The organism is Pseudarthrobacter sp. AG30 (assembly GCF_003116525.1).
Classification (GTDB): domain Bacteria; phylum Actinomycetota; class Actinomycetes; order Actinomycetales; family Micrococcaceae; genus Arthrobacter.
This window is the reverse complement of record NZ_QEHL01000009.1, coordinates 267,407-324,439: the sequence shown is the minus strand read 5'-3', so window position 1 is coordinate 324,439 and position 57,033 is coordinate 267,407. Positions and strand designations below refer to the sequence as shown.

The window sequence follows — 57,033 nt, the reverse complement described above, 5'->3', positions numbered from 1 at the left end:
CCACACGGGCCGGCGGCCGCTGCCCCGGCCCTGCGGCCGGGGCAGCGGCCGAGGTGGCCAAGGCAGCGCCAACGTGCCGGGGCAAAGCCAACGTCCGGTGGAGACGCTTACGGCTTCGCGGGTGTTTGGGCCGCTTTGGCCTGGATGGCCTTGGCCGCCTTTTGGATCTTGTCCCCGTAGCCGCCGTTGAGGGCAGTGTCCTTGATCTTCGCCGCATCGCCGTCACGGTCGGGAGCCGCGGCTGCTTCCAGGGTCTTCAGGTCTGCCTGCAGGTTGGCCGGGAGCTTTTCGAAGGCTTTGGTGTGGTGGATCAGCACATAGGCGATCTCGTGGGCCTTGTCCCCGAAGCCGTCGGCTCCCTGGAGGTCCACCCTGAGCTCGTTCCGGAGGGCGTGGGCGAAGGGATGGGCGGCGGACTGTTTCCCGTTGCCTGGGCTCGCCGCCGCGGAGGTGGCACCGGCTGAAGGTGCCGGGCTTTGGCCGGCCGCCGAGGCCGACGTCGCCCCAAGAACCGCTCCCCCGATGAGGACAGCTCCTGCAGCGGCCGCGCCTGCGCGAACGCGCCAGCGGCGTGCGTCGCTGTTGCGCGGCGCGGTGGGATTGGTGTTCATGCGTATCTCCTCGATGGTTCCGTGGACCCGGACAGTTTGTGCCAGGCCTGCGCTGTGTTGCCTTTCCACTGTGGCGCGGGCAAGTCAGGACCGTGTTCGGCGAATGTAAGAGGACGGTAAAGTTCAGGCGCCGGCCGGCCGGGCCGGTGCTGCCATGGCGTTGAATGTATGCATGGAGCAATCAACAGCTGCCGGCACCACGCCGTCCCGCGGGCTCGTGCTGATTGTTGAGGACGAGCGCGCCATCGCTAACGTGCAGCGCCTCTACCTGAGTCGGGCCGGCTTCGGCGTGCACGTCGAGGCCACCGGGGAAGGCGGCCTGGAGCGGGTCCGGAGCCTGCGGCCGGTGGCGGTGGTGCTCGACGTCGGACTGCCGGGCATTGACGGGATCGAGGTCTGCCAGCGCATGCGGGCCCGGAACGATTGGACTCCGATCATCTTCGTCACCGCCCGCGACGAGGAAGTGGACATGCTGCTGGGGTTGGAGCTGGGCGCCGATGACTACCTGACGAAGCCGTTTTCGCCCCGGGAACTGGTGGTGCGCCTCAAGACGGTGCTCCGCCGCACCGCCGGCGTCCCGGGCAGCGGAATCCTGCGCGTGGGGTCGGTGGCGCTGGACCCGGAGAACCGCACCGCCAGCGTGGAAGGGAAGCCGGTGGAGTTGACCGCGCGGGAATTCGATGTGCTTGCCTACCTGTTGGCCAGCCCCGGCCGGGTGTTCAGCCGTGAGCAGCTCCTGTCGGCGGTGTGGGGACAGGCTGACTACTCGGCGGGGAGAACCGTGGATGTGCACATCGCCCAGCTGCGTTCCAAGCTCGGTCCGGGCAACCCCATCCGCACCCTGCGCGGGGTCGGATACTCTGCGGACGGCGACCGGGCGTGAGTGGCCCGCCGCCCGGACCGGGCGTACGCGAGGAGCGCCGCCCCGGAGCTGCCACGATGTTGTGGCTGCGTTCCCTGGCCGGTCGCATCACCCTCGTCACGGCCGCCGTCGCCGTCCTGGCAGTCCTTGTCACCGGCAGCGTCGCCCTCCCGCTGATCCGTTCCGCTGCCGTCAACCAGGCCCGGGAGCAGCTTTCCCGCCAGGCTGATGCCTTCAGCGCCGCCCCGGTGGCTGCCCAGGCATTGGACCTGCGGGAGCGCAATCTCCTCGGACCGGACAATTACGATCTCTCCACCATTACCCCCACCGGTTCCGTCACCGGTGCGGCCTCCCAGATCCTGGGCCCGGACGCGGTCCACCCGGTGCTCGCCGGGCAAAAAATCTCCCGTACCGTCACCCGTGGAGGTGTCCAGTTCCTGGTCGAAGCGAGGCCCCTCGCCAAAGGCGGCGGGATCGTCCTGACCAGGTCGCTCTCGGACGTTAACGCGGCATCGGCCCGGCTGCTGCAACCAACGCTGCTTGCCCTGGCGGCCGGGCTCCTGATCGCCGCCCTGGCCGGGACCCTGCTTGCCCGCCGTCTCTCAGGCCCGCTCGTTAGGACTGCAGCGGCGGCACGGCGGATGGCCGCCGGTGAACGGACCGTTCATTTTGAACCCGCAGGCGCTGCCGAGGTCCGTGCCGTGGGCGAGGCCATCAACACGCTGGACCATGCGCTGCTGGCCAGCGAAAGCCGGCAACGGGAATTCCTGCTGTCCATCTCGCATGAGATCCGCACGCCGCTCACCGCGCTGCGCGGATACGCCGAGGCCCTGCAGGACGGATTGGTGCCACCCGAAGACGAAGCCCGTGTGGGCCAAACCCTGGCCGCGGAAACGGACCGGCTGGACGGCTTTGTCCGGGACCTGCTGGCACTGGCCCGGCTTGAGGCCGACGATTTCACGCTCGACGTCCAACCTGTCGACGTCTCCGCGCTCCTGAAACAGACGCAGCGCGCCTGGCAGCCGGCAGCGGCCCAGGCGGGCGTGGAGGTCACAGTCCAACTGCCCGCTGCGGATGCCGGGGAACCCTTGATGGTCACCACGGACGCCCAGCGGCTCCGCCAAATCATTGACGGGCTCATCGGCAACGCCTTGCGCGTCACGCCGCCGGGGAAACCCCTGGCCCTGAAGGTGATGATCGAAGATGAGCCGCCCTCCCCCGCGACGGCGCCAGGTAACCACCAGCGCGGCATCGTCGCCATCCAGGTTCGTGACAGCGGTCCCGGGCTTACCGCGGAGGACGCCGCCATCGCCTTCGACCGTGGAGCCCTGGCACGCCGGTACAGCGGACAACGGCCCACCGGCAGCGGGCTCGGCTTGTCCATCGCGGCCCGGCTGGCCCAGCGGATGAATCTCAGCCTCACGGTGGAACCAACGGCGCCGGGCGGGGATGGCGCCTGCTTTTGCATCCGGCTGCCGCGGGCAACCACCGTCCCGCGGTAAACGGGCCAGGGGAAGTACGACGGCGGCGCGCGGCAAAGTGCCGGGGCGCACCGTTGCCGGGCCGGGCGCTAATTGATCAGGTAACTGTCCTCGGCGTCGTGCCCGGGCGCGGGCTTCACGAACGGCAGCGAGCTCACCACCGTCTTCACCCCGATCACGGGCAACAGTACAGCCGCGGCCGCCACGGACACCGCCGTGAACCCAACGAGCTCGAGCGTCTCGCGCTTCGGCAGGCGGCGACGGCGGCGCCCACCATCCATGAGATCCATCATGCTGACGAGGCTACGAGCGTGCCGCCGGGATGTCCCCGGTACCGGCTACCTGTCTTTCGCACCGGGCACTACTCAGGCGATCAGCTACTGGCTGCGGCGGGCACCGTCAGCCACGGACAGGTAGGTGTCATAGCAGTCCCGGGAGCAAAACACCGCAGTGGGAGAGGGAGGGAGGACCAAGCCGCAGACCTTGCACTTTGGCTTGGGACGAAAACTCCGAAGCACGGTTTTCAGCATGAATGCAGGATATGCAGCCGCCCGAAAAATGTGATCAGTAACCGATACCTGAATCCGGCGGCGGGGATACCTGCCCCGGCGCCGAAAAATAACGAACTGGTTACCGGTACCCGTCCACGATTGCCGCGGCAATTTCTTTGTACGCCCGCCGAGTTTCCGGCTTGAGCACATCCAGGGTGACCAAGTCGCCGTCGGCCACCCCGCGGTCGTGCGGCACGGCGATCAGTTCGCGGCAGATCCCCGAGAGGTGTTCCTCGATGGCGTCCTTGTCCACCCGGGAGGACACCTCGTCCTTGTCCGTGATCACCACGATCGCGTTCCGGGCCAGGTCCTCGTACCCGTGGCTGGCCAGCCAGTGCAGGGTGCTGCGGGCCCGCTTGGCGCCGGAGACGGCGTAGCCTGCGGCGATCACCAGGTTGTCTGCCGACTGCAGGATCCCGCTCATCGCGTTGTGCGTCACGCCGGTGCCGCAGTCGGTCAGCGCCACCGAGTAGTAGCTGGAGATGAGCTTGCGGATCCGCAAGTATTCCTCGGCGGTCAGCGAGTCCGAGACCTCCGGGTCCTGTTCCCCCGCGATCAGGTGCAGCCGGCCGGCGTGGTGCATGTACCGGGCCAGGGCGGTGAGGGAGTCGATGGATTCGATGTTCTCCAGCAGGTCCGTGATGGTCCGCGGGCTGGACTGCTGGTAGATGCCCTCGCCCAGGGCGCGTTCCACGAGGTCGCCGGAGTCCGGGTTGGCGTCGATGGCGCACGGCGCGTCGCCGCGGTATTCGGCCAGGGTCAGGCCCACGCCCACCGTGGTGGAGGTCTTGCCGATGCCGCCCTTGAGGCTCAGGACAGCGGTGTTGTAGCTGCCCTGGAGCTGCCGGGAAATCCGGCGGCCCAGCTCGTCCTCCTGGCGCTGCTTGGGTCCGGGGCCCAGGTTCCAGGCACCGCCGGTGAGGTTGTACAGCGCCCCGCGGAACCCGCCCACGGGCCGCGGCTTCTGTTCCTTGACGAACAGGCCGGGCGAGCTGATGAAGTCAGGCATGGGGCTTTCCGCGATTGTGTCGGCCACGGTGGGACGGCTGCGGCGGAATGACGGAGTGTCCGACGACGGCGCTGCCGCTTCCGGAGCAACCCCGCCGGCGCGGCGGGCGGGCTCAGCCGCGGCAGGTTCGGCGGTTCCCGGCCGGGAGGTGCCCGGCACGGAGGCGATGGGTTCGGCGGGCGTCGACGCCGGCGCAGCGGGCGGGGCTGCGGGTGCCGGAGGCGGGGTGCGGGTGGGGGCCGGGGCGCGGGACGGCTTGGTGGCGTCGGCTGCGGCGGCCGCCTCGGCCCAAGACGTGCGGCGCGTCACCGGCTTTCCGGCGTCGTTCTGGCTGGAAGGGGAAGGGGTTACTGCTGGCATGGTTCCTGTCCAGGCATCGTCCACTGTTCCGTCGGCACGACGAAGGTCGCGGCGTCGGCGCAGTTGCGGCTGCCCTGCATCCTCTGCTGGGGCGCCTGCATTCTGATCCGCCGGTTGTGGCATGTCTGTCCCCCCGGACGATCGGCAAACTGTTATGCAGCACTAGTTCAAACAGTAAGTCTACGGGCTATGCCGGGAGTATCCGGCCCCGGGCGGCGGGCGCCTGTTCCTTTTGGCACTGTTGCTCGCAGGGTTCCGGCGGATCATATTCACATGAGAAGGATCATGTTGTGCGTGACCGCAGCCATCATTGCCACTTTCGCTTTCGGCAGCACCTACGTCACGTTCCAGCAAATCGGGCGCCGTGCGGCCAACACCGCTCCCGCGGCGGCAGCGGCGGCGCGGCTCCAGCAAGAGGGCCCCGATACGGCGGCCGGCCCGTGGCTGGAGCTGGCGCCGGACAGCGGCGTCTTCCTCATTGTTTACGGAGAGGACAACACCCCGCTCTCCAGCACGGTCACGCTGCACGGGACCATTCCGGTAGTACCCACCGGCGTGCTTGAGGCGGCGCGGACGCTGGGTACGGACACGGTCACGTGGCAGCCGGAGACCGGCCTGCGGATGGCAATCGTCGCGCGGGAGGCGGCCGGCAAGGTGGTGGTGGCCGGCCAGTCGCTGGCGCCGGTGGAAGCCAGTGACCGGATGACCTTGCTGATCCTTGCCGCCGGCTGGCTGGGCAGCATGGTGGTCATTTCAGGGGCCCTCGGCGCGGCAACGCTGATGGACCGCAGGGCTGGCAGAGTTCCTTGGCGCCGCACACGGGAATCAGCCGGGTAAGAGTGGCAAAGATTCTTCCGCGGGCTGCATCCGGGCAGGGCATTCGGCCGGTAGTAGGGGTTGTAAGCGGAACCTCGGCCCCATCGGGGCCCCTCATTAGGAGTTGGAATGCGCAAGACACTTTCTGCAGTCGCAGGAGCAACGACGCTGCTGGCAGCACTCGCTTTCGCCACCCCGGCCCAGGCGTCCGGCTGGCACCACGACCATGACGGAACGGCCAAACTCTCCGTCCTCCACGGCGTCCCGGGCCTGACAGTGGACGTCTGGGTGGACGGCAAGCTCACCCTGGACAACTTCACGCCGGGCACCCTGGCCGGGCCGCTGGAGGTTCCGGACGGAGACCACAAAATTGCCATCACGGGCCCCGACGCGACCAGCGCCGACAACCCGGTGATCGGCCCGGTCACCGTGGACCTCAAGGCCGGCAGGGACTACACGGCGGTGGCGCACCTGGCCGCGGACGGGACCCCCACCGCCACGCTTTTCAAGAACAGCACCAAACCCAGCCCTGACGGCAAGGGGAAGCTGACCGTCCGGCACGTCGCGGCCGCCCCGGCCGTCGATGTCCTGGCCGGCGGGACCGCCGTCGTCAAGGGGCTCACCAACCCGAACCAGAAGACCCTCACCCTGAAGGAGGGAACCGTCTCTGCCTCGGTGGCGGCAGCGGGAACCACCACCCCGCTCATCGGCCCCGCCGACGTGAACATCGCGGAGGGCAAGAACACGATCGTGTACGCCTGGGGCAGCCTGGCCGATAACACCCTGGGCGTGGCCGTCCAGGTGGTGGACTCCGCCTCACGCGGACGCGACTGCGACTAACCCCCGCAGCCCGGCCGCAACAACCTGCAACTTGTCCCCGGCGGCGCCCGCACCCTGGCGCCGCCGGGGACAAGCACGGGGGTACCCGCCAGTGCCATGAGCCCGTAGCGGACCGTCCCGTGCAGCGGCATAATGGGGCTTCCAATCAGGCCCGTTGCCGCCCAAGGAGCATCCGATGGAGGCTGCCGCCACCCGAGAATGGGACCCCGGCCTCGACCCGGCGTTTGCCGGCGGGGACGAGAACGCCCTCGCGGAGGCCGTGGCCGACCGGCTGATCCTTGACGATGAACTGGAACATTTGGGAGACCCCCAACAGGCGATACTCAGGCTGGCGTTCTACGATGACTTGACCCACGATCAGATCTCGTCGCGGCTGAACCTGCCGCTCGGAACCGTCAAAAGCCATATCCGGCGCAGCCTGACCCGGCTGCGCACCCGCCTGGAGGTGGAGCATGGAACACCTTGACGCGGAACTGTTGGGCCTCATGGCCCTGGGCGAGACACCGGGCACGGAGGCCGACGCACACCACCTGGACACCTGTCCGGAATGCGCCGCAACCCTGCGGGGTTTCCGGCGGGTCACCGACATCGCCACCCTGGATCCTGCGGGCATCGTGCTCGAACAACCCAGCGCCAGGACCTGGACGGCCATCCATCAGGCCTTGGGACTTTCACCGGCGCTGGCAGCGGATCCCCTGGCCGGGCCCGATCCCATGGCCACGCCCGGGAGCCAGGCTGACCACCCGGCCGCCCCACCCGCCGAGGTGGAGACACCGTCAGCGCCCGACGACGGCAAGGTTGCCGCACCCATTCCGCTGCCGCCGGGAGCCAGGGACCGGCGCCGCCCCAGGCTGTGGATGGCAACCGCCGCCGCCGGGATCACAGATGGAGCAACTGCCCGACGGGACCCGCCAACTCACCATCCATCTCTCCGCCGAGCGGACTTCGGGGTACCGGGAGGTGTGGGTGGCCACCAGCGATCTCTCGGGAATGGTCAGCCTGGGCGTCCTCGCCAACGATACGGGCTCGTTCACCATCCCCACCGGCATCGACCTGGCCCAGTATCCGGTGGTGGACATCTCGAACCAGGCGTACAACGGGAATCCGGCACATTCGGACGACAGCGTCGCCCGTGGAAAGCTCAGTCCCAAGGCCTGAGACCGGGACATCTCGGCGACGGCGGTACTCCCCCGGCCGGGATGGATGCTTAGTGGTGGGTGAGTGCTGCCGCCACGACGGCGACGGTGAGCACCAGGAGAACAGTCAGGACAGCGTAGCCCACCCACTTGGGACGGCCTTTGTGGGGGTTGATATCGACATACGGCATGTCAGCGCTTATTACCTCGGGGTGCGGGACGGACGGGGATCCGGAGTGCGCGGCGCCTAAGCCGCAGCATCTGGTAGAGGACTGCAAAGGGGATCAACAGGGTGCCGAGCAGTGCGCCAAGCGCCATTGCGTAGTCGGAAAAAGCCACAACAGTCTCCATTGGTGATAGTGAGCCCCCGCATAGACCCAACCAGATGAAACCCAAAGTGACAAATTGCGTCAAAAACTCAAGGTTTCCTCAAGATGATTTACGCAGCCATCCCACCGTACTTAAGACGAGCGGCAACTGGGCCAGGGCGTAAACAGCGTGGAACAGTAATGACTGAGTGTTTGTTCCGGCAGGAACGGGAGGAACGGCAAGGGAAGAACGCTGATCAGCCCCCCGCCAAAGAAATGCAGCAGCCCCCAGCCCAGCATGGCCAGGGTGGCCGCGTGCCGGATCGGCGTGAACCACCCTGCCACCAGAATGGCAGTAACGAGTAACGGGATGAAGGATTCGGGGCTGAGAAGGCTTTGTCCGGGCAGCTCGGCGAGATTATGGATGAACAGCCCCGACCAGCCGATTATTGCGGTCAGCGGCACCGCGGGTAACGCGGCCGTTGTAAGGCTCATGCCGCTGCTTGCCGGTTCAGGGTCTCCGACCAGAAGGCAAGGACGTGCTGGGTGACTTCGTGCGGTGCCAGCAGGAGCGGGGCCACGTGTCCGGCCCCGGTCACGCGTGCAAACCGCCCGTCCGGAACACTGCGTGCTGCGCGCTGCGCCTGCTCAGGGTCATTCATGGGATCGTCCCGGCCCACCAGCATCAGCGTGGGGGCCCGAAGCAGAGGCAGGACCGGACGGAGGTCAGGGCGCTCCAGCATCACTGACTGCATGGCCCAGTATTTGCCCTGTTTGTTGCCGCGGCGGAACGCATCGCGCACCGCTTCGGCAGCGGCCGGCGATGTCTTCGCCACATCATGCCCGGCCAGCGCCTCCACTATGGTCCCGCTGAACGGTCCCGGACCCAGAACCCGGTAAAGGTAGACCAGTAGCGAAGTCTGCAGGCGCTCCGCACGGGAGAACGGATAGGCGGGCGTGCCGATCGTGGTCAGTGTTCGGATGCGCGCGGGGAACGTGCGGGCAAAAACGATGCCTACGTGCCCGCCCCAGGCATTGCCCACCCAGTCCACAGGCGAAGACACGCCTGACGCATCCAGGACCTGGGCGGCTGCAGTGGCGCACTCCTCAAGGGAATAGCGCCTGCGGGGGCCGGGGCTGCCGCCGTGCCCCGGCCCGTCAACCAAAAACAGCTCACGATGCCGGCCCAGATCCTCCAAGACGCCATCGAAGGTTTGACTATCCACAAAGAGGCTGTGCCACAACAATGCAGGCGCACCGGCGCCGGTCCGGCGGACCATCAGGGGACCCAGCGTTGTATCAATCAGGGTTGGCGAAGTTTCCGAAGACATTACAGCCTCCAAACGGTCGTGTACTTCACACCAGGTAATCGGCCGAATTTACTTCGGATTCCGAACCTTCTGGGATAAAGTCTCCTCCATGCCCATGCCGTCGTCAAGTGATTCCGACCATCCGCGGAGACTCCCCGTAGGCCAGCTGCTCGTGCGCCTTCTGGCTGAGTTCCGGCGCGAGCTTCTGGAGGAAGCTGAATCCCATGGCTATGGCGACATCCGCCTGGCCCACCTCCAGATCACGGGCAATGTTGGCACCAAGGGAATCCGGCTGACAGCCCTGGCAGAGCGGGCCCAGCTCAGCCTTGCTGCCACGTCAGAACTGGTTAACGAGCTGCAGGCGCTGGGATACCTGGAACGCCGGCCCGACCCTTCCGATGCCCGGGCGAAACTCATCTTCCCGTCCCCCCGGGGACTGACGATGCTGCGGGAAGCATCGGCCAAGGTCCAGGCGTTGGAACAGCTTTGGGGTTCCTACGCGGGCAAGCAGCGCTTCGAAGCAGCCCTGCAGACCCTTCAAGACGTCTTGGACGCCACACGGGAATCGGGCAAGCAGGATCGGGGACCGGCCTAAAACGGTTCCGCCCGGAGGACGCCCAAGGCGGCCCCTCCTCAGCCCTCTCTATGCGGGCCCCGCGGACCGCCGAACGACATTTAGGATGGGAGACAAAACCGCAGGCCACCAGGGGGTTCCGCTTTGCCTGAAGAGCAGTCCACGGACAATTCCGTGACCCGCCGCGAGGCCATGGCGGACAGGTTCAAGTCCTGGGCCCTCCCTGTGGCTGCCGCGGTGCTGGCCGTGGGATTCGGGGTGGCCAGCATCTCCAACGGGCTGGCTGACCGGAACCGGGACACCCCCGCGACGGACCACAGCACGGCGGGGCAAGCCTCCACGGACCCAAGCCTGCCCGTCTGTGAGGTGGCGGACCGCGGCAGCCTGGTGCCGTCGTCGGGAGCGCTGTTTGGGGTGAACCTGGACCTGGCAGCCAAACCGCTGGCCAAATACGCCACGGACCTGGGGCACAAGCCTGCCGTGAGCGTTTCCTTCGTGGACTTCCCCTACACGGACCAGGACCGTACCAACCTGCAGCAGGCCGCGGCCCAGATCCGCAACGACGGGCAGATGATGCTGCTGACCCTCGAACCCAAGACCGGCCTGTCCGCCGTCACCCCCGACGCCATCGCCGGCCTGGTCAAGGACCTGGCGAACATCAACGGCCAGGGCGTGCCGGTAATCGTCCGATTTGGCCACGAGATGAACGGCTTCTGGTTCCCGTGGTCGCAGCAGCCGATTGAGTACCGGGCGGCCTTCACCAGGGTGGCTGACGCTGTCCATGCCGGCGCGCCGGGCTCGGCCATGATGTGGGCGCCGTCCTACGCCGGCGGCTACGCCTACCCCGGCCGCCTCAATGACGCCCAGCCCGGGACGCCGGACTTCGCGGCCCTGGACACGAACCACGACGGCGTCCTCACCATCGCGGATGACCCTTACGCCCCGTATTATCCCGGGGACGCCGCGGTGGACTGGGTGGGCCTGTCCCTTTTCCACTGGGGTGCCACGTACCCGTGGGGTGCGAACGCGGTGCCGGAGGCCAACAAGTTCGCAGACCAGCTCACCGGCAATTACAACGGCACCAACGGGGATGAGCGGTCCCTGCCGGACTTTTACGGCGAGTACGCGGTGAACCACAACAAGCCGCTGGCCATCCCGGGAACGGCTGCCCTGTACAACCCGGCCGCCGGCGGTCCGGCCGAGGCCGACATCAAGCGCGCCTGGTGGAGGCAGGTGTTCAGCGCCCAGACCCACGCCCGGTTCCCGCAGTTGAAGATGATCAATTGGTTCGAATGGGACAAGGACGAGGCCGAAGTGAACGGCCGGATCGACTGGACGGTCACCACTACCCCGGCCATCCGGGACGCCTTCACCGCGGCGCTGCCGGACTGGCTCAAGTACGGGTCCGGGACTACCTGCCGTCCGGCCGGGTCGTAGCCGTGGGAAAATCTCCTGCCGGGGACGATGATTCCAGGAAAGAGAACAGGGCAGAACTGCGCCGGGCGTTCGTGCTGCCCGTTCTGATCGGGCTGGTGGCTTTGGGCGTTGCCGGATGGAACTTCGCCAATGACCTCTCCCAGCGGCAGTCGCAGTCATCCCCGGCGGCGTCCACGTGCGAGGTGGAGCCCCGCGCGTCGCTTGCCCCGGCTGACGGCGCCCTGTTTGGCGTGAACCTGGACTTCCACTCCAAGCCGCTGGCCACGTTCGCCGCGGACCTGGGCCATAAGCCGGCAGTCAGCGTGTCCTTCACCGGCTTCCCGCTGACAGCCAAGGATGAGGATGACCTTGCCAAGGCCGTGGACCAAATCCGCGCCGACGGCCACATGATGCTCCTGACCCTGGAGCCCGCCGACGGGTTGTCCACCATTACCAATGCCACCGCCACAGCCCTGGCAAAGGACCTGGACCGGTTCAACAGGAACGGCGTCCCGGTGATTGTCCGGTTCGCCCACGAAATGAACGGCTCCTGGTACGCCTGGTCGCAGCAGCCGCTGGAGTACGTGGCCGCCTTTAGGACCCTCGCCACTGCGGTGCACACCACCGCGCCGGGGTCCGCCATGATGTGGGCGCCGAACTATGGCGGCGGCTACCCTTTTGCCGGCGGCAAATATGAGGCCAAGCCGGGCACCGCGGATTTCGCCGCCCTGGACACCAACCACGACGGCGTGATCACCATGGCGGACGACGCCTACGCCCCGTACTACCCGGGTGACGACGCGGTGGACTGGGTGGGGATGTCCCTGTACCACTGGGGCGCGACGTACCCGTGGGGCGAGAACGAAATCCCGGAGGCCAAGAAGTTCGCGGACCAGCTGACCGGCAACTACAACGGCGCCAACGGCGATGACAGCCTGCTGCCTGATTTCTACGGCGTGTACGGCAAGGACCACAACAAGCCCGTTGCCATCCCGGAAACCGCGGCCCTGTACAACCCTGCCGTGGGTGGTGCTTCCGAGGCGGAGATCAAGCGTGCCTGGTGGGAGCAGGTGTTCGGCGCCCAAACCCACGCGCAGTTCCCCAACCTGAAGATGATCAACTGGTTCGAGTGGGACAAGAACGAGGCCGAAGTCAATGGCCGGATCGACTGGACCATCACCAACACCCCCGCCATCCGGGACGCCTTCACCGCGGCCCTGCCGGAGTGGCTGCAGTACGGGTCCGGGACCACCTGCCGCCCAGCGGGGTCCTAAGTCAAGGCACCCAAACTAGGGGTGCAGCAGGCCGTTGACGACGGCGCCTCCGGCTTTCCGGACGGCGGCGACGGCGGGTGCCAGGACCTCGAGCAGGGGTTCCGCGGCTGCCCAGTCGCCCCGGCACATCAGCGCCTCCATGGTTTCGGCGAGCGCCGCCAGTTGCAGGGCGCCCACCATGGTGGAGGTGACTTTGAGGCTGAGCGCCCGGTCCATGGCGGTGTCCCAGTCGCCACCGCGGACGGCGTGGCACACCGACGCCAGCCGGTCCGGCAGCATCTCCAGGTAGGTGCCCAGGAACGCGTGCGCGCCGGCGGGGCTGTCCAGCTCCTCCCCCAGGTCCCTGACGTGCCGGGGGTCCAGCACCGGAAGGGTCAGCGGGTCCAGCACGGAAAGGTGCGCGCTCACGCGGACCACCGCCCGTCGTCGTGGTATTCCTCGTCCAGGCCGTGCGGGGTCTTCTCCCACTTGTGCGGGCTGGAGAGCATCTGCCAGGCCGCCCGCCACGCGGCCACGGCGTGCAGCACCCAGTACGCCGGGTTGAGCAGCGCGAAGATGGCGATCCGCCAGCCGTGCCGCCGCCAGGTGGCGATGCCGGACACCAGGATCATCATGGCGTTGCCGAACAGCATGGACACCACCCCGCCCAGCAGCAGCCACTCGGGCAGCACCAGGCCCACGAAGTTGTAGCCCACATAGGTGACGATGGTGAAGCCGAGCACCAGCGGGTAGGCCAGGAACGCCAGCGGGGTGCCCAGGATCAGGCCCAGGAAGCCGACGGCACCGGCCACCCCGGTGCGCTTGACGTACCGGACGGTGTTGCGGGTGTTCACGGCCGCGGTGACCATGTAGCCCTTGATCCAACGGGTGCGCTGCTTGATCCAGGCCGGCACCTGCGAGCAGGCTTCCTCCCAGGTGGTGGAGTTGATGACGCCCACCCGGTAGCCTTCGACGGCGGCGCGGAGCCCCAGGTCCGCGTCCTCGGTGACGTTCCACGGGTCCCAGGCGCCCACGAGCCGCAGCAGCCGGGTGTCGAAGTGGTTGGAGGTGCCGCCCAGCGGCAGCGGGATGCCGGAGCGGTCCAGGCCGGGGAGCATGGAGTCGAACCAGTGCGTGTATTCGATGGCGAAGAGCCGGGTGAGCACGTTCTGGTCCGCGTTGAAGTAGTTCAGGGCGGCCTGCACGCAGATTAGCGGCCGCCGGTCCGGGGCCAGGTAGCGGCGTTCGAAGGCGTCCTGCCGGAACGCGTCAATGGCCGCGCGGAGCTGTCCCGGATCGGGCCGGTCCTCGGCGTCGTAAATCACCACGTACTCGCCGCGCGCGAAGGTGAGGCCGTAGTTGCAGGCCCGCGGCTTGGTCTGCGGCTCGCCGCGGGGCACCACCAGGATCCGCACGTATTCGGGCGGCCGGGAGCGCTTGGCGGCCTCGATGGTTTCGGTGTCGTCCTCTTCCAGCAGCACCAGCACGTCCAGCTTGGAGCGCGGATAGTCCAGCTGCCCCAGGTTAGCCAGCAGCTTGTTGATGATGTTGGCCTCGCGGAACACCGGGATCAGGATGGTGTAGACGGGCAGTTCGCCGTCCGGGATCCGCCCGGCCAGCCCGGACGCGTCGCCCAAAGCCCCGGTGCCCACGCCGCGCCGTTCCAGTTCCCGGGCTTGTGCCTTGGCGGCGGCCCTGTCATGCAGCGCGTCGAACGGCTGGCGGAGGCTGGCCAGGGTCTTGAAGCCGATGCTCACCAGGAACACCACGTTCACGGCGGTGAGCAGCACGATCACGGTCAGCTGCGCATCGAGGAGCAGGCCGCCCAGCAGGCAGCTGAGCAGGACGGCGGGCAGGAGCCGCTGCCACAGGTTCAGGGCGGTGCGGGCGGAGCCGTCCGGTTGTTCCTCGGCCAGGCGTTCGGCGGATTCGTAGAGCAGGTGGTTGCGGAAGGCACGCTGGATGGAGTGGTTGATGTCCCAGTCGGTGGTGGTGCGGAACACCACCTGTTCGGCCCCGGGGATGCGGAGCGCGGCGCGGCGGATCTCATCGCTGGGTTTGACGGCGGTGGCCACGGTGAGGACGCCGTCCTCCAGGTGCCAGGGCAGCCAGCCGGGCTCGGACACCTCGGTGAAGCTCAGCTGCTCCAGCAGGGCGTCGTCCGAGGGGTGGTGCACCAGGTCCACCAGGGGCGCGTCCCATTGCTCGGCCAGCACCTGGTAGACGTGCCGCCGGTTCAGCCCGGTTTCCAGGATGATGTGCCGGCCCAGCAGGCCGCCTTCGGTGTTGGCGCGCTCCAGGGCGCGGTCCAGCTGCTCCGGGGTGATCAGCCCTGCCATGAGCAGCGACTGGCCCAGCGCCACGGACTGCACGCCCACGCCGTCGTCGTAGGAACCGGCGGGACCGCCGGCGCGCGCGGTGGAGAGGACCGGGGCCTGCTCTGCCATCAGTTGACGGTCCTTTCGTAGATCCGGTGCGTGGGGCTGGAGAACACCACGGCGTAGCGGGCGTTGAACGTGGGGCTGGCGCTGATGGCCTGGTGCACCAGGTCCGTGAATCCGGAGTCCAGGGGCGAGTCCTCGCCTTCGACGTTCACCAGCACCCATTTGGCGTACTTGGCCGGGTCTTGCAGGGCGGGGCCAAAATGGTCGCCGGCGGCCCGGTTGTAGATGTTGGCGAGCGGGATGCCCATCATGGGGAGCACGGCGTTCCCGCGGGCGCTTTCGTCCAGGAGGATCCCGCCGCCGTCGTAATGCTGTTTCAGCCAGCGGGCCGCGGCGAAGGAGTAGGTGTTGGAATCGTGGGACATGCGGCCCTCGGCCAGGATGGCCATCCTGCCGGCGGGGTCCTGCAGCCACCACGCGTTTTGCCCGGCCAGGGCGAGCAGGAGGAAGGCCACCACCCAGGAACGGGTCCGACGGCGGCGGGTCACCTGGTGCACGAACGCCGCCACCAGCACCGCGGCCAGGGGCAGCGCGGTCAGGGCGAAGCGGTTGTTCCACCAGGTACTGGGGAGCGAATGGTCGTTGTTGATGGCGGTCTGGCCCAGGTAAAGGCTGACCAGGGCGAAGGCGTAGGCGCTGCCCGTGACGGCCACCAGCAGGGTGCTGGTGGCCAGCCCGCGCCGGTACACCACCACCAGGGCGCCGCAGGCCGCGGCGGCGAGCACCACCACGCCCAGGGTTTCGAGCAGGGACCAGTGGAACGTCCAGAGGGTCAGGCCCAGGTTGCCCTTGGTGGGGAGCAGGCCGCCGTCGGTGATGTTCTTCTGCTGGGCGTAGGCGGAGTACTGGCCGAACATGAATTCCAGCGGGTTGCCGTAGATGGCCCAGTTGTAGGAGAGCCACCAGAGGACTGCGGCGGCGGGGACCATGGCGTAGGCGGCGGCCATCTTGGTGGCCTCGCGCCACTGGCGGGAGCGGCGGAGCTCGGTGACCAGGACGAACAAGGTGCCGGTGAGTACCAGCGCCCAGCCTTCGTAGCGGGAGAGCACGGCGGCGCCGGACGGGATGCCGGCGAATACGGCCAGCTCGCCGGCGCTCATGCGGCGGCGGCTGGTGGCCCAGTGCGCCAGGCCTGCCATGCCGGCCACCAGGCACATGAGCAGGACGGGTTCGGTGAGGGCGGTGGTGTAGGTGTAGAGGATGGCGGGGTTGGCCAGGAGGACCAGGACGGCGGCCAGCCGGCCGGTGCGTCCGTAGCCCAGGCGGGCGCAGATCCGGTAGAGCCCGGAGGCGGTGGCGGCCAGGGCGATGATGCCCAGCACGCAGGCGCCCCAGCCGCTGCTGAACATCCAGAGGTTGATGATGAACGGCATGAGCAGCAGGTGCGGCATGGGCAGCCACACGGTGCCGAGCTGTTCGAACCCGGGGGCTTTGCTGTCAAACACGCGCCGGGCGATGGTGAGGTGGCTTTGGGCGTCCGAGTAGTCCAGGTTGCTGCCTTGCCCGGTGGTGTAGAGGCAGGCGAGGAGGCCGACGGCGGCCGCCACCACGGCGATGGCGGCCGTCCCGGGGACGCGGCGCCCGGCTGCCGGGGCGCCCAGGGCGGTCCAGGTGCGGCGCAGCCATGGTGCCCGCTCCCCCGCCGGCGCGGCCGGTCCGGCCGGCGCGTCCGTCAGGGGTGCGGGGGCCGCCTGCAGGTCACTGGCCATGGGCGGTGTCCGCGGCGGCCTGTTCCAGGGCGTCGGCGTGGGCGCGGGCGGCGCGGCGGTGGCGACGCCGGAGCAGCACCCGGGTGCCCGCGGCCAGGATCAGCGCGGCGGCTGCGGCGGCGAGCCATAGGGCCAGCGGCCGGAAGCCGTCGGTGACTTCGGCCTGGGGGGTGATGGCGTTGGTTTCCAGCAGCACGGGGTTGCCGGTGGTCTGGGTGACCAGGAGGTTGCGGGACAGGGAGCTCCAGCCGCCGGGCTGCTGCTGGATGTAGGTGGCCAGGCTGGCCTGCAACGTTCCTGGGGTGGCGGTTGCCGCGGACGTGGCGTCGGCAGTGTCCGGGGCCCAGCCGCCCAGGAGCAGGAGGTTGCGGCCGTTGTGTTCGTAGGCTTCCAGGGCGCCGTAGGGGGCGGTGGTGCCTACGCCGTATTCGATGTCCTTGCTGGACACGGTGCGGAACCCGGCGAGCCGGAGCGGGGCGCCTGCCTGTTCGGCGGTGGCGGGGGTGGCGCCCACCAGGAGGCCGGAGTCGCTGGAGTCCAGCAGGGCGGCGGGGGTGGTGAGGCGGACGTCCAGGAGGGCGTCGTTGTCGCGTTGGAGGGAGAACGCCAGCGTGGCGGCGTTGATGGTGTTTTCCTGGGCGGTAGCGCCGGCGTCGAACGCGATGGGGAGGGTGGTGCCCAGGACCTGGGGGAAACGGGCGAAGCCGGGCTTGATGGAATGGCCGCGCTGGGCGGTGAGTTTGCTGCCGGTGGTGTCCACGGTGAGTTCCATGGGGAGCAGGCCTGCGGGGCCGGAGCAGTCGCCGCCGGCGGGCAGGGCGGTGAGGCGCAGGCGGAGTCCGTTGCGGGACTGGATGTGGCCGGCGGGGACGTCCGCGGTGATGTCGAAGGTGTCGCCGTTGAGGGTTTGGGAGCTGAGCAGGTAGTCGTTCCAGTAGACGGAGAGTGCGGCCTGCCCGCCGGTGGGGATGGCGGTGTGGGTGCCGCGGAGCTGGAGGCTGATGGCGGAGACGGGGCCGCCGAACTGGGACTGGTTGACGCCCAGGTAGGTTTCCTGGGTTCCGTAGCCGGCCAGCCGGATGGCCTGGGCGCCCAGGTCCGTGAAGGTTTGTTCGGGTCCGGCGGCGGCGGGGACGGTGGCGGTCATGCCGGTGACGGTGGCGCCGTCCGCCAGGGCGGATTTGGTGTCTGCCAGGGCGCGGGCGGCGGTGCGGAGGCCCTCGCCGGTGCCGGTGATGGTGAGGTTGGGGCGGCCGGCCTGGGTGCCGAGCGTGGTGCTGGGGTCGCCGTCCGTGCTGCTGATGGTGATGATGCGGGAGCCGGCGGGGAGGGCGGCGGCCTGGGCGTCCATGTCCTGCGGCGGCACGAGCTTGAGCGCGGCGTCCGGGTAGCGGTGGGCCATGGCGGCGGAGGCGGCGAGGATGGCGGCGGAGACGTCCGTGGCGAGTTCGGCCGGGACGGGGATGAGGATGGCCGGCACGGAGGGGGCCAGGAATTCGGCCACGGTGGTGGGCGCGGTTTCGGTGCCCTGGGTGGTGAGGCTGAGGCTGCTGAGGGTGGCGGTGGACTGGGTGGCGGTGCAGACGTCCCGGACGGCGGGGGTGTATTCGAGGGCCAGAACCAGCTGGCGGTCGGTGAGGTCTGCCGCACTGACGGGGGCGTCCAGGGCGATGGTCCCCTTGGCCGGTGCTTCGAGGAGTGTGCGGCCCTGGGCACTGACGCGGATGGTGCCGGTGGTGGGCTGGCCGGTGACGGCGATGCTGCCGGTGATGCGGGCGGGTTGAAGGCCGGGGGCCACCGGGACGGCGAGCTGTTGGCCTGACTGGCCGGGCATGGCCGAGACGGAGCCCAGGCTGGCTGGGGCTGTGGCCGGGTTGGTGTGGGACGCGGCAGCGCTGTCCGCAGGTACTGCGGCGGGTGCGGCATTGGCTGCGGGCTGGAATTGGACGGCGGCAAGCAGGGCGCAGGTGAGAACAACGCTCCCTGCCCGGAGACGTGAGAGCATGCCTCCACCTTGGCGGGGCGAACTCAATTTACCCTGCGGCGCACCCTCAAGGTTGACTCAAGAATGGGTGTTCGTGCAGGTCAGGGATGATTTTTGGCTCTTTGTGCGGTGGCAGGTCTAGGCGAAGAATCCGGTTCTGCTAACGGATGCCGACGCTGACGGCGTGCCAAATCGTTAGTTCGCCTTCGCCGGCTTACCGGCTACGCGCACGCATTGGTTGACGTCTCTGCTGTTCCGGGCAAAATGATGCAGATCACCCATACAGCCAGCGCCTCCCTCCGCGCCATGAAGCGAGGCTTCCCCGGCTTCGCTGTGGGGCGACAAGGGATTATGGGCATGATGACCATCAACGGCGGCGTCTGGACACAGGTCAAAGCAACGTTCACCGGCAATGCAGGAACCGCTCAGGCCGCCGTCATCACTACGGCCGTAACTAGTGGGTCTATCAGGAGTACATTGTCCCGGCTGGAACCACGGCAATCCTCATCGATCTCATGGCTAGAGCCCGACTGACGTTGTCTCCGGGAGGCAGGCAACGCCAATCAATCTGACAGCGCGGAGGCTTTCAAAGCTTTCTCCGCAGCCGGATGCTGGTAGTGCGATGGCAGCTGCCCCGTCTTCGCTTTCGGCGGCGCTTTCTTCATTGGGGGCGCGGCCGGGTCGATGGCAGCGGCTGCCGCAATGATCACCAACGCAAATGCCCAGGACGAGTCAAGAGACGGCTGCGACATGAGCAGGGTAAGGAATACGACTGTAACTATCGGTATGAGCACCCGGCGGTTCTTGTGTCGGAGAATTGGCGCCGTCGTTGCCAGACCCATCGCAACGGAGAACGGGAGCCCGTACGCGGCCACTGCCGCAACGAGGTTCACGGCTCCCACTTTGTCGGCTGCGAGGCCACCCGAGAACGGGTCGTGCTGGAAGGCCCAGACGCCCATGTTTGTTGCTGCCGTTCGCTCTGAGAGTGAAATCCCGTTCTGAGCACCCTTGGCGTCAAAACCAAGGATCGGTGCGTTGAAGGCGGCCCAGATAGCGAAAACGACAAAGCCAACTCCGAATGCCAGCCGGAGGACTGCGCCGATGTCGGACTTGGACTTGCGGCTGAAGGTGAACCTGAGCGCGAGGCAAACAACTAGGATGCCGAATCCGGCAGTAGAAAGCGTACCTAGTAGCCCGACGAGTACGACGAGCTTAAAGAACTTGCGGTGCCATCCGGCCAGTGGCATGAGGAAGAACGCCACGGCCGAATACATGGCCATCCACCCTGGTTCACGAGCAAAGCCTACGAACCGGGGAAGAATCATCCCAAGAACAGGCTGTGAAGCAACGGTGGTGGTGAAGGGGAAATACACGGGTTGCGGCGCCGGCCAGTTACCAATAAACATGTGTCCGACAACTCCAGACCCGACACCAAACGCGGCCCAGAAAGCAGCAGTGACCACGTACGAGGACGACACGAGCAACACCGCAAAAATGAAGCCCTTTATGAGGTAGTCGCGACGCTTCTTCTCACCCACCACAAAGACAACTGACACAAGGCAGGCGGCGGCAGCCACCAGGCCGTTGACCGTTTGGCTGGTGCTATCGAGGCCTTGACTGGATACACGTAGAAGCAGCCAAATATATGCGGCCGATACCCAAAGCAGCGGGCTGCGAACGCCACGGAATTCTCGTCGATCAAAAAGAAAACCGCCTTTATCCTGGACCAGTGCAATTCCCGCAGCAAGGCCGAAGAAGCCGATACTTACCATCGAGTACTGCTCGCCCCAGATGTTAGGTCGGGCCAGCACCATACCCACCAGCACCAGCAAAGGTGCCGCCATCGTCGGCTTGTAAATGAACACAAACGTCATCACGATGACGGCAACTGCTGCGAGGATTCCAAGCATTCCACCCAGAACTGCCATCGCCGTAATGACGCTTGTTAGCAGAGCAAGTCCAAGCAGCTGAAACCCCCCAGAAGTCATGAGAAAGATTCTACCGGCCCTTGGCCGGGAACCTGTTGGCGTGCTCAATGAGGTCAGTCTCAGAGGCCATCGAGACTGCCTAGCCCCTCGCCAGCCCTGCTTCACGCAGACGATCCAGCATGAGCCCGAAGATCAGTTCGTGCCCTCGATCATTCGGATGTGAACCGTCCTGAGCCACCAGCTCAGGCTTGCCTTGGAGTGGTTGGCCGAGGTCAAAGTAAGCGCCGCCGACTGAAGTTACCGATTCTTGGATTGTTGCTGATATTCCATCGAGCCCCGGCGGCAGCGTCGTTGCGTCCCACAGGGCGTTGGTGGCAATGATCTTTGCTTCCGGGAATGTCGTCCGCAGCGTCGTGAAGAACTCATTTATGGCGATGGCCTCACTGGCAGCCGAAAGCCTAATGTCATTTCGGCCACCACTGACGATGATGAGATCCGGATGCACTGCCTTAGCAGCCTCAATCATTTCGCGGAAGTTCGGGCACCTATCGAGTCGGCACGACTCTTGGGCGGCAACTGCACGCTCAACGGACGAGACAAACCCCGTCCCGCCGCGGGCAAGGCTAGTCATGTTCCAAGTCTGGTTACGCTTTAGCCGCCCAGCCCAGCCGATCTGGGTGTCTGACGCCCCGGAGCCATGCGCGATCGAGTCCCCAAAAACCACCGCGTTGATGATTTGGAATGTCGGTTGTGGGGGTGGCGTGTAGTTCGCCACAGATTCCGAAACGGATGGCGGGGTCATCGGGCGAAGTAGCGCCACACCTGCCGCAGCGATGGCGATAACCGCCAGAAATACGACTCCAGCGAGCTTCCAGCGTATTGATCCCCCAGATTCCATGCACTAATGATATGCGGCCAATAAGACCGGTTCTGTCCGACTGTTTTGGACCCCAGTGGCTACAACCAACGCTTATAAGGCTTGCGCCCAAACGACGATCTTTCGATGAGACGATTGTCGCTGGATTACACGCTTCTCGGCTCTCGGCTAGATTCCCAGCGCGTTTCCTGTAGACGCTTGATGAACCACCTGGACTGCTCAGGTCCGTAGGGCAGAACAGGAATAGCCTTGGTGGCGTCATTGGGGGTGTCGCGGATGGACTGCCGGGCCTGGCGTACGGCCGTCGTCATGGTGTTGGCCATTGTTTTGACGAATTGGTCACTGCAGGGCCTTCCGTGGCCCGGGATCAGGAATTCGTAGCGGTGCCGGAGGGCGGAGATGTGGCGGAGCGCATCGGCCCATTCCTCGGGGTAAGAATCTTCGAAGGAAGGGTGGGCGCCTTGTTCCACCAGGTCGCCCACAAAGAGTGTGCTGGGGGTGCCTACCAGAAGATCCCCATCGGTGTGGCCACGCCCAAGGTAAAACAGGGTTGCTGTCAAGCCGCCGAGATCTACCAAGACGGGCTGGTCTTTGACGATGGCGTTAGGGACCACGAGCTGGACGTTCTCGCCCTCACCTGCCGCCATCTCAGGCTCCAAGGTTCCAACGTGCCGGCGCTGCAGGTCACCGCGCTGGTCGATCTCCGTGGCGCAGTTCTGATGCGCCCAGAATTCTGTCACCTCGGCTTCCGCGAAGATGGCGTTGCCGAAGAAGTGATCATAGTGGGCATGCGTATTGACCACCACAAGGGGGAGGCCGGTCTTTTCCCTGACAGCGTCCAAGATCTCGCGTCCTTGGCGGGGTCCGCATCCGGTGTCGATGACCATGGCTCGTTCGGAGCCGACGATCAGGCCCGTATTCAGCAGAGATCCTTCAGTGACCAGTACATAGTTGTCCGTGCCGACATCAAGCCATTCCGACATTGTTAATCCGTACCTCCCGCAATGCAGTGTGCGTTCGTCTTGGTGACCGATTGTACCCATCTCCTCACCCAGTTCCTGTGAACGAGAGCTAGCCATGCCAGCTTCTCCCCGCCATAAACACATGAACAGAGACTGTCTAACCATGCGTTTACAAATCGCAAAGACTCTCATTCAACGACTTGGCATGCCCCCTACACACCGCGTCGCCACCAGATGAATGCCATCAAGATAGTCACCGCACAACCTGCAGCACGAGCTCTAAGCGGTGCGGATTCCTGGTCAAGGCGAGCCCGGCAACGAACAGCGCAGCTACCAAACATGCGGACTAGTAGACCGATCCCCAAATTCACAGTGTTGACAAGTCCCGCCGATTCCCCAACTGACAACACCCTCACAATCCGTTCTATCCGGGATGGCCTAAGGGGTCTTTAGTTGGGACAGGTACCACACTCACCGGCAGCTGCCAGAATCTATTGTCAGGAGTTGTTAGGCCCAAACGTGGCCTGCCGTGGGGTCTCGTTTGACGTCAGGATCTCTCCTGCGCAGGTACCGCTGACGTAAGCGGTAACGGCGGAGTCAGGCAGCGAACGGCAGCAGGTATGATTACATCACCGCACTGATAATGCCGTACTGGTGGCTGGCCGGACGGCAGGTCTCCAAAAAAATGAACTAGGGGGCCACCAATTGGATATACGTGACTACTGGCGTATCTTTCGGCGCAATTGGTTGACAATCGCGGCTACAACCTTCTTGGGCTTGCTCGTGGGCGGCGGCCTATCGATGCTGATCAAACCGACATACACAGCTGAGACGCAACTTTTTGTTGCCATCCAGAATTCGGGCTCAGCTCAGGAGCTTCAGCAAGGCAACACATTTAGCCAAGCTAGAGTCCAGTCGTACGTGAAGACAGTTGAGACCCCTGTTGTACTCCAACCTGTGATCGACTCTCTGGGGCTTGAGGTCAGGCCCGAAGCACTAGCTGAGAAGGTCAAAGCAACAGCCGATCTGAATACTGTCTTGATCACAATCGCGGTTAGTGACGTCTCTCCCGTCAGAGCGTCGGCCATAGCGCAATCCGTCGCGGACAGCCTTATAAAAGCTGTGGACACGCTTGAGCGTCCAAAGTCGGGTGGAGCCTCCCCTATTAGCCTTTCGGTCATCACTCCAGCCTCCGTCCCGATTGCGCCGTCGGCCCCGAACACCAAACTAAATCTGTTGTTGGGCCTCGCGCTCGGTCTGGTAGCAGGATGCGTTGCAGCGTTCGTTAGGTCTAGCCTCGACAACCGAATTCGGGGAGAAGCCGAACTAAGGAAAATTACTGAACTACCGTTGCTTGGAGGAATTGCGTTTGACCCTGTGGCGGCCAAAGAACCCCTGCTGGCCCAACGCCACGCCCACTCTCCGCGGGCTGAGTCTTTCCGACAGCTTCGGACCAACTTGCACTTCGCTAACGCTTCAGGGAAGGCAACTTCCGTTCTAGTAACGTCGTCTCTCCCCGGTGAGGGAAAGAGCACCACGGCAACTAACCTGGCCATTACGCTGGCGCAGGCTGGGCAAGCAGTTTGTTTGGTCGATGCAGATCTTCGCAGGCCAATGGTCAACGAGTATCTTGGTCTTGATCGAAACGCCGGGTTAACCACAGCTCTGATCGGACAAGCTGAAGTTGTTGACCTTTTGCAGCCTTGGGGAGAAGATAACCTCTTCGTCCTTACCTCAGGCAGGATCCCGCCTAATCCCAGCGAGCTTTTAGGTTCGGAAGTAATGAAGAACCTCGTTGGTGAACTCGAGCAGTCGTTTGACGTAGTTGTAATCGATGCCCCGCCACTGCTACCCGTAACTGATGCCGCGGTTCTCTCACAAAGTGTTGGTGGAGTTGTACTTGTGGTCGGCTCACAGCGAACCAAAACGCAGGACGTTCAGAAATCTCTCGGATCGTTGGAGCTGGTTGGCGCCCGCATTCTTGGGGTTGTACTAAATCGTTTGCCGGCTAAGGGTCCCGATGCATACGCATACGGTTACTACACCAACGATGAAAGCAATCGCGTCAGTTCGACAAGCGAATTCTTGGATAGAAACTCAGATATGAGCACTAAGGGAAACGCTCAAGGTCGAAGAGTTCAAACGGATTATGACTCCGCTCTCTACGATTACGAAGAAGCGCCGGCAACGCGCTTTCCCAGAAACGATCTGAGCCGCTAATGGGCACAGTTTCGCGACTACTCCTGGCCGAACCGCGAGTTTCCGGGCATCGCTTGGCATATGTCCGACTGTTATTGATAGAAGCACTGAGCAGAGGAGTTGAAGTCCATATAGGGCTCCCGTCAGGCGCGTCCGAATCAGCTGAGTACAACATCCACCTAAATGACCTGTCAGACAACTTTAGGCTCAGCACTATCGAAGGCTTCGGACTCCGTGAACTCGAACGGCTTAGTTCAGAACTTAATGTCTCTCGCACGATCGTTACTGACGCAGACGTGCTGGCAAGGCAGGTTGCCAGCACCGGCAGTTGGCGGGGTGCAGGGACTCTTTCGATCCTTATCATGAGGGAAAAAGCGCAAGGACGCGCGTCGAGTCCTATCACATGGTTGAAGACAGCCGCCAAGCGCACCTTGATGTTCCGAGCATCGTCGGTTCGAAATGTAGAGGTGTCTGTCCTCAAATCAGCCACTTGGGAGGGAAGGTCGCTATTCCGCGTAGCGAAGGACCCAGTTGAGCTGGAATGTACACACCAAGACGTGGCGGGTGTCCGCAGTGAATGGGGACTATCCTCGGGCACTTACTGGTTTGCTGTACTTGGTGCGGTAACTGTGCGGAAGAATGTTCCGTTGGTGGTCGAAAGTCTTATCGCCCTTTCCAAAACTGACTACGCAGCTGGATCTCTTGGGCTTCTGATCGCTGGAAGCGTTGACGGAGACTTGAAGTCAGACTTGCTGACCTTCCGATCTGAATGTGAAGCTGCAGGCATTGAGTTCGTAGTGATCGACAGGACACTCAGTAACACTGAACTTGACGCCGCCGTGGCCGCGAGCAACTGTCTAGTGTTAGCTCACTCTAACGAAGGCCCTAGCGGGCTTCTTGGCAAGGCGGCCTGCGCCGGTACACAGATTCTTGCGGCCGGAGCAAACAGTCTTCGCCACGACATTAGAGCGCTCGGCGGTATGGCTGAGTGGACGCCGTTAAAGACCCCTAAGCTAAAGTCAGCGATGAAACGTGCTCTCACCTCTGGACGTAGTGAAGCTAAGTTGTCGGCCAACAAGGAGATGTTCGTAGAAGCACTAATGCCACGTGCGTAGCCTTGAATCGCCGTATGCGGAGGCACCTACTCAACGGCGCAACCGAAAGCACCTACCGTTACTCCTGCAGACCCTCTTGCTGGCGTCCAGCACGGCAGCAGGCCAGGTCATAGTCGCGGTTGTCTACATTTTGAGCGCTAGATCTATGGGCCCGGAAATATTCGGTCCACTCGTCGCAGCCGTTGGGCTTGGCGCGACGCTTGCCGGACTCATAGATTTTGGGTCAAACTCTCTCAGCGTTCGCGAAATGGCGGCTAAGCGAATGGACCTGGGCGGCTTCGGTTCAAGACTGAGCGGCAAGCTCCTCATTGGAACTGCCGGCTTGACTTTATGGGCTGTCACTTTTTTTGTGTTTGCTCGTGATTCATTTCTCTGGGTGGCTGGCCCGATTGCCTTTTCTCAGCTCTTAGGGCAAAGCTTCGTCGTCCCGCTTCGCGCCCGTGGGCGGACAGATCTACTTGCAGCCGCTACGTTAATTGACCGACTTACGGTGGCATGTTGCTTCTTGGTACTTCACCTCATGGACTTCGGCCCTCAGCACATGCTTTGGGTGGCTATGGCGGCCGGTCCGGTCGTGTCTGCTTCCGTAACCAGGTGGATCTTGGCACGCGACCAGAAACCCGATCTCAGTTGGTCCGTATCGGTAAATCCCTGGAGGAACGCAAAGCACTACGGGGTTTCATCTGCGGCCGTAAGTGCACAATCGCTCGATCTTACGATCATGAGTCTCGTCGGCGGGGCATCCGTGGCCGGCGTCTACGGAGCCGTCAATCGATGGACTCAGCCGATGAGTCTGCTGGCAGCAGCCTTCACGACCTCCACGGCCCCACTCGTTGCCAAAATGGGCAGCTGGCGAACTGCCTGGCCACTCCTTAAACGTAGTTCGATGCTCATAGGCGGAGCCGTCCTTTTGTGTGTAGGGGTTGCTGTTTTCTCAGAGCCGCTTGTCGCGGTCTTGGTCGGGAGTGACTTCGCAGATTCTGCCGCGGTTCTTAGAATCTTGGCTGTCGGCACAATCGGCGCCGTCCTCAACCAACCTGTAGCAGCGTTTTTGCAGGCTCTAGGCAATGAACGAGCCGTCTCTTTCATCACTACATCTGGAGTCGGCATACAATTGATGCTTGTCGCCCTTCTGACTTGGGCGATGGGATCAATAGGGGCAGCTCTAGCATTTGCTGTACTGCAGACGATCATATTGACTCTGTTGCTAGTAACCATCGTCGTTTCGCGTCGTCGCAGTCTCATCGTTATCGGCCGGCATAGTCGAGGAGTACGTGGCCGTTAGTAGGTCGATGTTTAGACTTCATGCTTCGTCCGCATACCGTAGCAGAGCCGCACCCAAAGCTTATGCGGGCCTGTGACTTCCTGATACGCCCTAGTCGGAATCCATTACAGTCCAAGGACACATGGGGGATCGTGGGCCATGCCCTGCTATTCCGATTTCCGACGAGATCCTATCCACCGGAACAAGTGCACCAGTCAGGCGCCCGAGCGGTTCCCGAGCCGGCAGAACCACGCACCTGACCTTGGACCAATCAGGCTCGACTCTTTCCTTCCGCTCCGAATCGAGACCCGCTACTCTGCCGATTTGCCTGGCCCCAGATGTGCCCGGCTTGATGCGGCAGAATGGCCACGAGTGGACAGACGCGAACCGTAGGGTTGACTAACCGAATGGATACCTAAGCCTAACTCGCCCTTTCCCGGAGAACTTGGCTATGCGTTTCACGCTCGGTTTCAGTTGCAAATCGCATGGCAATCACTCGGGCAGGATTGCCAACAACAATCGAGTAGGCCGGGACGTCTTTCGTGACGACGGAACCTGCTCCGATCACAGATCCTTCACCGATAGAAACACCGCCCAAAATAATGCTAGAGGCGCCCACCCAAACGTCGCGCCCTATCCTTACTTGGTCCCGCTCCCGCGCGTCACGCTCACCAACCCAAGTTGAATGCGACATGGGCACACCAACCTCGGCTATCTCGTGGTCTTCCCGTCCTATTATCTGGACATGCATGCCTATAAGAGCGAAATCGCCGATTTCCCCATTCACCTGTACAACGCTGCGAGGACCAATTGAGACCCCTCGCCCAATTTTGAGTCCGTGAGTCGAGCCGATGATCGCCCCGCGGCCGACTCTGAAATCATCTTCAAATTGCACTTTGCCGTGAACACAAAGTCTTCTCAGGACTGCGCGGACGGCGCCTCGTATGAAGCCAGGCAGAACTGACCTACTTGCGTTGTCCATTGGAGCCTTTCACATTATTGGTTGGGCCATCCTGAAGCGCATCTTGCAAGCCGTTTGCCATAGCTTCGGCGGAGTAGCGACTTTCAACATACTCAGACAAGTGAGCCTGTGGGGCCTGAGCGCGCTTCTCCCATGCGGAAAGAATCGCCTGGGCTAGAGAGTCTGGCGTATCGGACTGGAAGAAGGCCACTCCCCCAGAAGCTTCAAGCTCAATCTCAGGCGAGTGGGGCTCATCTTCGGCAACCAGCATCGGCACGCCAAATCCCAGACTTTGCGTCAGACCAAGACCGGCGAAACCCGGAGAAGCTGAACAGAATGCCGTGGAGTAGTACTCTCGTAGGGAACTGAGATCATCAATCCAACCAGGAAAAGCGACCTGTTCCGATATACCAAGTCGGGCGACCATTCCTTTTAGGAGAGAAAGCTCCTCGCCACCGCCGATCAGAGTCAGCCTGATTTCGGGTTCACTACGCACGGCAATGGCAAAAGCCTCGATGAGAAGCCGTACTTTCTTTGTTGGCGCAAACCTGCCCACATAAATGACAGAGTTCTTTTCACACCCCTCAGCGGGCTTTATATCTTCCGCCCGGTACAGAGAATTTGGTGCTACCCATACAGTGCTTCCCGGAATGTCATTTACAGCCTTTTCGGCATCTCGATAAGTGTAGGAGATAGTCCCGTCGGCGAGCTTGCGCATACCTCGGCGAAGGAACGCCGTTGACGAGGACGGCCCGGCCTGTGGGTGGATGTGTCCCCATACCAAAGTACGCCGCCTTAGAAGCCGCCGGCTCAACAAAACTGACCATGCAGTCACGCTTCGCGGGTTGAGGTCCAGTATGGTTGTGCCGGCAGCAAGTGCGGTGCGCCAGTGACCCGTCTGCACGAAGGCACGGTTCCCAAGAATTCTTTTGATTGGCACAGTCGTATACATCGATTCGGGAATCCCGGTTCGCACGGAGCTGTCAAGATGCGCCGGACTAACGAAAAGGCGCAATGCGTCTCCGAGCCGGTCGGACAAAATGCGCATACATTCAGTTCGATACTTTGGCAATACCGCCAAGTACAGGACGTACGGCACGGGCTTCGATTTAGCGCTCATTGTCTGGGGATCTTTCCTATTATCCTTGGCCGTCGACAGCGAAACGCTGTCCAACTACAGTGGCATCGGGGGCTGAAAGAATGGCTCCATCGGGAACATTTTGGCCCGCTTTAACGATGGTACCTGGAGAAACTACGGCGGAGACTCCGATATTCGAACCACCCAGCACGATGCACCTCGTCGTAAGCCATGCCCCGGACCGTATATGGATGGGTTTGGTAATCAATGCCATGTCTCTACGAACTGCATGACTACCCGTGGTCAGAAAGGACTCTTGTGAAATGACGACATCATTGTCCACATAAATGTCATCTTGATTATGGAACCAAACGCCCTCACCGATCCAGCAACGATCTCCAATGTGCAGCTTCCACGGAAACTTAACGCGAGTGCGCGGTCGAAATATTACATTGTCACCAATCTCGGCACCAAAGGCACGGAGAGCTTTCACCCGCAGTCCGGAGCTGATCTGCAACGGATTTGTGACGACTAATATCTCCACGAGAGCCCACAGGTAGACGATCGGACGCGGTCGATCCCACGCCTGTCGTTCACCGGGAGCCAGTGATAGGTCGACGACTCGGACACCATGGTCCGCCTTCTCCCCTACGTTTCGACCGTTAACCATGTTTCCCCCTCATATTCGCTGCCACCAGCACGGCCACTATTGTTGCACTCGTGACTCACTCAAAACTCAAGATCACGATCATAGGGCTGCACTATGCGCCAGAACCCTCGGGCAACGCCCCCTACACCACCAGTCTCGCCGAAGGCCTCTCACAGAGAGGTCACGATGTGACCGTAGTAACCGGGTACCCCCACTACCCGGAGTGGTCAGTGCATTCAGGTTATAGGGGGTGGTCCCTAAAGCAGTCATTGAACGGAGTAGGTGTCAAGCGGCTTCGTCATTTCGTGCCGCGTCACCCATCAACCCTAGGCCGCCTCCACATGGAGTTCAGCTTTGGCGTTCGCGTCCTGGCTACGAACTGGCACAAGCCGGATGTAGTCGTACTGGTGAGTCCTGCACTTTTCTCGAGTGGCATTGCCCTACTCCGTGCCCGATTGCTGGGCCGGCAAAAGGGAACAATGATTTGGGTCCAAGACATATACAGTCGCGGGATTGTCGAAACGGGCGGCAAGCCCGGGTTAGTCTCCAGAGGGATGGCGCTGGTTGAGCGAAGGGTCTTGGGATCCGTTGATGCCGTCGTGGCGATTCACGACAGGTTTGCTCGCTACATCAGCGAGGGCCTCCACGTACAGCCGGACTCCGTTCATGTTGTCCGCAATTGGACCCATCTGCCCCCGAGCAAGCCCGTCGACCGTGAGGCTGTTCGCCGAAAGCTGGGTTGGAATGCAACGGACATCGTTGCTCTCCACTCTGGCAACATCGGAAAGAAGCAGGGCCTGAGCAACGTGGTCGAAGCTGCTCGTTTGGCTGAAAGCACGGGAAGCCGCGTCAAGTTCGTGCTTATGGGCGACGGAAATCAGCGGACAACGCTGGAGACTTCCGCCAAGGGACTGAAACAAATCGAGTTCGTGGATGCACTCCCTCAATCGGACTTTCAGGCAGCACTTGAGGCAGCCGATGTGCTTCTGGTCAACGAACTCCCTGGCGTTCGGGATATGTCCGTTCCCAGCAAGCTGACTTCCTATTTCACCTCTGGGCGCCCGGTCTTAGCGGCTACCGATGAAGGTTCGGTCACAGCTGAAGAAATCAGCAACTCCGGTGCAGGTATCCGGGTCGACGCCGGCGACCCCGCAGCCCTCGTTTCAGCCGTGGAATCCTTGGGGGAAAACGCTGATCTCGCCAGCAGCCTAGGCAAGCAAGGCCGCATCTTCCGCGAAAAGACATTGTCAGAAACATTCGCGCTCGGCCGCTATGATGATCTCATCACGAGTCTGGCGTTGTCGCGCGGCCGCTAGGCGGTGCGACTTTTTCTTTCTTTCGCACCACGGGGGGCAACATGACTAAGCGCGCGCTTATTACCGGAATCACCGGACAAGATGGATCCTACTTGGCCGAACTCCTTCTGAGTAAAGGCTATGAAGTACACGGCCTCATTCGAAGGGCCTCTACATTCAATACGGCACGGATTGACCATCTCTACGTAGACCCGCACGATCCGCAGGCAAAGCTTTTCCTGCACTACGGGGACCTATCCGACGGTGCCCGGCTGGTTACTCTCCTGGCGGAAATTCGGCCGCACGAAGTGTACAACTTGGCGGCTCAGTCACACGTTAGGGTCTCCTTTGATGAGCCCGAGCACACAGGTGATACCACTGGTGTTGGGACAATACGGCTGCTAGAAGCGGTCCGGATGTCGGGGATCGAAACCAAGTTCTATCAGGCCTCGTCCTCAGAAATGTTTGGGGCAACGCCTCCCCCACAGAACGAAGAGACGCCGTTCTACCCTCGGTCCCCGTATGGCGCCGCCAAGGTTTACAGCTACTGGATCACGAAAAACTACCGCGAGGCCTACGGAATGTTCGCGGTGAATGGAATTCTGTTCAACCACGAGTCCCCTCGCCGAGGCGAGACGTTCGTTACTCGAAAGATCACTCGCGCTGTGGCCGCCATCAAGGCTGGCAAACAGGATCTGCTTTACATGGGCAACCTGGATGCCGTGCGCGACTGGGGATATGCCGCTGAATACGTCGAGGGCATGTGGCGCATGCTGCAAGCCGACGAGCCAGATGACTTCGTTCTCGCAACAGGTGGGAACTACACGGTCCGCGACTTTTTGCAGATCGCCTTCGAACATGCAGGTCTTAACTGGGAAAATCACGTCAGGTTTGACGAGCGGTACCTGCGCCCAACCGAGGTGGATGCCCTGGTTGGGGACGCATCCAAGGCACAAGAAAAGCTGGGGTGGAAAGCTTCGGTCCATACCCCCGAGTTGGCCCGAATAATGGTTGATGCAGACATGGAAGCTCTCAAGCATGCCGGAAACCACTGGATCGATAGCGTAGATCTGGCAAGTTGGAAATGAGCAGTTCAGTGGACTACTCCGTAGGGCCGCTTGATAGGACGGCACCTTTCTATGTTGCAGGTCATCGTGGCTTAGTCGGTTCAGCGATCTGGCGGAACCTCGAAAATGAGGGGTTCCAAAATCTGATCGGTCAAACTTCATCTGAACTGGATCTAAAGAACCGGGACGCCGTTTTTAGCTTTTTTGCCCGGATGAAGCCGCGCTATGTTGTTCTGGCCGCCGCCAAGGTCGGAGGGATTCTCGCCAACAACACGTACCCGGTCGACTTTCTCACAGAGAATCTCCAGATACAGGTCAACGTCCTTGACGCTGCGCGCGAGCACGGCGTTGAGCGGCTCCTCTTTCTTGGGTCCTCGTGTATCTATCCGAAATATGCGGAGCAGCCCATCAGAGAAGATTCCTTGCTCACTGGGCACCTCGAGCCGACAAATGATGCATATGCAATTGCGAAAATTGCTGGAATTATGCAGGTTCAGGCAGTCCGCCGGCAGTACGGGCTTCCGTGGATCTCGGCGATGCCCACTAACTTGTATGGACCTGGGGACAACTTCTCCCCCAAAGGTTCGCACGTCCTTCCCGCACTAATCCGGCGGTATGACGAGGCCGTCCAGGCCGGTGCCCGATCAGTCGAGAACTGGGGCACAGGTACACCCAGACGCGAGTTCCTTCACGTCGACGACATGGCCGCAGCATGCCTGCATCTCCTTGAGAACTACGACGGGCCCTCCCAGGTCAACGTCGGAACCGGGTCAGACGTGACGATCAAAGAACTTGCCACCCTGGTAGCGGACGCCGTTGGCTACCAGGGTGACATGACCTGGGATACAAGCAAGCCCGATGGAACACCTCAAAAACTTCTTGATGTTTCGCTTCTTGCCAAGGCGGGATGGACAGCCAGCATTCCCCTGAGTGAAGGAATCCGTCAAACCGTCGCGTGGTATCGGGCTAACAGCCAGCACCTTCGAGGTTAGGGTCATAAGGTGGGGGTTATCACGTGGGCACTTCTTTTCTAACGGAGAACAGCCAGACAACCGTATCTAAACGCTGGCGGCGGCGATATACATCGCGTCTCCGATTGGTGGACGCTGGTGTGGTCATCTGGGCGGTGGCCGGCGCTTTCGGTATTCGATTCGGCTTTTCCGATATCAGCGACAGTCATGCCAAGGACACCGACTACGTCATTCTCTCAGTGGCCCTTGTTGCAAGCTGGTGGCTGATGCTTGAGCTTTGGGGCTCCAGGGACCCCCGCGTTCTGGGCTCAGGAACGGAAGAATATAAACGAGTAATCGCGAGCTCCGTGTGGTTGTTCGGCGCTGTCGCGGTGGTTTCGTACGCCCTGCGCATCGATACTGCCAGGGGCTACGTAGGCCTAGCTTTCCCCGCAGGAGCATTCGGGTTGCTGGTCGGTCGCTGGCTTGTCCGGCAGCACTTGACCCTGGAGCGGAGACGCGGGGAGAGCAGCGCACGAGTACTCATAATCGGTGGCGTATATTCGGCTGCGCACCTTGTCCGTTCGCTTCTGAGTGTTCCAGCGGCGGGCTACCGTCCAGTTGCAGCTCACATGCCGGGGGCGGCTGCGGCTGCAGACCTCGCTGTTGTCGGAGTACCGGTGACGGGCGTGGAAACGGACTTTGATTCGATAATGGAGTCCATTTTGAAAGCCGATGTCGACGCCGTGGCCATTTCTGCCGGCGTGAACATTCACCCAAAGGACCTTCGCCGTTTGGGATGGGAGTTAGCAGCCCGAGACATCGGAATGATCCTCGCGCCCGCTCTAACCGATGTTGCTGGACCAAGGATCCACACACAGCCTGTAGCCGGTCTTCCGCTTATCCACGTATCCACTCCAAAACTCACGGGCGGAAAGAAGGTGGCAAAGCGCTCCTTCGATTTGGTTGTGGCTGGCATGCTGGTGGCCATGCTTTCGCCTGTCTTCTTATTACTGGCAATTTTGGTAAAGCTCACCGACGGGGGCCCAGTTTTCTACCGCCAAGAGCGCATTGGTTTACGGGGCACGACATTCAGCATGTTGAAGTTCCGGTCCATGAAGGTTGATGCGGACGCTCAGCTGCAGGCACTCCTGCGGGCCCAAGGATCTGCGGGTACTCCACTGTTTAAAGTTGAAAACGATCCTCGCATTACGCCCCTAGGTCGGGTGCTTCGCAAATTCTCGCTGGACGAGCTCCCTCAGTTGCTGAATGTTCTGGGCGGGAGCATGAGTCTGGTCGGCCCACGCCCTCAGAGAGAAGGCGAGGTCGCTCTCTATGACGATGCCGCACATCGGCGCCTGTACGTGAGCCCCGGCATGAGCGGCCTTTGGCAAGTCAGCGGGCGTTCAAATCTGAGTTGGGAAGAGAGCATTCGGCTTGATCTTTACTATGTTGAGAACTGGTCGTTGATGGGTGACGTCATGATTCTCCTGAAAACATTCAAAGCAGTCTTTGCAAGCACAGGTGCGGTCTAAATAGAGGGTGAGTAACTCTCTCAGGTGTAGGGCGGCAAGTGCCGTCTGGTAGGGGAAGAACTAAATGCGTATTTCTGTAATCGGCTGCGGATACCTCGGAGCGGTCCATGCGGCGTGCATGGCCAAGCTTGGACACGAGGTAGTCGGTATCGACGTGGATGAACGAAAGATTTCTGAGCTGGCTGCCGCACGCGCCCCCTTCTTTGAGCCCGGATTAGACGAACTGCTCAAAGAAGTCCAAGCAACTGGCCGTCTGACATTTACCACGGACATGGCGTCCGCTCAGGGGAGCGCGGTTCACTTTATCTGTGTGGGGACACCGCAGAAGAAGGGCGAGAATGCGGCCGACCTGACCTTTGTCGATGCTGCCACCGCAGCACTCATCCCATACCTTTCTCCAACCGACGTCGTCGTCGGGAAGTCAACTGTTCCTGTTGGAACCGCCAACCGATTGGCGGGCGTTGTGCAAGAGGCCGTACCAGATGCACATTTAGTTTGGAACCCGGAATTCCTCCGGGAAGGTCACGCAGTTTCTGACACTCTCCAGCCAGACAGACTTGTATATGGCGTCACTGATGGCTCCGAAGAACACGAGGCCGTCCAGGTTCTGGACACCGTATACAGCGTGCCGATGGAAGCTGGCACGCCTCGTCTGATAACAGATTTACCCACGGCTGAACTCGTAAAGACGGCCGCCAATTCGTTTCTCGCGACCAAAATCTCCTTTATCAATGCCATGGCTGAGTTGTGTGATGCTGCCGGAGCAGATGTAACGCTCTTGGCTGACGCAATAGGCATGGATGACCGGATCGGTCGGAAGTTTCTCAACGCTGGTATCGGGTTCGGCGGAGGTTGTCTCCCAAAGGACATCCGGGCCTTCATGGCCCGTGCCGGCGAACTCGGCGCGGATCAGGCGCTCACGTTCCTGCGCGAAGTCGATGCAATCAACATGAGACGGCGAACCAGGGTTGTGGAACTGACCCGGGAAGTTTGCGGCGGCTCACTCCTAGGTCAACGGATAACAGTGTTAGGGGCAGCATTCAAGCCAGAGAGTGATGACGTCAGGGACTCTCCAGCGCTGAGCATCGCCGCACAATTGCAGTTGCAGGGAGCAGTGGTGACTGTCACTGATCCTGAAGCTCTCGGAAACGCGGCTCGACGATTCCCGGAACTCCATTATGAAGCTTCAACGGACGAAGCGCTCCGCCGGGCGGACGCGCTCCTGCTTCTGACTGAGTGGCGTGAGTATCGAGATCTTGATCCCTACGAGACAGCGGCCAAAGTCTCTGGACTGAAGATACTGGATGGCCGGAACGTACTGGATCCAACTAAGTGGCGGGCGGCCGGGTGGACCTACCGCGGACTTGGTCGTCCCTAGAATGGACGACCAGAGAGTCACCAAGACCCCCTTTTCTGAAGTGCCAAGCCTTTCCACGCGACGCGACCACCGAGCTAAACGGCGTCGCTTTCTGCGCATAGGCCTGCCCTTCCTGGCCTTGGGAATCGCGTTGGGAGGGAGCGCTGCGTGGTTGGGGTTTAAAGCGACTTCGATCAGAGCGCACCTAGAAGCGGCCGCGGATCTGGTGCCGCATCTTAAGGAAGAAATCGTTTCGTCCGAGGCGAAACTGGCCGAAGAGACGGTTTCGACGCTTCGGGAACACACATCTGCAGCAAGAGCAGATACTGAGGATCCTTTATGGACCTTGGCTTCAGGTATTCCCTGGGTAGGACCAAACCTTGGTGCAGTCTCCGAAGTCGCCAGGTCTGCTGACGACGTGGCGACTTTAGGTTTGAGCCCGTTGGTGAGCGTTTACGACTCCTTGAACTGGGAATCTTTGATACCTAGTGGTTCAGGCGCCAACCTCGAACCAATCAAGGCGGCAGCGCCGAGCGTTTCATCGTCTGCCTACGCGGTCCGAGCCTCTTGGGAACGGTTGGATGCTATCCAGGCGGAAAACCTACTGCCCCAGATCGTTACCCCTCTTCACCAAGCAACCGCGGAGTTGAAACAGGCAAGCGATGTGCTCAATGTCGCTGCTGACGCGACAAACATAGCCCCGTCAATGCTTGGCTCTGATGGGGCACGAAACTACCTCCTGATGATCCAGAATAATGCCGAGGCCCGGGCCTCGGGCGGCATTCCAGGCGCCTTGGCCGTTCTCACCCTCGACAAAGGCAAGCTCTCCCTGGGACCACAGAGTACCGCGGGGGATGTCGGCATCATGTCCCCAGTGATATCGGTAGATCCGCAGCAGCAGCAGATCTACTCGACCCGTCTTGGGAAGTACTTGCAGGACGTGAATCTCACCCCTGACTTTCCCACTGCTGCGAGCAGCGCTCAAGCAATGTGGGAACGAAAAACCGGCCAACGTGTCGATGGTGTCATTTCCATAGACCCGCTTGTCCTCAGCTACATCCTCCAGTCCACGGGACCGGTCTCACTCAATGGACCCGAACTGGCATCAGTGAAGGCATCGGGTCTGCCCACGGTCCTCACGGGTGAAAACGTTGTCCCGACGCTTCTCTCCGACGTCTATGCAAAGATCAAACAACCTAAACTGCAGGATGCATATTTTGCCGGCGTGGCAAAGGAGATCTTTGTAGCGCTGTCCAGCGGGAAGGGCGAAGCCAAGGGTCTGATCAGTGGCTTGTCACGCGGGACAGAAGAAGGACGTGTACTGGTGTGGTCCGCCGATGCATCCCAACAATCCGTCATTTCTAAATACGCTCTTAGCGGCTCAATTTCAGGGCCAAGTGTGTCAGCCGCCCAGTTCGGTGCTTATTTCAATGATGGCACGGGCGCCAAGATGGACTACTACGTCAAACGAACAGTCCAACTCTTGAAAGAGTGCCCCGCGGACGGCTATGAACAAACGACCGTCCGCATTACCAATACCAATACGGCTCCCGCCAACGCCGGGTCTATCTTGCCTGCATATGTCACCGGCGGAGGCGATTTCGGTATTACCCCGGGTACGGTCCAGACCAATATCGTCGCCTACGGCCCTGCACAAGCAAACGTGGAATCAGCCACCGTTGACGGCCAGAGAACTCCCTTCGCTCCTTACATCCATGCGAACAGACCGGTGGGTGTCGTTGCCCAGCAACTTGCTCCAGGCGAGAGCAAGACCGTGGAATTCACTTTCGGAAAAATCGTTCAGCACACGGAACCTAACGTGGTTGTCACACCCACCGTCCAGCATGTCAAGGACGTCATCCTCCCAACCGAAAATGCGTCCTGCGATCAGGGCCAGTGACGGTCGCGTTAACACTATGTAAACCGACTGGATTGAGGTTGGTTACAACCTATCCGGGATGGTACCTTCTACTTGGGATATCTATCCGTAGTTCTGCACATGGTCTCGTGTGGAGGGGACATTTCCCCAAAATCGGGTAATCAAAACTGAAACGTCTCCGGGGGGACACACATGAAGAAAACACTCGCCGCACTCGCACTTGCCGGCTCAATCGCACTCGTTGGCTCCGCGCCCGCCATGGCCGCAACCTACCCGGCACTTCCGCCGGCGGTTGGTGTCTCTGACGGAACTCCCGCACCGGGCCAGACCTTCGTCTTCACCGCCCAGGGCTTCCTGCCCGGCGAAACCATTACCATCACGATCACCGTGGCCACCACTGGCGCGGCAAACGCTGGCGGAACCGCCGTCTCCGCCAAGATCCCCGTGTTCCAGGCTCCGCAGACGCTTAGCGCGACCGCTGACGCCCAGGGCAAGATCTCCGTTCCGCTGGCAATTAGCGAAGCTGGCACGTACAGCATCACCGCCAAGGGCAACACCTCAGGCGTAACCGTCGGTCCCGTCACCGTCACCGTTGCAGCAGCACTGGCCAACACCGGCGGCACCGCTGCCGGCACCACCGGCGGCGCTCCGCTGGCCAACACGGGCGGCCTGGCCAACACCGGCGCCGACTCCGGCCTGATCCTGTGGACCCTGGTGGGCGCAGGCGCACTGGCCGCCGGTGCAACCTCTGTTGTGGTGGTTCGCCGCCGCGCCAAAGCTGAGGTTGCCGCCTAACCGCAGCAACTCCTAGCACCAAAGAAGGTGGGTGCATCTCCGGAAACGGAGATGCACCCACCTTTTGCTTTGGGGTTGATGCTGCGGGTTCCCGCAACCTTGACTTCGACAAGCTAAGGCAACGCTTGTTTTGTGATAACTATTAGGGCTATGGGGAGACATTGGCGCAGGGCACCACGCGAATACGACTTTTCCGTCCCACTCCCCCGCCCACAGGTGCTGGGCTACGCCCTCCTCGTTCTCCTTGCGGCCTGCGCCTTCGCCACCGCCGCTTTTGCCCTTCTACGGACGTCCTGAGGCCCATTTGAGAATCCTCAACAACCACCGGCTGTGGCAGCTCATCCTGGCGGCCATGGTGGTTCCGTTGGCGCTCGTCGCTTTCTGGCCGACACCCGTGGACCAGCCCGTCTCAGGGCAGCTGGCCATTGTGTTGAATTTCCTCCACCACAACGGCATTCCCCGCTGGTTTAACTACGGCTTTGTGGAACGGTCCGCCAACGTTGGCCTGTTCATTCCTGTTGGTTTCGTAGCCGCCCTGGCATTTCCCAGCAAAAAATGGTGGCAAATCGGAGCTTTCGGAATGCTCGTTTCCGGCTGCATCGAACTGGGACAGTTCCTGTTTCTTCACAGCCGCTTTGCAAGCCCGTCAGATGTCATGACCAACACGTCAGGTGCTGTCATCGGCGCCCTGGTGGCACTCCTGGCCATGCAAAAAGGGAAGCCCGCCGCCTTCCGGCAACGGGCCTCCCAAAAACAATAGAACGCCAGGACTACCCGACAAAGCCCTTCATCCAGGTCTTGAGGTCCTCGCCGAACTCCACGCGCTCGGAAGCCAGCGTGATGACGGCCTTGAGGTAGCTCAGCTTGTCGCCGGTGTCGTAGCGGCGGCCCTTGAAGACCACGCCGTAGACGCCGGAGCCTTCGCCCTCGCCGGCGGCGAGGGTCTGCAGCGCATCGGTCAGCTGGATCTCGTTGCCACGGCCGGGAGCGGTATTCTCCAGGACGCCGAACACCGAGTGGTGCAGCACGTAGCGGCCGATCACGGCCAGGTTGGACGGTGCGTCAGCGACTGCCGGCTTCTCCACCAGGCTGTTGACGCGGACGTAGTCCTCGCCTTCAACAACCGAGATGTCAGCACAGCCGTAGGCACTGATCTGCGAGGGGTCAACCTCGATCAGGGCGATGACCGAACCGCCGGTCTTTTGCTGCACCTTCATCATGGTGCCCAGCAGGTTCTCGGCCTCATCAATGAGGTCGTCACCCAGGAGCACCGCGAAGGGCTCGTCCCCTACGTGCTGCTGGGCGCAGAGCACAGCGTGGCCCAGGCCTTTGGCTTCGCCCTGGCGGACGTAGTGGATGGGACCCAGGTTGGAGGCGTACTCCACCATGCCCAGCTTGTCCTTGTCCCCCTTGGCCTCCAGCGCAGCCTCCAGGCCGGGCTCGCGGTCGAAGTGGTCCTCCAGGGCGCGCTTGTTGCGGCCCGTGATCATCAGCAGGTCGGTGAGACCGGCATCCACCGCTTCCTCGACCACGTACTGGATGGCCGGGCGGTCAACCACCGGCAACATTTCCTTCGGCATTGCCTTGGTGGCGGGCAGGAAGCGAGTTCCCAATCCGGCAGCAGGAATGACGGCTTTGGTGATAGCTCTCCCCATAGTCATAGCTGAACCTTAACAAATTTGATGGAGCGGCGGGCAATTATGATTTCGTGGACCAGGTTTCGGTGGTTTTCGCCAAGCTCGATTTCGACAAGCTCAATCACCGCGGAATTGGGGTTCGCGCTTCTCCTGGAATGCCCGGAAACCCTCCGCATAGTCCGCGGTCTTGCAGAGCCGCGCCTGCTCCTCGTTCTCCTCCTGCATGGACTGCCACAGGCCCAGACGCTGGTCGCGGATGTGTGCCACCAGCTCCTTCGACGCAACGAACGCACCCGTGGCTCCGATAGCGACGCGCGAAACGATGGCCCGGGTGGAGTCCAGCAGCTCGGCCGCCGGCATGGCACGGCTGAACATGCCCTGCGCCACGGCCTCTGCCCCGGAGATCAGGTCCGCCGTGTAGATCAGGTCCAGCGTCCGGTGCATGCCCAGCCGCTCCGTGAAGTACCAGTGCCCGCCCGAATCCAGCGTGGCGCCCAGCTTGGCGAACGGCGAACCAAACTTGGCGTTCTCCGCCACGTACACCACGTCCGTGGCCAGCAGCAGCCCCAGCCCCACGCCAAGGCACGCCCCCTGCGCCGCGGCAAAGGTAGGGGCGGGAAAAGAAGCCATCTTCTTCAGCAACGGCTCCACCAGCCCGCCCAAGTACGCGGCAGCGTCGTCGCTTTCCGGGGTGACCCCGGCGATGTCCCGGCCCGCGCAGAAGGCCCGGCCCTCTCCCCTCAGCAGCAGCGCCCGCACCTCACCGCGCGAGGCGGCGGCAGCAGCGTCGTCGTACGCCTGGGTTAAATCCCGCAGCGCCTGCTCATCCAGTGAGTTCAGCTTGTGCGGTGCGTCCAGAACGACCTCTGCGATGCCGTTGCCGATGGAAAGGGAAATCATGGGGCTCCTTGTAGTGAAAACGGATTAGACGTCGAAGTCGACCGTGACTTCCTTGCTGGTGGGGTGGCTTTGGCAGGTGAGCACGTAGCCCTTGTCCAGCTCATCCTGCTCCAGCGCGTAGTTCTCGTCCATGGTCACGCTGCCGGTGACCACCTTGGCCCGGCAGGTGCCGCACACTCCCCCGGCGCACGCGAACGGCACGTCCGGGCGGACCCGCAGCGCCGCGTTCAGGATGGACTCGCGCGCGTGGGTGGGGCTGGCCACCTCGCCCTGCAGGCCGTCCAGCTTGAACGTGATCTTGTAGGTCTCCTTGGACTCGTCCACCACCACGGGACGGCCGGCCTGGCCCTCCGGGCGGTCCGGCTTGCCCGACGTGAACAGCTCGAACCGGACGTTCTCCGGCTTCACCCCGCGCTCGGCCAGGGTGTCGCGGCACAGCTGCACCAGCTCGAACGGCCCGCACAGGAACCACTCGTCCACATCGTCCGCGTGCAGGGCGGTGCCCAGCAGCTGCTGCAGCTTCTCGGCGTCGATCCGGCCGGACAGCAGCGGCGCGATCCGCTGCTCCCGGGAGAGCACGTGGTGGATGGCCAGGCGCTGCGGATACTTGTCCTTCAGGTCCGCCAGCTCCTCCAGGAACATCACGTCCATGGCGGCCTTGTTGGCGTAGATCAAGTCGAAACGGGTCTCCGGATTGGCGGCCAGCAGCGTCCGGGCGATCGCGATCACCGGGGTGATGCCGGACCCGGCGGCGATGGCCACGAAGTTCCCGGCCTCCCCCGCGAGGTCTGTCTCCATGTCCTTCGGACTGTTCATGGAGGTCATCACGTTCTGCTCCACGGCCACGCCGTCGCGGCCGTGCTTGGACACGAACGCGCCCATGGGGCTCATCACGTCCAGGGTGTCCCCGGCCTTCAGCTCGGCGTTGGCCCAGGTGGAGAACAGGCCGCCCAGGTCCTTCTTGATGGCCACGCGGATCTCGCTGGTGCCGTCCTCGAAGCTGCGCGGCTCGGCGCAGATGGAGTAGCTGCGGCGGATTTCCTTCGGCTCGCCGTCCTCATCCGGCAGCGTGGTGCGCAGGGCAACGTACTGGCCGGGCAGGTAGTCGAACTTGCCGGCAAGCTCCGCCGGGACATGGAAGCTGACCTCGATGGCGTCCTCGGTGAGCCGGCGCACCTCCTGCACGGTGAGGGTGTGGAAGGACGGACGACGGCGGCCGGTCACCTCAGCCTCTTCGGCGGCGGTCTGGCGGACAACAGGCATGGGGATTCCTTACAGGACTTTGAAGTAGTCGAACGGTTCCTTGCAGTCCTGGCACACATACAGCGCCTTGCAGGACGTGGAACCGAAGCGGGTGAGTTCCTTGGTGTTCAGGCTGTTGCACTGCGGGCACTTCACCGCCAGGCTCAGCCGGATGGGGCCGGAGTGGCCGCCGGCTTTCGAGTGGCCACTGGGCGGGGCGATGCCGTACTCCTGCAGCTTCTGCTTGCCAACCTCCGTCATCCAGTCCGTGGTCCACGCCGGGGCCAGGACCAGGTCCACGTGCACATCCCCGTAGCCCTCCTTCTTGAAGGCCGTGTAGAGGTCGTCCCGGATGGCGTCCATGGCCGGGCAGCCCGAGTACGTGGGCGTGATGGTGACCGTGACGCTTCCGTCCGTGCCGACGTCGACCTTCCGCAAAATCCCCAGGTCCGCGATGGTGAGCACCGGGATTTCCGGGTCCACCACCGTGGCGGCGATGTCCCACGCCTTCTGCCGGGGCGTCTGCGTCCGGGTTTCGAAGTCCGAGATGTACATGGCAGTCACCAGCTGGCCCCGGGGTGCTCGCGGGCCAGCACCTGCATCTCCGCGAGGATGTAGCCCAGGTGCTCCGAGTGCTTGCCGTACCGGCCGCCGCCCGGGGCTGCGGGCACGTCCGGCACCTCCAGCTCGGCTTCGGTGAGGACGGCGGTGACCAGGCGGTCAAAGTCGCCTCTAAGGCTGGAAGGCGCGACGGCGGCACCCGCCTCAGCGAGGCGCTGCGTCAGGTCATCGTCCTGGAACAGTTCGTTGACGTACGGCCACATGAGGCGCAGGCCGTGGATCATTCGCTGGCGGGATTCCTCGGTGCCGCCGGCCAGGCGCAGCACCCACTGGCTGCTGTGGTCCCGGTGGTAATCCACTTCCTTCACGGCCTTGGCGGCGATGGCTGCCAGGGTGGCGTCCGTGGATTCGGTGAGCCGGCGGTAGAGCTCGTACTGGTAGTAGCTCACCGCGAACTGGCGGGCGATGGTGGCCGCGAAGTCCCCGTTGGGCTGCTCGAACAGCTGGACACTCCGGAACTCGTGTTCGCGGCGGAAGTAGGCCAGCTCGTCCTCGGACGTGGCCGTACCGTCCTCCTTGGGCATGCCGGCGCCGGCGTAGGTGAGGAAGCTGCGGGCGTGGCCCAGCTGGTCCAGGGCGATGTTGCCCAGGGCGATGTCCTCCTCCAGCTCCGGTGCGCGCGAGATCCAGTGGCCCAGCCGCTGCGCGAGGATCAGGGCGTCATCGCCCAGCCTCAGTGCGTACTCGGCGACGTCCCCGCTGGGCTTCACCAGGCCGGTCTTGACCTCCAGGGCGATGTCCTCCGGGCGCAGGGCGTTGCCGGGGGTGATTCTTGTTGCCGATGCGTTGGAGTCGCCGCCGGCCACGCCGGTGGAGATGTCGCCGTGGCCCGTGCTTTCGTGGGTGCTGGTTTCGGGGGTGCTCACAGGTGCTTCACCCCTTCGCTCTTGGTGTAGTACGTGGCGTGCCGGTAGTCCTTGCCCTGCGGGGACTCGAAGAAGGAGCCCTTGGAATCGGGATCACTGGCCGCGATGGCGTCCGCCGGGACCACCCAGATGGAGACGCCCTCGTTCCGGCGGGTGTAGAGGTCGCGGGCATTGCGGAGGGCCATGGCGGCATCCGGTGCGTGCAGGGACCCGGCGTGGACGTGGCTCAGGCCGCGGCTGGACCGGACGAAGACCTCCCAGAGGCCCCAGGCACCGCGGTCGTGGTGCTCCTGCGGCGCGGGGGATGCTTTGGGGGCTTCGCGGTTGATCTCGGTGGCGGAGCTGGCCGGGGTTTCCGGGTTGCCGTGGGGGCTCATGCTGCGTGTTCCTTCGTCTTCATCGACTCTTTTGCCTGCTGTTTTGCTCGCTGCTTGTCCGCATACGCGGCGGCTGCCTCGCGGACCCAGGCGCCGTCGTCGTGCGCTGCCCTCCGGCGCTCAAGGCGCTGGGCGTTGCAGGGGCCGCGGCCGGCCAGGACTTCCTGGAACTCATGCCAGTCCAGCGGGCCGTGCTCCCACTTCTTGGTGTCCTCGTTGAAGCGGACCTGGTCATCGGGGAGGGTGAGGCCCAGGACCCGAACCTGCTCCACCATCATGCCCACGAAGCGGCTGCGGAGCTCGTCATTGCTGAACCGCTTGATGTTCCAGGCCATGGACTGCTTGGAGTTGGGCGAATCGTCGTCCGGGGGGCCGAACATCATCAGTGCCGGGGCGTACCAGCGGTTCACCGCGTCCTGGGCCATCTGCTTCTGCGCGGGCGTGCCGTTGGAGAGTTCCAGCAGGATCTCGAAGCCCTGGCGCTGGTGGAAGGACTCTTCCTTGCAGATGCGCACCATGGCCCGGCCGTAGGGGCCATACGATGCCCGGCACAGCGGGACCTGGTTGCAGATGGCTGCGCCGTCCACCAGCCAGCCGATGGCGCCCATGTCCGCCCAGGTCAGGGCAGGGTAGTTGAAGATGCTGGAGTAGCGGGCCTTGCCGGCGATGAGGTCGTCCATCATCTTGTCCCGCGACTGGCCCAGGGTCTCGGCGGCGCTGTAGAGGTAGAGCCCGTGGCCGGCCTCGTCCTGGACCTTGGCCATGAGGATGGCCTTGCGCTTCAGGCTGGGGGCGCGGGAGATCCAGTTGGCCTCCGGCTGCATGCCGATGATCTCGGAGTGGGCGTGCTGGGACACCTGGCGCAGGAGGGTCTTGCGGTAGGCCGCCGGCATCCAGTCGCGGGGCTCGATCCGGGAGTCCTCGGCGATGATGCGGTCGAAGTGGGCCTGGCCCGCGGCGTCCGCTTCTTGGGTTAGCTCAGCCGGCACTGACTGCAAGTTCTGCGCTGCCATGGTTGCTCCTATGCAAAGACCTGTCGGGCGGCTCGGAATTATTTACCGACCGTTCGTTCAGGATATGCGGGCGCGGCGGAACTCGTCAAGCGTGCACCCCCTCAAACGCCCGCTCACCTTCGACCGCTCTCCCACCGACGCGCGCTCACCTTCGACCGCCTTCCCTCAACGCCCGCTCACCTTCGACCGCTCCTCCCCCAACGCCCGCTCACCTTCGACCGCTCCTCCCCCAACGCGCGCTCACCTTCGACCGCTCCTCCCCCGACGCGCGCTCACCTTCGACCGCTCCTCCCCCGACGCGCGCTCACCTTCGACAGCTTTCCCACCGACGCCCGCTCACCTTCGACCACCCATCCCCCAACGCCCGCTCACTTCTTGCCGCTCTCCCACCAACGCCCGCTCACCTTCGACAGCCTTCCCACCGACGCGCGCTCACCTTTTGCGCGTGGCGCGTGCCGCCGTCGTGCGCTGACTTCCCAAGGCGAGGCCCGCCGTGGTGCGCCACCGCGACCCGTGCGCACCCGCGCGAGCACTTAACTGATTACCGCCGCAATCAGCGATTTTGGTCTTAAACTCAGGCTATCGACGTGGAAGGTGCGTGGTTCTAGTGTCCGAGGGAACGATGGCAGATCCGTGGCAGCTGGTGACGGCGCCCGGGTCATCCGAATACCAGATGTACCGGGACCCTGAGGCAGCCCCACCGGCACTGGTCTGCCAGGTGGGCTCAACCACCCTGAAATACCACCTCCGGGCGATCGAAGACCTGCATGCGTGGCTGACCGAGCAAGGGGACTGGGTTCCCCTGGGCGCCGCCGATGAATCGAAGCCGGCCCTGGAAGGCAGCGTCGAGGCATGGGGCCGGGATCCCGGGAACCCGGTGGGCGGTTGGTACGGGTTGCGGAAAGGCTACCGCGGACGGTTCGGAATGTACCTCCCACCGCTGCTGGAAGCTCTGGGACTGGCCGAGCTCACCCACGAGAAACGCAATAACTCAGTCCGCGCCCTCCCCAAGGACTGACAGCACCAGCCCAGCCCGTACTCGGCGCGAGTGTTTTTTGCGCGGACCAGGTACCAGCCGCGCCGCTGTCCGTTGGGTGGCTCATCCGGGACCAAAGTTCCCTGTTCATTGTCAGTGGCGCGGAGCACAATTGGCCTTGCCTGACCACGAACGGAGCCATCCCATGTCTGAGCACACCAACCCCACCCCCGAGCACGCAGAGAGCCGTGTCCCCCTCCCCGGCTCAGAACGCCCCGCGGCGGCACGGATCCAAAACACCCTGGGTCCTGCCAATCCCGCGCACAGGATCGAGGTCACCGTGATCCTGCGCCGCCAGGAACCGCTGCCGGAGACCTCCAGCGAGCCCGCCCAGCCCCTGACCCGCGACGAACTGGCAGCCCGCCACGGCGCCTCCGACGCTGACCTGAACCTTGCCACCGAGACCTTCACCCGGCTCGGCGCCGAGGTTGTCGAGGCCGACGCCGCCTCCCGCCGCATCCGCCTCGCCGGGACGGTGGAGGTGCTGAGCCGGATCTTCGGCACCAGCCTGGAGGAAGTCACCAGCAGCGGTCCGCACGGCCACGATGTCACCCACCGGCACAGGACCGGTGGGCTGGAGATCCCCGCGGAACTGGACGGCGTTGTCACGGCGGTACTGGGCCTTGATGACCGGCCCCAGGCGCGCGCCCAGTTCCATGCCATTCCGCGGGCGGCGTCCGGGACCAGCTACACACCGCCCGAGCTTGCCCGGATCTACAACTTCCCCGCGGGCGGCGGCGCCGGCCAGACCGTGGCCATCATCGAACTCGGCGGCGGCTTCGCCCAATCCGACCTGGACGCCTACTTCGCCGAACTGGGCATCACCGGGCCCACGGTGCGGGCAGTGGGGGTCGACGGCGCCGCGAACCATCCCGGACAGGACCCCACGGGCGCGGACGGCGAAGTCCTCCTGGACATCGAAGTGGTGGGCGCCCTGGTGCCTCAGGCGGACATTCCGGTCTACTTCGCCCCCAACACCGACGCCGGATTCCTCGACGCCATCATCAACGCCTCCCACGCCGCCCCGGCACCCACGTCCATCAGCATCAGCTGGGGCCAAAGCGAGGACGACTGGACCGCCCAGGCCCGGACAGCCTTCGACCAGGCCCTGGCCGACGCCACGGCACTCGGCGTGACCGTCACCGCCGCCGCCGGGGACAACGGCAGCGCAGACGGCGCCACCGACGGCAAAGACCACGCCGATTTCCCCGCCTCCAGCCCCCACGCGCTGGCCTGCGGCGGAACGCGCCTCGACGCTGACCCCGGAACCGGGACCATCACCTCCGAGACGGTGTGGAACGACGGCCCGCACTCTGCCACCGGAGGCGGCTACAGCGATACCTTCCCCGTCCCCGCGTGGCAGTCCGGCCAGTCCGCGCATCACGGCGGCCACCACCCCGCAGGGCCGAAAGGCCGCGGAGTGCCGGACGTCAGCGCAGTGGCCGACCCCCAGACCGGCTACAAAGTGCGGGTGGACGGCACGGACATGGTCATCGGCGGCACCAGCGCCGTGGCACCGCTCTGGGCGGCACTCATCGCCCTGCTGGCGGAGTCCACCAACCGCACCTTCGGGCAGATCCAGCCGCTGCTGTACCGCAACAAGGCGGCCTTCCGCGACATCACCACCGGAAACAACGGCACGTACAAGGCTGCCGCCGGCTGGGACCCCTGCACCGGCCTGGGCAGCCCCGACGGAGCAGCACTCCTCACCGCGATCACGGCCGGCCCGTGACCTGAGCGTGCGCCTTCGGCGGCCCTGCGGCGGTCGCGTTTCTTAAGCCTTTCTTAGGAGCCCTGGGGAAGGATCGAAACAGAGACCACGGACAGAACCCTGTCCGCCGCAGGACCATCCCGGAGGATTCGTGAACGGACCAACCCGAGCCCACAAGACAACAGCCGGCCCCCGCACCACCGACGCAGCCCGCACCCAGTTCCCGGCGCTCCCCCAGGCCCGGCACTGGCTGCTGCTGGGCGCGCTGCTGTGCGCCGCCGTCGTCGCCCTCGGTTTCACGGTGCAGCTCCTGCCCGGCGACACCGCCGCCGAACTGCACGTGGACCAGGACCTCAGCACGCACCACGTTGCCGTGCTGACCGCCGTCGCGATGGGCATCAACCTCCTGTTCGGCCCGGTGGCCGGCCTGGGCCTGATCGCCGTCATCGCCCTGGTGGTGCTGCTGGTGCGCCGCGACCTGGCCACCGCCGTTGCCTTCGGCGTGGTGGCGTGCTCGGGCTGGGTGGCCAGCGAAGCCTTCAAGCTGATCGTCGCCCGGCAGCGGCCCAACCCGGCCCTGCTGTTCGACCCCCTCTCGCCGGAGACCGGATCCAACAGCTTCCCCAGCGGCCACGTCAGCTTCGCCGTCGCCCTGGCCTTCGCCCTGTACTTCCTGGCCCGGGGCACCCGCTGGGCCAAGCTGGTGGCCGCGGCCGGCGCCCTCATGGCCGTCATCGTGGCATGGTCCCGGCTGTACGTCGGGGTGCACTACCCCACCGACGTGGCGGCCTCGTTCCTGGCCGCGAGCGCCGCCTTCGTGCTGCTCGCCGGGCTCTGGAACCGCTTCGCTCCCCGGCTCTTCGACCGCCTGCCCGCCGCGCTCACCACCCCTTCCAGCCGACGCTAAAGGACCCCCATGCACAGCTTCCTCACCCCTGACCTGGTCTCCGCCATGGCCACCACCGGACCACCGTCCCTGCTGGACCCCGCCGGCCTGCTCAGCGGCCTGGGACCGGCAGCCCTGGGCGTGATCGCCGGGATGGTCTTCATCGAATCCGGCGTCCTGTTCCCGTTCCTGCCCGGGGATTCGCTGCTCTTCACCGCCGGGCTCCTGCACCAGCAGCTGCAGCTGGCCCTCCCCGTCCTGATCGGCGTGATCACGGCCGCAGCCATCGCCGGCGACCAGGTGGGCTACCTGCTGGGCCGTCGGTTCGGCCGGCGCTGGTTCAAGGACGACGCCAAGGTCCTGAAAACCGCCCACCTCACCGCCACCGAGGACTTCTTCCGCCGGCACGGTGGCGCAGCCGTTGTCCTGGCCCGCTTCGTCCCCATCATCAGGACGTTCGCTCCGCTGACCGCCGGCACTGCCCGTTACGGGTACAGGGCCTTCACGCTGTGGAACATTGTGGGAGCCGCCGCCTGGGCCACGTCCGTGACCTTGCTGGGCACCTGGCTGGGGCACTACGACATCATCGCCAAGAACATCGACGTCATCGCCGTGCTCATGGTCCTGGTGTCCGTGGTTCCCTGGGCCGTGGAATACCTCAAGCGCCGCCGCGCCAACCGCCGCGCCGCCGCAGAGCCGTCCGCAGAGTACGACGACGACGCTTCGGCGGGTGCCGCGCCGCACCTCGACACGGTGGGCACCAGCGCCCGGCAGGACGCTTTCACGGAAGAATAGCCGCATGACCACCGCGGACCGGCCTTCCCTGCTGCTCGCCGAGGACGATCCCGCGCTGGGCCCAATGATCGCGGAACTGCTGGAGCCCGACTACAGGATCCGGCTCACCGCCACCGGCCAGGAAGCCCTGCACCTGGGGCTGACGCAGCCCTGGGACGTGATGGTGATTGACCGCGGCCTGCCCGTCATGGACGGACTGGCCGTCATCGCGGCGCTCCGGGCCAAAGGCATCGCCACCCCCATCCTGATCCTCACCGCGCTGGGCGAGACGGACGAGAAGGTCCGCGGGCTGGACACCGGCGCCAACGACTACATGACCAAACCGTTCGACGCCGGCGAGCTGGCGGCGCGGCTGCGCGCACTGACGCGCACCTTCGCTCCGCCCGCGGGGCCGGTGGGCATCGGCAGCTGGGACTTCGATCCGGCGTCGCGCTCTGTCCGTTCCGCCTACGGCGAGGTGGTGACGCTGACCGCCAAGGAAGCCGAACTCCTGGCGGCGCTGGCCGCCGAACCCGGCAGGGTGTTCACCCGCGACGACCTGCTCGCCGCGCATTTCCAGTCCACGGACCAGCCCGGCGTCATCGACACCTACGTCCACCACCTGCGCCGCAAGATCTCCCGGACCGTCATCCGCACCGTCCACGGCGTGGGCTACCAGATCGGCGACCCCTCATGACCTCTTCCTCTTCCGGTGTTGGCTCCTCCGGCCCTGGCTCCACCGGCGTGTCCCACTCCGGCTCCGGGGACGCGGACCAGGACATCCTCCGCCGCGCGTCGCTGAAGGTGGCACTGCGGATCAGCGCCGGCGTGGCCGTCCTGGTGCTGGTGCTGCTCACCGCCGCCACCGTGTTCCTCATGAACAAGCTGGCCCATCCCACGCCGCCCGGTTCCACCGCCGGCAAGGCCTACACCTACCTGGACTCGAAGGACCTGATCGAGGGCATGATCCTGGCCGGGCTGGGGGGCATCGTGCTGGCCGGTGTGGTGGGCTGGATCAGCGCCCGCAGTGCCATCCGGCCGCTGGGCGAGGCCCTGGCCAGGCAACGGCGCTTCGTCCAGGACGCCAGCCATGAACTCCGCACCCCGCTGGCGATCCTTGACACCCGCATCCAGCTCGCCCAGCGCAAGGCCGAGCCCGGGTCCGAGCCGGCGCAGGCGTTGGCGAAGATCCGGGAGGACACGGCCACGCTGACGGGCATCGTCAACGAACTCCTGTTGGCGGCGACCGGCTCCCCCGGCGGATCCGCCGGGGCGTCCGGGGACGTTGTCCCGGAGCCGGTGGACGTCGCGGCGGTTGCCCGGTCCGCCGCCGAAAGCCTCCAGGACCTGGCCGGCCAACAGGGCATCCGGCTGGACTTCTCCGGGGCCGGTACGGCGTGGGTGCGCGCGGATCCCGGCTCGCTGCGGCGCGCCATCCTGGCCCTGGCCGATAACGCCCTGGCCCACACCCCGTCCGGCGGAAGCATCACCATCAGCACCAGTGTTGAGGGATCCCGGGCCGTGGTCCTGGTGGCAGACACCGGATCCGGGATCACCGGGGTGGACCCCGAGCGGATCTTTGACCGGTTCGTCCGCGCCCCGGGGTTGGACGGAGCCGGGGGCAGGCGGAGCTTCGGCATAGGACTGGCCTTGGTCCGCGACATCGCCACCGCAGCCGGCGGCACCGTGGACGTACAGCGGACCGGATCCGACGGCACGACCATGAGGCTTGCACTGCCGCTGGCGCGGGACTGAAGCATGCAGGCAGGGGGTATTGACCCATCACTTGTTTTTTGCAAGTATCGTGGTTATCCACTCCATCTTGGGAAATGAGACTGTGATGACCGCAATGTTCGTAAACCTGCCGGTGACCGACCTGGAGCGCGCCAAGGCGTTCTATACGGCGGTGGGTTTCACCATCAACCCGCTGTTCACTGACCACAACGCCGCATGCGTGGTGGTGGAGGAAGACCACAGCTATTTCATGCTCCTGGTCCGCGAGTACTTCCAGACCTTCAGCGACCGGCCCATCGGCGACCCGTCCGCGACCGTATCGGCCACCACCGCAATCTTCCTGGAGAGCCGGGATGCAGTGGACGCCAGCGTTGCCAGTGGCCTGGCAGCAGGCGGGACCGAGGCCCAGCCCGCTTCCGATTACGGCTTCATGTACCAGCGCCAGCTGACGGACCCGGACGGCAACATCCTTGAGTTTGGCTACATGGAAGCCGCTGCCGCCGAACAGGGCCCGGAAGCCTTCATGAACCAGCAGGCCTGAGGTTCATGGCCGCACGCGACTACGGACAGTACTCGGGCATCACGCGGGCCATGGAGATCGTCGGCGAACGGTGGGCCCTGCTGATCGTCCGCGACCTGCTCGTAGGGCCGCGCCGCTACGGTGAGCTCGCCGAGGGCCTGCCACGGATCCCGAGCAATATCCTGGCCGCGCGGCTCAAGGAACTGCAGGCGGCCGGCGTGATCCGCCGTGCGCCACGCTCGCGGGTCATCGTCTACGAGCTCACGCCGTACGGACGGGAACTCGAACCGGTGGTCCTCGCGCTGGGCGCCTGGGGCTTCAAGGCCATGGGCGATCCACGCGAGGACCAGATCATCAGCCCCGACTCGATGACCATGGACCTGCGCACCGCGTTCCGGCCGGATGTGGCGGCCGCCCTTCCTGCCACGGCCTATGCGGCCCACTTTGGTTCCGCCGACCTTTTGATCAGGGTCCAGGGACCGAGCCTCGACGTCATTCGCGGTGACGGCGCGGCGGACCTCGCCTTTTCCACCGGGCCGGACATCCGGCTGCTCATCTCCGGAGACATGGCACCGGACCGCGCGATCGAAAGCGGCGTGGTCCGGGTGCTGAGCGGGCCGGGAGACCTCCTCCGCCGCTTTGCGGACACCTTCCACCTGGCGGCCTGACAGTGTGCGGCGGCTCCTTGTGGCTGAGGCCCACCCAGCTAACGGGGCGTCATGGGGCACGTCGCGGGCCGGCGTCGTGCGTCAACGGCCGGCGAAGAACTCCTTGACCAGCCTTTTGGGTGCCCGGGCCGCCCAGGCTTCCACCAGGATCTCCGCCAGCTCTTCGCGTGACATCTCGCCAAGCCGGGACTCCTGCACCAGGACGGCGTTGTACCCGTTGAAGTGGGGCACGGTGAAGAACGGCAGCGACGGGTCCTCCACCAGGGCTGACTTCGCGGCATCGTCCGGGACCACGATGACCAGCAGGTCCTGGTACGGCTCGCCCGATTCCGGATTAATCGCCGTCTTGTGCGGGGCCCGGTACAGCACGAAGCCCCGGCCCTTGGGTCCCTGCGGCACTTTGTAGGTTGGACGGTCGCCCCAGGAGGTCCCCAGCACAACCTCGGGAAGGCCCTTGCAGATGGCATCAATGTCGCCCGGTGTTGCCTTGCGCTCCATCGCCACAACGTAGCCCCGCGCCGTGACCGGCCGCAATGCCCTGCGCCGGGCTCCTACTCGGTGGCGCCCAGGAACTCCGCCACCAGCGGCTGCCCGCAATTTTCCACCACGGCCAGGGCGTGCGCCGCGTTGGCCTGCCGGGCCAGGACCGAGAGTTCGTCGGCCGGCTCGGGGGACGACGCGACCGCATCCAGGTCCCGGGCCACGCCCTCCAGCGCGGACTTCAGCGCCTCCCGGTTTGCCTCTATCGCGGACTGGATGTGCTGGAGCAGCAGGGACATGTCCCGCCGGTGGTCCAGCAGGAGTTCGCCCCAAATCCCTTCGGGCGCCGCTGCAGCCAGGCGCGGAAGGTCCGGTTCGCCGGGAACGCCCCACTCTGCGGCGACCGCGGCGGCCTCGACATTGCGGGCGAGGGTCTCGAAGCGGAGCTTCTCCAGGACGGCTTCCAGGTCCGCGGATGTGAACGTTAACCATTGGGTTTTGCCCGTGCCCAGGTACAGGAGCTGCGTTTCCAAGCGGAAATTCAACAGCTCGAGTTGCCGTCTTTCGCGCCACAACGTCGCGGAAAGTCCATCTGCCCCCAATGGTTCCCCAATCACTATGGAGTTCTGCCGCCGCGGAGATGCGAAATCCGCGCCGTCTTTTGCATGACAGTACACGTAATGGGTCGCTTTGAGGTGATAGTCTTCGCTCAGTGCTGCGCGGCAGCACCATCACTACAGTCTCGTGGGGGGACTTTTTTTGGATCGCGAACACCGCAACGAGCTGGTCCTCCAGCACCTCCCCTTAGTGGGTTATCTGGTTTCCGAGGTGTGCGCCAAAGCCTCCCATTTGTCGCGTGACGACCTCGCGTCGGTGGGGTCCATCGCGCTGATCACGTCCGCGGAGTCGTTCGATCCCGCCCTGGGCGTTCCCTTCGGAGCCTTCGCCCGCCGTCGTATCATCGGTGCCTTCGCGGACGAGATGCGCTCCCAGGACTGGGCCACGCGCTCGGCCCGCAAACGCATCAAGGAAACCATGGCCGTGGAGGAAACCCTGCGCGGACTCCTGGGCCGGAACCCCACGGTGTCGGAGATGGCGTCATCCCTCGGAGTGGAGCGAAGCGTGGTGGAAGCCGCCCTGGCCGATGCCGCCCGGACCCTCACTCCGCTGGACGACGTCATTGTGGAAACGTTCGCTGCGGAAACGGCGTCCCCCGAACACGCAGTGCTGGCGGATGAACGCGTCAAGTACCTTCGCGCCGCCGTCACGGCGTTGCCCGCCAAGATGCGCTACGTGGTGGAAGAGATCTACCTCGCCGGCCGCACCGTCAAGGAGCTTGCCGCCGAACTCGGATCCACCCACGCCGCCGTCTCCCAGCAGCGTGCAGAAGCCATCCGGCTGATGCGGGACGGCCTGGCCGCGCACTACGCCGACGACCCCGGCACCACCCACGCGCCGGAGTCACGAATCAACGCCCGCCGCCGGAACGACTACATGGCCCAAATGGGCGCCGCCACCCACGGCGGCATCACGCGCCCGGTCCTCTCGGCGTAAGGCTTTCCGCCGCACGTGCCAGGGACCCAATCCCGGCGGAAGCGTCAGTCCGCGGGCGGGAGGAACGCCTTCAGGAGCTCTTCGGTTTCCGGGCCCGCCTGCGCTGCTGCGACGTTTGCAGCGGCAATGGCTTCCACCACTTCGCTGCGCTGGATGGTGACGCCGCGGGGGGCTTCGATCCCGATCCGCACGCCGTCGCCGCGCCCCTCCATGACGGTGATGACAATGTCATCCCCGATCATGATTTTCTCGCCCGGCTTGCGCGTCAGAACCAACATGTACTCAATCTACCTTTCTGCCGTCCAGCCAACCGACGGGCAGCCCCAAACCGTGCACTGTTCCCGGGGTCAGGGTGTCCTGCGAACCCACGACGGCGAGCGCGTCCACAGCGGTCAGGTTCCGCAGTGCCGTCAGCCAGGCAGCGGTATCGTCGGTTTTCCGGCGGGCGTCCGCCACCACCCAGGCCTGGTCAGCGCCGAGGCTTGCGATCACGGCTGCGTGGCCGGCGACGTCGCGCGGGCTGCCCAGCCCGAACGCCAGCAGCACCGCCTGCCCGGTGGCCACGGCCGAGGCGCGCGCCGCCGTCGCGCCCTGCCGGTCCGCCACGTGCAGGTGGCCGAACGCGGTCAGCTTGCCGCTGGTCCGGACATCGCAGCCCCCTGCGGCCAGGGACATCTCCAGGGCCGGGCCCAGGGCGTCGTCGCCAAGCCCCAGCAGCAGCACCAGGTCCCCGGCACCGGTGAGCGGTGCCGGAGCCTTCGGACGGGTCTTTGCCTGGCCAACGGCCTCACCCGGAGCACCTGCGGGAAGCGCCAGGGAAGGTTCGACGGCGGCAAGCGGCTTGCCGTATTCGGCACCCAGCTGCGCCAACAGTCCGGCGAAGTCGGCCCGCGCCGTCGAAACCGGCACGGGCTCCACGGGCTCCACGGCCTGCGCGGCAGCGGACGGGACGTGCCCAGAACCTGAAGCAGCGCCATGCCCGCCACCCCGGCCGTGGAGCCGCAGCTCGCTCTGGTCCGCCTGCTCCAGCAGGGCGGCAATAGCGGGGCGCCGGAGTCCGGCGTGGGCGTTGGCAGCCGTGCCCGGTGCCGGCGTCGCGGTTGCCAAAGGCGCCTGCACAGACGCGCCAACGCCAGCGGAGGCAGCACCGTCCGGCACCTCCACCGTGGCCTCGAACCGGTCCTTGGCGAACAACCCGCCGAACCCGGGATTGGTCACTTTCTCGGCCGCGACAATCCGGGCGCCGGCGCCGTACTGGGCCACGGCCTTGTCCCGGATGGCCTCCAGCGAGGACCCCTTAAGCCTGAATTGCTTCGGCATGCCGCACCACCCCCATCGTCTCGATGCCCACGTTCGCGGCTGTCACCTCGCGGTAGGACAGGACCTGCACGCCGCCGTCGGGCCCTGCCACCAGCCGCCGCACCGCGGGCCGCAGCGCCGGCGCGCACACCAGCACCGGCTGGCGACCGGCCGCCGCGGCGGATTCCATGGACTGCTTGACCGAGCCGAGCACGGCGTCGAGCCGGGCCTGGTTCATGACGATCTGCGTGCCGCCCTCCCCCGGGCGGAGGTCCTCCAGCATGGACTGCTCCAGCAGCGGATCGATCATGATCACGTGCAGCACTCCACCGTCCAGGAACTTCGCGGCCAGCGCCGGGCCCAGGGACTGCCGGGCCGCCTCGATCAGCGCCTCGGGATCAGTGGACGCCTTCGCCCGCAGCGCCAGGGCCTCGTAGATGCGCGGGAGGTCGTTGATGGGGACCTGCTCCTCCAGCAGGCCCTGCAGCACCCGCTGGATCTCGGCCAGGGACAGCAGCCCCGGGGTGAGTTCCTCCACGGCCGCCGGGCTCAGCTTCCGGACACCTTCGGTGAGCACCCGGACGTCCTCCCGCGAGAGCAGCCGCGCCGCGTTGGCCGTGACGATCGAGGACAGGTGCGTGACCAGCACAGAGACGCGGTCGATCACGGTGGCGCCGGTCATTTCCGCGCTGTGCCGCATCTCGGACGGGATCCACTTGCCGGCCAGCCCGAACACGGGTTCCACGGTGGATGCCCCGGGCAGGGCGTCCAGGAAGTCGCCCAGGGCCAGCATCCGCCCGGCCGGTGCGGTGCCGCGACCGGCCTCCACCCCGGCGATCCGGATCACGTAGGTGGCCGGCGGCAGCTCCACGCTGTCCCGGGTGCGGACCGGCGGGATGACCAGCCCCAGGTCCATAGCGATCTTGTGCCGCAGGGAACGCACCCGGGCCAGCAGGTCATCCGAGGCGCCGGAGACGATGTCCACCAGGTCCGGGGCCAGCAGGATCTCCACCGGGTGGACCCGCATGTCCTCCAGCAGCCGCTCGTTCGGGTCCTCCTCCGGCAGCAGCAAGGCTTCCTCCGCCGCCGCCACGTCAGCCCGGGCCTTCTGGTCCGCGGCCAGCCGCCGCGAACCGAACA

The 57,033-nt window shown here is 64.3% G+C and carries 53 protein-coding genes and 1 pseudogene (1 of these 54 running past the window's edge); 28 read left to right on the top strand and 26 right to left on the bottom strand.

Annotation, left to right across the window (positions count from 1 at the left end):
- Positions 1-107 precede the first annotated feature (107 nt).
- Positions 108-611, bottom strand: a complete 504-nt coding sequence (locus DC347_RS10585) for a hypothetical protein (protein ID WP_109045368.1) — start codon at positions 609-611, stop codon at positions 108-110.
- A 172-nt stretch (positions 612-783) separates the two neighbouring features.
- On the opposite strand from DC347_RS10585, the gene DC347_RS10580 reads away from it, so the two are divergent.
- Entirely contained in the window at positions 784-1,494 is a 711-nt protein-coding gene (locus tag DC347_RS10580) for a response regulator transcription factor (RefSeq protein WP_109045367.1), read from the top strand.
- Positions 1,491-2,975, top strand: a complete 1,485-nt coding sequence (locus tag DC347_RS10575) for a cell wall metabolism sensor histidine kinase WalK (protein ID WP_133247081.1) — start codon at positions 1,491-1,493, stop codon at positions 2,973-2,975. Before DC347_RS10580 ends, DC347_RS10575 begins: the two co-directional genes overlap by 4 nt.
- Positions 2,976-3,043: 68 nt before the next feature.
- Here DC347_RS10575 and DC347_RS10570 read toward each other — a convergent pair whose 3' ends face one another.
- Entirely contained in the window at positions 3,044-3,247 is a 204-nt protein-coding gene (locus DC347_RS10570; protein ID WP_240617753.1) for a hypothetical protein, read from the bottom strand.
- A gap of 337 nt (positions 3,248-3,584) precedes the next feature.
- Positions 3,585-4,874 carry a MinD/ParA family protein gene (locus DC347_RS10565; RefSeq protein WP_109045364.1) on the bottom strand — a complete coding sequence of 430 codons (1,290 nt, stop codon included), beginning with the start codon at positions 4,872-4,874 and terminating at the stop codon, positions 3,585-3,587.
- 294 nt (positions 4,875-5,168) lie between these two features.
- Here DC347_RS10565 and DC347_RS10560 point away from each other — a divergent pair, with 294 nt between their 5' ends.
- From DC347_RS10560 to DC347_RS21930, 4 genes and pseudogenes are all read left to right on the top strand, one after another.
- Entirely contained in the window at positions 5,169-5,711 is a 543-nt protein-coding gene (locus DC347_RS10560; RefSeq protein WP_109045363.1) for a hypothetical protein, read from the top strand.
- Between the two features lie 108 nt (positions 5,712-5,819).
- Positions 5,820-6,530, top strand: coding sequence for a DUF4397 domain-containing protein (locus tag DC347_RS10555; protein ID WP_109045362.1), 711 nt, complete (start codon positions 5,820-5,822; stop codon positions 6,528-6,530).
- A 253-nt stretch (positions 6,531-6,783) separates the two neighbouring features.
- Positions 6,784-6,996, top strand: a pseudogene (locus tag DC347_RS10550) (RNA polymerase sigma factor); the annotation flags it as partial.
- A 419-nt stretch (positions 6,997-7,415) separates the two neighbouring features.
- Entirely contained in the window at positions 7,416-7,688 is a 273-nt protein-coding gene (locus DC347_RS21930) for an anti-sigma factor (RefSeq protein WP_240617752.1), read from the top strand.
- 439 nt (positions 7,689-8,127) lie between these two features.
- Here DC347_RS21930 and DC347_RS10540 read toward each other — a convergent pair whose 3' ends face one another.
- Both DC347_RS10540 and DC347_RS10535 read right to left on the bottom strand, forming a co-directional pair.
- Positions 8,128-8,469, bottom strand: coding sequence for a hypothetical protein (locus DC347_RS10540; RefSeq protein WP_109045360.1), 342 nt, complete (start codon positions 8,467-8,469; stop codon positions 8,128-8,130).
- Entirely contained in the window at positions 8,466-9,305 is an 840-nt protein-coding gene (locus DC347_RS10535) for an alpha/beta fold hydrolase (RefSeq protein ID WP_109045359.1), read from the bottom strand. Before DC347_RS10535 ends, DC347_RS10540 begins: the two co-directional genes overlap by 4 nt.
- A gap of 88 nt (positions 9,306-9,393) precedes the next feature.
- Between DC347_RS10535 and DC347_RS10530 the strand changes: the two genes are divergently transcribed.
- The 3 genes from DC347_RS10530 to DC347_RS10520 all read left to right on the top strand — a co-directional run bounded on the left by DC347_RS10530 (position 9,394) and on the right by DC347_RS10520 (position 12,548).
- Positions 9,394-9,879: a MarR family winged helix-turn-helix transcriptional regulator gene (locus DC347_RS10530; RefSeq protein ID WP_240617751.1), complete on the top strand. Its 486-nt coding sequence runs from the start codon at positions 9,394-9,396 to the stop codon at positions 9,877-9,879.
- A gap of 123 nt (positions 9,880-10,002) precedes the next feature.
- Complete coding sequence (locus DC347_RS10525) at positions 10,003-11,295, top strand: glycoside hydrolase family 26 protein (RefSeq protein WP_109045357.1); 1,293 nt, start codon at positions 10,003-10,005, stop codon at positions 11,293-11,295.
- 71 nt (positions 11,296-11,366) lie between these two features.
- Positions 11,367-12,548: a glycoside hydrolase family 26 protein gene (locus DC347_RS10520; protein ID WP_109045356.1), complete on the top strand. Its 1,182-nt coding sequence runs from the start codon at positions 11,367-11,369 to the stop codon at positions 12,546-12,548.
- 15 nt (positions 12,549-12,563) lie between these two features.
- On the opposite strand, the gene DC347_RS10515 is transcribed toward DC347_RS10520, so the two are convergent.
- The 7 genes from DC347_RS10515 to DC347_RS10485 form a co-directional block, all read right to left on the bottom strand.
- The gene (locus DC347_RS10515; RefSeq protein ID WP_240617750.1) at positions 12,564-12,956 is read right to left on the bottom strand and encodes an Hpt domain-containing protein; all 393 of its coding nucleotides are present in this window, start codon (positions 12,954-12,956) and stop codon (positions 12,564-12,566) included.
- Positions 12,953-14,974 (bottom strand): glycosyltransferase, encoded by a 2,022-nt coding sequence (locus DC347_RS10510; protein WP_109045354.1) that lies wholly within the window; start codon positions 14,972-14,974, stop codon positions 12,953-12,955. The genes DC347_RS10515 and DC347_RS10510 overlap by 4 nt, the downstream gene beginning before the upstream one ends.
- The gene (locus tag DC347_RS10505) at positions 14,974-16,680 is read right to left on the bottom strand and encodes a glycosyltransferase family 39 protein (RefSeq protein ID WP_109045353.1); all 1,707 of its coding nucleotides are present in this window, start codon (positions 16,678-16,680) and stop codon (positions 14,974-14,976) included. The genes DC347_RS10510 and DC347_RS10505 overlap by 1 nt, the downstream gene beginning before the upstream one ends.
- The gene (locus tag DC347_RS10500) at positions 16,670-18,685 is read right to left on the bottom strand and encodes a hypothetical protein (RefSeq protein WP_109045352.1); all 2,016 of its coding nucleotides are present in this window, start codon (positions 18,683-18,685) and stop codon (positions 16,670-16,672) included. The genes DC347_RS10505 and DC347_RS10500 overlap by 11 nt, the downstream gene beginning before the upstream one ends.
- Before the next feature lie 542 nt (positions 18,686-19,227).
- Positions 19,228-20,652 (bottom strand): hypothetical protein, encoded by a 1,425-nt coding sequence (locus tag DC347_RS10495; RefSeq protein WP_133247080.1) that lies wholly within the window; start codon positions 20,650-20,652, stop codon positions 19,228-19,230.
- A gap of 79 nt (positions 20,653-20,731) precedes the next feature.
- On the bottom strand, positions 20,732-21,490 hold the full coding sequence (locus DC347_RS10490) for an SGNH/GDSL hydrolase family protein (protein ID WP_109045350.1): 759 nt from the start codon (positions 21,488-21,490) through the stop codon (positions 20,732-20,734).
- A 125-nt stretch (positions 21,491-21,615) separates the two neighbouring features.
- Complete coding sequence (locus DC347_RS10485; protein WP_109045349.1) at positions 21,616-22,452, bottom strand: MBL fold metallo-hydrolase; 837 nt, start codon at positions 22,450-22,452, stop codon at positions 21,616-21,618.
- A 684-nt stretch (positions 22,453-23,136) separates the two neighbouring features.
- Between DC347_RS10485 and DC347_RS10480 the strand changes: the two genes are divergently transcribed.
- A complete protein-coding gene (locus DC347_RS10480) occupies positions 23,137-24,651 on the top strand; it encodes a polysaccharide biosynthesis tyrosine autokinase (protein WP_109045348.1) in 1,515 nt (504 codons plus the stop codon).
- A 1,239-nt stretch (positions 24,652-25,890) separates the two neighbouring features.
- Complete coding sequence (locus DC347_RS22165; RefSeq protein WP_133247079.1) at positions 25,891-27,030, top strand: polysaccharide biosynthesis C-terminal domain-containing protein; 1,140 nt, start codon at positions 25,891-25,893, stop codon at positions 27,028-27,030.
- Positions 27,031-27,430: 400 nt separating this feature from the next.
- Here the strand turns inward: DC347_RS22165 and DC347_RS21925 are convergent, their stop codons facing one another.
- On the bottom strand, positions 27,431-27,703 hold the full coding sequence (locus DC347_RS21925; protein ID WP_304598360.1) for a DapH/DapD/GlmU-related protein: 273 nt from the start codon (positions 27,701-27,703) through the stop codon (positions 27,431-27,433).
- A 271-nt stretch (positions 27,704-27,974) separates the two neighbouring features.
- A complete protein-coding gene (locus DC347_RS21805; RefSeq protein WP_109045345.1) occupies positions 27,975-29,090 on the bottom strand; it encodes a glycosyltransferase in 1,116 nt (371 codons plus the stop codon).
- A gap of 678 nt (positions 29,091-29,768) precedes the next feature.
- On the opposite strand from DC347_RS21805, the gene DC347_RS10455 reads away from it, so the two are divergent.
- The 8 genes from DC347_RS10455 (at position 29,769) to DC347_RS10420 (ending at position 39,335) form a co-directional block, all read left to right on the top strand.
- Entirely contained in the window at positions 29,769-31,013 is a 1,245-nt protein-coding gene (locus DC347_RS10455; RefSeq protein WP_165838014.1) for a glycosyltransferase family 4 protein, read from the top strand.
- 41 nt (positions 31,014-31,054) lie between these two features.
- Positions 31,055-32,080, top strand: coding sequence for a GDP-mannose 4,6-dehydratase (gene gmd / locus DC347_RS10450; RefSeq protein WP_109045342.1), 1,026 nt, complete (start codon positions 31,055-31,057; stop codon positions 32,078-32,080).
- Positions 32,077-33,051, top strand: a complete 975-nt coding sequence (locus tag DC347_RS10445; protein WP_109045341.1) for a GDP-L-fucose synthase — start codon at positions 32,077-32,079, stop codon at positions 33,049-33,051. The genes gmd and DC347_RS10445 overlap by 4 nt, the downstream gene beginning before the upstream one ends.
- A 23-nt stretch (positions 33,052-33,074) precedes the next feature.
- Complete coding sequence (locus tag DC347_RS10440) at positions 33,075-34,544, top strand: sugar transferase (protein ID WP_109045340.1); 1,470 nt, start codon at positions 33,075-33,077, stop codon at positions 34,542-34,544.
- Positions 34,545-34,608: 64 nt separating this feature from the next.
- Entirely contained in the window at positions 34,609-35,922 is a 1,314-nt protein-coding gene (locus DC347_RS10435) for a UDP-glucose/GDP-mannose dehydrogenase family protein (protein WP_109045339.1), read from the top strand.
- Positions 35,923-36,073: 151 nt separating this feature from the next.
- Entirely contained in the window at positions 36,074-37,801 is a 1,728-nt protein-coding gene (locus DC347_RS21650; protein WP_240617749.1) for a DUF4012 domain-containing protein, read from the top strand.
- Between the two features lie 171 nt (positions 37,802-37,972).
- Positions 37,973-38,575, top strand: coding sequence for an LPXTG cell wall anchor domain-containing protein (locus DC347_RS10425; protein ID WP_109045338.1), 603 nt, complete (start codon positions 37,973-37,975; stop codon positions 38,573-38,575).
- Between the two features lie 304 nt (positions 38,576-38,879).
- A complete protein-coding gene (locus tag DC347_RS10420; protein ID WP_109045337.1) occupies positions 38,880-39,335 on the top strand; it encodes a VanZ family protein in 456 nt (151 codons plus the stop codon).
- Between the two features lie 10 nt (positions 39,336-39,345).
- Here the strand turns inward: DC347_RS10420 and galU are convergent, their stop codons facing one another.
- The 7 genes from galU to paaA form a co-directional block, all read right to left on the bottom strand.
- Positions 39,346-40,236, bottom strand: coding sequence for a UTP--glucose-1-phosphate uridylyltransferase GalU (gene galU / locus DC347_RS10415; protein WP_109045336.1), 891 nt, complete (start codon positions 40,234-40,236; stop codon positions 39,346-39,348).
- A gap of 93 nt (positions 40,237-40,329) precedes the next feature.
- Positions 40,330-41,112, bottom strand: coding sequence for an enoyl-CoA hydratase/isomerase family protein (locus DC347_RS10410; protein ID WP_109045335.1), 783 nt, complete (start codon positions 41,110-41,112; stop codon positions 40,330-40,332).
- 24 nt (positions 41,113-41,136) lie between these two features.
- Positions 41,137-42,375 (bottom strand): 1,2-phenylacetyl-CoA epoxidase subunit PaaE, encoded by a 1,239-nt coding sequence (paaE, locus tag DC347_RS10405; RefSeq protein ID WP_109045334.1) that lies wholly within the window; start codon positions 42,373-42,375, stop codon positions 41,137-41,139.
- 9 nt (positions 42,376-42,384) lie between these two features.
- Positions 42,385-42,909, bottom strand: coding sequence for a 1,2-phenylacetyl-CoA epoxidase subunit PaaD (gene paaD / locus DC347_RS10400; protein WP_109045333.1), 525 nt, complete (start codon positions 42,907-42,909; stop codon positions 42,385-42,387).
- 5 nt (positions 42,910-42,914) lie between these two features.
- The gene (gene paaC, locus DC347_RS10395; protein WP_109045332.1) at positions 42,915-43,841 is read right to left on the bottom strand and encodes a 1,2-phenylacetyl-CoA epoxidase subunit PaaC; all 927 of its coding nucleotides are present in this window, start codon (positions 43,839-43,841) and stop codon (positions 42,915-42,917) included.
- Entirely contained in the window at positions 43,838-44,218 is a 381-nt protein-coding gene (gene paaB / locus DC347_RS10390; protein ID WP_018761633.1) for a 1,2-phenylacetyl-CoA epoxidase subunit PaaB, read from the bottom strand. The genes paaC and paaB overlap by 4 nt, the downstream gene beginning before the upstream one ends.
- A complete protein-coding gene (gene paaA / locus DC347_RS10385; protein WP_109045331.1) occupies positions 44,215-45,231 on the bottom strand; it encodes a 1,2-phenylacetyl-CoA epoxidase subunit PaaA in 1,017 nt (338 codons plus the stop codon). The genes paaB and paaA overlap by 4 nt, the downstream gene beginning before the upstream one ends.
- Before the next feature lie 607 nt (positions 45,232-45,838).
- Here paaA and DC347_RS10380 point away from each other — a divergent pair.
- From DC347_RS10380 to DC347_RS10345, 8 genes are all read left to right on the top strand, one after another.
- Positions 45,839-46,249 (top strand): DUF6855 family protein, encoded by a 411-nt coding sequence (locus DC347_RS10380; RefSeq protein ID WP_109045330.1) that lies wholly within the window; start codon positions 45,839-45,841, stop codon positions 46,247-46,249.
- 163 nt (positions 46,250-46,412) lie between these two features.
- Entirely contained in the window at positions 46,413-47,999 is a 1,587-nt protein-coding gene (locus DC347_RS10375) for a protease pro-enzyme activation domain-containing protein (protein ID WP_109045329.1), read from the top strand.
- Positions 48,000-48,129: 130 nt separating this feature from the next.
- Entirely contained in the window at positions 48,130-48,885 is a 756-nt protein-coding gene (locus DC347_RS10370) for a phosphatase PAP2 family protein (protein WP_109045328.1), read from the top strand.
- Between the two features lie 9 nt (positions 48,886-48,894).
- On the top strand, positions 48,895-49,659 hold the full coding sequence (locus DC347_RS10365; RefSeq protein ID WP_109045327.1) for a DedA family protein: 765 nt from the start codon (positions 48,895-48,897) through the stop codon (positions 49,657-49,659).
- 4 nt (positions 49,660-49,663) lie between these two features.
- The gene (locus tag DC347_RS10360; RefSeq protein ID WP_109045326.1) at positions 49,664-50,335 is read left to right on the top strand and encodes a response regulator transcription factor; all 672 of its coding nucleotides are present in this window, start codon (positions 49,664-49,666) and stop codon (positions 50,333-50,335) included.
- Complete coding sequence (locus DC347_RS10355; RefSeq protein ID WP_109045325.1) at positions 50,332-51,393, top strand: HAMP domain-containing sensor histidine kinase; 1,062 nt, start codon at positions 50,332-50,334, stop codon at positions 51,391-51,393. The genes DC347_RS10360 and DC347_RS10355 overlap by 4 nt, the downstream gene beginning before the upstream one ends.
- An 85-nt stretch (positions 51,394-51,478) precedes the next feature.
- Positions 51,479-51,913 (top strand): VOC family protein, encoded by a 435-nt coding sequence (locus tag DC347_RS10350; RefSeq protein ID WP_018761641.1) that lies wholly within the window; start codon positions 51,479-51,481, stop codon positions 51,911-51,913.
- 5 nt (positions 51,914-51,918) lie between these two features.
- Complete coding sequence (locus DC347_RS10345; protein ID WP_109045324.1) at positions 51,919-52,560, top strand: helix-turn-helix domain-containing protein; 642 nt, start codon at positions 51,919-51,921, stop codon at positions 52,558-52,560.
- 81 nt (positions 52,561-52,641) lie between these two features.
- Here DC347_RS10345 and DC347_RS10340 read toward each other — a convergent pair whose 3' ends face one another.
- The gene (locus tag DC347_RS10340) at positions 52,642-53,058 is read right to left on the bottom strand and encodes an MmcQ/YjbR family DNA-binding protein (protein WP_165838012.1); all 417 of its coding nucleotides are present in this window, start codon (positions 53,056-53,058) and stop codon (positions 52,642-52,644) included.
- Between the two features lie 53 nt (positions 53,059-53,111).
- On the bottom strand, positions 53,112-53,657 hold the full coding sequence (flgN, locus tag DC347_RS10335) for a flagellar export chaperone FlgN (protein ID WP_206073912.1): 546 nt from the start codon (positions 53,655-53,657) through the stop codon (positions 53,112-53,114).
- A gap of 142 nt (positions 53,658-53,799) precedes the next feature.
- Here flgN and DC347_RS10330 point away from each other — a divergent pair, with 142 nt between their 5' ends.
- A complete protein-coding gene (locus DC347_RS10330; protein WP_109045322.1) occupies positions 53,800-54,594 on the top strand; it encodes a sigma-70 family RNA polymerase sigma factor in 795 nt (264 codons plus the stop codon).
- A gap of 44 nt (positions 54,595-54,638) precedes the next feature.
- Here DC347_RS10330 and csrA read toward each other — a convergent pair whose 3' ends face one another.
- The 3 genes in view from csrA to DC347_RS10315 are tightly spaced (at most 4 nt apart) and all read right to left on the bottom strand, a layout consistent with a single transcriptional unit that may run on beyond the window.
- A complete protein-coding gene (gene csrA / locus DC347_RS10325; protein ID WP_109045321.1) occupies positions 54,639-54,872 on the bottom strand; it encodes a carbon storage regulator CsrA in 234 nt (77 codons plus the stop codon).
- Positions 54,873-54,876: 4 nt separating this feature from the next.
- Positions 54,877-55,914, bottom strand: coding sequence for a hypothetical protein (locus DC347_RS10320; RefSeq protein WP_109045320.1), 1,038 nt, complete (start codon positions 55,912-55,914; stop codon positions 54,877-54,879).
- Positions 55,892-57,033, bottom strand: the 3' portion of a protein-coding gene (locus tag DC347_RS10315) for a flagellar biosynthesis protein FlhA (RefSeq protein WP_109045319.1). Its footprint extends 904 nt past the window's final position; only the last 1,142 of its 2,046 coding nucleotides appear in the window; its start codon lies beyond the right edge, outside the window; its stop codon occupies positions 55,892-55,894. The genes DC347_RS10320 and DC347_RS10315 overlap by 23 nt, the downstream gene beginning before the upstream one ends.

Excerpts from the sequence above, each read along its gene's own strand:
- DC347_RS10485 (WP_109045349.1), bottom strand. The coding sequence starts at position 22,452 with ATGTCGGAATGGCTTGATGTCGGCACGGACAACTATGTACTGGTCACT.
- DC347_RS22165 (WP_133247079.1), top strand. The coding sequence starts at position 25,891 with ATGGGCCCGGAAATATTCGGTCCACTCGTCGCAGCCGTTGGGCTTGGC.
- DC347_RS10375 (WP_109045329.1), top strand. The coding sequence starts at position 46,413 with ATGTCTGAGCACACCAACCCCACCCCCGAGCACGCAGAGAGCCGTGTC.
- paaA (WP_109045331.1), bottom strand. The coding sequence starts at position 45,231 with ATGGCAGCGCAGAACTTGCAGTCAGTGCCGGCTGAGCTAACCCAAGAA.
- DC347_RS10360 (WP_109045326.1), top strand. The coding sequence starts at position 49,664 with ATGACCACCGCGGACCGGCCTTCCCTGCTGCTCGCCGAGGACGATCCC.
- DC347_RS10435 (WP_109045339.1), top strand. The coding sequence starts at position 34,609 with ATGCGTATTTCTGTAATCGGCTGCGGATACCTCGGAGCGGTCCATGCG.
- galU (WP_109045336.1), bottom strand. The coding sequence starts at position 40,236 with ATGACTATGGGGAGAGCTATCACCAAAGCCGTCATTCCTGCTGCCGGA.
- DC347_RS10505 (WP_109045353.1), bottom strand. The coding sequence starts at position 16,680 with ATGGCCAGTGACCTGCAGGCGGCCCCCGCACCCCTGACGGACGCGCCG.
- DC347_RS10425 (WP_109045338.1), top strand. The coding sequence starts at position 37,973 with ATGAAGAAAACACTCGCCGCACTCGCACTTGCCGGCTCAATCGCACTC.
- DC347_RS10490 (WP_109045350.1), bottom strand. The coding sequence starts at position 21,490 with ATGGAATCTGGGGGATCAATACGCTGGAAGCTCGCTGGAGTCGTATTT.
- DC347_RS10345 (WP_109045324.1), top strand. The coding sequence starts at position 51,919 with ATGGCCGCACGCGACTACGGACAGTACTCGGGCATCACGCGGGCCATG.
- DC347_RS10495 (WP_133247080.1), bottom strand. The coding sequence starts at position 20,652 with ATGACTTCTGGGGGGTTTCAGCTGCTTGGACTTGCTCTGCTAACAAGC.
- DC347_RS10585 (WP_109045368.1), bottom strand. The coding sequence starts at position 611 with ATGAACACCAATCCCACCGCGCCGCGCAACAGCGACGCACGCCGCTGG.
- paaB (WP_018761633.1), bottom strand. The coding sequence starts at position 44,218 with ATGAGCCCCCACGGCAACCCGGAAACCCCGGCCAGCTCCGCCACCGAG.
- DC347_RS10530 (WP_240617751.1), top strand. The coding sequence starts at position 9,394 with ATGCCCATGCCGTCGTCAAGTGATTCCGACCATCCGCGGAGACTCCCC.
- DC347_RS21925 (WP_304598360.1), bottom strand. The coding sequence starts at position 27,703 with ATGTCGCATTCAACTTGGGTTGGTGAGCGTGACGCGCGGGAGCGGGAC.
- DC347_RS10320 (WP_109045320.1), bottom strand. The coding sequence starts at position 55,914 with ATGCCGAAGCAATTCAGGCTTAAGGGGTCCTCGCTGGAGGCCATCCGG.
- DC347_RS21805 (WP_109045345.1), bottom strand. The coding sequence starts at position 29,090 with ATGAGCGCTAAATCGAAGCCCGTGCCGTACGTCCTGTACTTGGCGGTA.
- DC347_RS10535 (WP_109045359.1), bottom strand. The coding sequence starts at position 9,305 with ATGTCTTCGGAAACTTCGCCAACCCTGATTGATACAACGCTGGGTCCC.
- DC347_RS10540 (WP_109045360.1), bottom strand. The coding sequence starts at position 8,469 with ATGAGCCTTACAACGGCCGCGTTACCCGCGGTGCCGCTGACCGCAATA.
- csrA (WP_109045321.1), bottom strand. The coding sequence starts at position 54,872 with ATGTTGGTTCTGACGCGCAAGCCGGGCGAGAAAATCATGATCGGGGAT.
- DC347_RS10355 (WP_109045325.1), top strand. The coding sequence starts at position 50,332 with ATGACCTCTTCCTCTTCCGGTGTTGGCTCCTCCGGCCCTGGCTCCACC.
- DC347_RS10580 (WP_109045367.1), top strand. The coding sequence starts at position 784 with ATGGAGCAATCAACAGCTGCCGGCACCACGCCGTCCCGCGGGCTCGTG.
- DC347_RS10410 (WP_109045335.1), bottom strand. The coding sequence starts at position 41,112 with ATGATTTCCCTTTCCATCGGCAACGGCATCGCAGAGGTCGTTCTGGAC.
- DC347_RS10365 (WP_109045327.1), top strand. The coding sequence starts at position 48,895 with ATGCACAGCTTCCTCACCCCTGACCTGGTCTCCGCCATGGCCACCACC.
- paaE (WP_109045334.1), bottom strand. The coding sequence starts at position 42,375 with ATGCCTGTTGTCCGCCAGACCGCCGCCGAAGAGGCTGAGGTGACCGGC.
- DC347_RS21930 (WP_240617752.1), top strand. The coding sequence starts at position 7,416 with ATGGAGCAACTGCCCGACGGGACCCGCCAACTCACCATCCATCTCTCC.
- DC347_RS10555 (WP_109045362.1), top strand. The coding sequence starts at position 5,820 with ATGCGCAAGACACTTTCTGCAGTCGCAGGAGCAACGACGCTGCTGGCA.
- paaD (WP_109045333.1), bottom strand. The coding sequence starts at position 42,909 with ATGTACATCTCGGACTTCGAAACCCGGACGCAGACGCCCCGGCAGAAG.
- DC347_RS10340 (WP_165838012.1), bottom strand. The coding sequence starts at position 53,058 with ATGGAGCGCAAGGCAACACCGGGCGACATTGATGCCATCTGCAAGGGC.
- DC347_RS10510 (WP_109045354.1), bottom strand. The coding sequence starts at position 14,974 with ATGGCAGAGCAGGCCCCGGTCCTCTCCACCGCGCGCGCCGGCGGTCCC.
- DC347_RS10350 (WP_018761641.1), top strand. The coding sequence starts at position 51,479 with ATGACCGCAATGTTCGTAAACCTGCCGGTGACCGACCTGGAGCGCGCC.
- DC347_RS10500 (WP_109045352.1), bottom strand. The coding sequence starts at position 18,685 with ATGCTCTCACGTCTCCGGGCAGGGAGCGTTGTTCTCACCTGCGCCCTG.
- DC347_RS10570 (WP_240617753.1), bottom strand. The coding sequence starts at position 3,247 with ATGATGGATCTCATGGATGGTGGGCGCCGCCGTCGCCGCCTGCCGAAG.
- gmd (WP_109045342.1), top strand. The coding sequence starts at position 31,055 with ATGACTAAGCGCGCGCTTATTACCGGAATCACCGGACAAGATGGATCC.
- DC347_RS10565 (WP_109045364.1), bottom strand. The coding sequence starts at position 4,874 with ATGCCAGCAGTAACCCCTTCCCCTTCCAGCCAGAACGACGCCGGAAAG.
- DC347_RS10445 (WP_109045341.1), top strand. The coding sequence starts at position 32,077 with ATGAGCAGTTCAGTGGACTACTCCGTAGGGCCGCTTGATAGGACGGCA.